Genomic DNA, 57671 nt, shown 5'->3' with positions numbered 1-57671 from the left:
CCGTCTATCTATACCGGGGACCAGATATTGGAATCATTGAGCCGCTGGATGCCGCTCTACATAACCGGGAAGGTACACGCATACTTCTATCCTCATATCCGCGACCGCCTCCACCGTCATACTATTTTATTACTGCCCGGTCAGATTGCTCTTGCCTCTCATTCCATGTCCGGTCAAACTTCCAGCTATGCATCAATGCTGACCACTGACCCCAGGCTGCTCCAGGCCATAGAGGCTGAATTTCAGGACTACTTATCTCTGTGCCGGCCCATGCTGAATACCTATTCCCAACCACGGAATCTGCTCCAGTGCGTTGTTAATTTTCACGCAGCCCATGGTTTCTGCATCCAAAAGCTGCTCTCCCTTTCCGGGGTAACCGCACCGCTTGAGTTAATCGACAATACGATTGAGCAAAGGGAAGATGCCGAACTGAAAGACTTGGGCGAAATTTATTATCAGGAAATGGAAAAACAGGACCGGAGCCATTACAACATGATTGAAATCGTCCATCTGGCCAGCGCCGAACAGGTTCGAGCCGGTACTGTCCCTATTGTCTGCACGTATGGTACAGCAAAACGCCTTTACTATACGCCGGAGACTTATGCCCTGCACCTGAAGAATATCCTGCATATTATGGAGACTTGTGAGACCTATCATTTTGTTCCTTTGGAAGAGCCCCTTGAACAGGAGAGTTCCATCATGGTAAAAGAAAATAATAAAGCGCTCCTGGTACACACCTCGGAGCCCTTTACAATATTTGAAATTTCGCAGCCTGAAATTGTCGCATTATACCGCGAGTATCTGCTTCGGCTTGCGGAAAAACAGGGTTACACCGGTATACACCGGACCAGAATTAAATCCCGCCTTCGGGAACTGATCAGGGAGCTGCAAAGTTAATTTACCTCTATACCGGGTTACATATCACTCCCCACCAGGGTCACCGCTATATCCTGTATAATAAAATCAGCTGCACTTAATCAGCAGCTAAACCAAACAAAGGAGAACGAGAATGAAAAGCTTACAGAAGAATTGGAGGGTGCTCGCGGCCGCAATACTGGCAGCGGCATTATTTACCGGCTGCAAAGGCGCAGACGCAGTCAAAGAGGAGCCGTTAAACACCTACACAGCAGAGAGCGGTATGTTTTCCGTGAGCCTTCCAGGAGAATGGACAGAAGGCGACACCATGGGACTGACTGATTTGATGAACCTAAGCCGTGATGACGGTATGGAAGCCGTCATTATGGGTATGACAAAGGGACAGCTCTTAGGGCAGGGGGGAAGTAACGTAGAAAGCCTGGAAGACTTCTTTAATTATGCCGACGCCCTGTTTTTAAACGGAGCAGCGGCTACCACCGAGCTGGACAACACAGAAAGCATTGCCCTTGCCGGCATGACGGCGACAATCGCCAAGGACGGAACCATGACCCAGAAGAACGGCGCCAGCGGCAGGCTCTTTATCGAATGCGGCGAGACCGAACGCGCCTATTATCTGCTCATGTTCTCCGGCACAAAGGGATACGACAAAAAAATAGCTTCCATAAAAACAAATCTGGGATTCGAAGAGCTGGAGATCCCTGAGCCGGAGACTCTCGCCGATACACTGCGCTGGTTTAACGCCTCCTATGCTGTCATCACTTCATTAAACGGGGGAGATTTGAACATTCCGGCTGGCTATGAACCAGGCAGTATGATCGAAACCAGCATGAAGACCATGCTGGAAAGAGACTGGGGTGTAACCGATCAGGCTTCCCTGGAAGAAACCGTGGAACGGCTGGTCACGAAAGGTCATAACAGCGAAGCCCTGGATTACCTGGCCCAGTCAGGAACAGAAGGTATGACCAGAGAAGATTTGATCACAGCCATGGAAACCAACGGCTTTGACGATGAGGAGCAGACAATCATGCTTGCCGCATTTGATGCAAAGAACGCATATGGCGATCATGCCATCGCCGGCTGGGATTTAAGCCGGGCCATGTCCCTGTTAGGCTGGGGATACCTTGCAGGATTCTATACCTATGAAGAAGCCATGGACAAATCCCTGGTGACTGCACAGATGATCCAACAGGAATTTACTTCCTGGGACGACTTTATGAACAGTTATTTCTACGGCTATTCCTACTGGAGCGGCAATGCCCCCGAGGATACCGATTCCCAGGCATATAAAAGACGCCGGTTATATGAGGAAATAAAGGAGGAGGATAACAGTCCGTTTTCAGCAGACTGGAATACTTCCCTGCAAAAAGTCTGGTAAAACGATCAAAAGACTGGTCTTGGGACATACCTGCATTGGCTGATAAAGATAAACTGTCAGGAAAAAGGTGTAATTAATCAGAGGGTGCCGCCCAATCATCTGTTTTGATGATTGGGCGGCACCCTCTGATTAAAATTATCTATTTTCCGACATCCTTTTTTACTGCAAATGCGATCAGTTCGACCTTTCACCATTCGAATTTACATAGTATCCATCCGGAGTTTCCCGGTTCGCATACATCGCTCCATACGGAATCGCGGAATCATTCGAATACACCCACGTTCCCTTTTCCTCATTAAACGTATAGGTTGCCTGATTCGCTGTTGATTCATTAAAGTAATACCAGTTTTCATTTAACTCCAGCCAGCCGGTCACCATATTGCAGTTTACCGTGTCAAAGTAGTACCACTGATTCTGGATCTGTTCCCACTTACCGGAGGCATATCCGCCCTTCGCATAGCTGTACCACCAACCGTTGGAATCCTGTTTCCAGCTGCCTGCCACCGAACCGGTAACCGCCGATGAACTGCCGGAGCTGCCCGAACTATTCGAACCATTTGAATCATCAGAACCATTTGAACTTTCTGCTGTTACATCTACCGTCTGCTCTAATAAAAGATTGTCCGAGGACGCTCCGACATAGACAACTCTGGTTCCCTCTGCAACCTTCCATTTGCCGGTCGTTCCGTCGCTCTGTTCCTGAAGCTCTCCGTCTGTATTCCAGTAGGACAGGCTTCTTTCATTGATGTGCACGGTTACGTCTTTCTCCTCACCAGGCTTTAACTCATCCGTTCTGTAATAACCGGCCACAGCGTATTTTGCCATCTGCCACTCGACATACCATCTGTTATTTACTGCTCAATTATATCTTATAAATGGAAGCAGGTAAAGAAGGACCTGATTTTCTGTTTGAAGAATAAAACACCTTTTATGGCTTTATAACAGACGCCTACATCTGTCCCGCTTGCGTTTCCGATCTATCTGATCTGTGTCACTCTTCCAGCTCATGGATCAGTTCCCGGAGCCTGGATTTTATCTTAGAACGGTGGATACCGGTGAAGCCTGCTTTCTCCGCCAGACGAAACAGATACTCACGGTATAAGGCCACGATCTCAGGCTGGGAGATTTCAAAGACGGTAAAGGGCTCCGAGGTATGCACCAGAAGAGCTCTGTGATTTTCCTTAACCATAAGGGAGTTCTCCTGTTCAACAGGTCCTTCCAGGGGGACAAAGTGGTATTTTTCATGGGTATCCAAAATATGCAGAATCTTCTTCAAGTGCATGGTATAGGTCTCCGGGGTGTAGTAAAGGGCGCCGATTGACCAGCAGGTGGCTGTGATGGGTACTGTGCCGGCGCGGACCTGGTCAGCGCTGGCCAGGTGAACGATATCGATCAGATTGTACTGGTCCTGCTCCTCTTCCAGCCGCTTCATCTCCTGAAGGTAAAGCTCTCCCAGGCGTTTCTGCTCGGGATCTTCTCTTTTTCCGATGGAGTCCGCGACAAGTTCAAAGGGTGCGGTCACTGCAGATAAGGAAATCAGCTTTTGTATGCGGAAGCCCTGGGGGGATAAGAATTTCATAAAGCACTGGAACAGCTTTTGGGGTTCCGAGTAGGTATTCAGCATAGGCCGGCACAGAGCGAGGTAGGACTGAAACTCCGATTCCGTCGCCCGGAGCACCCCCGGGTCTGTGGTCAGCATTGTGCCATAGCTGGTGGGCTCACCCGCCATGGAATGTGATGCAATCGCGATTTGTCCGGGCACCATAATAATGGTGTGCCGGTAAAGGCGGTCGCGGATATGAGGATAAAAAAAGGCTTTTACCTTGCCGGTCATATAGAGCGGGATCCAGCGGGCCAGGGATTCCAAAATCTGATCACCCGAATAGATCGGCGGTATGATGTGGCAAATCTGACAGCCCCGCCGGATACAGTCCAGCAGCCAAGCCTGCATCTGGGAGGTGAAATCATAATCTTCCATCAGCCAATCGTCGGTCTCATCGGCAAGAATGCAGATCGTGCCAGGTTCCTGCCGGGCCAGCAGGTGTTGGTACATGGACCGCACCGCGGCACGCTTTCCCTCATTCCCAAAATGAATAAAATTCCCTTTACGGCTGATCGTTGCGGCCTCCAGGGTGGAGTTGGACGCCACCCCCTTAATAGTCAGGGATTCAAAGTTGCGCATGAAATTGTCCACTCCGTTCGCGTCACCACAAAGCCAGCAAAATAAAAATTCTGACAGCTGATCCTGCCTGTCCATGAGGACCCGTCTGACTCCCGCCATCTCTGAAAGAGCTCTTCTTTGATATTCGCCGGTACAGCGTTCGGCAAGGAAATCCGCCATGCTGCGCAGCGGCTCCAGATGGCGCGGAAGCCCTCTCTTCCCGTTGCGGAATCTGCTGATGATGGAGGGGTCTACCTGCGCTGCCAGGGCCAGCTCCCGGTTCGTCGTTTGAGTTAAATTCATGACAAAAATTAGCTTTTCATAGAACTGCACAGTCTCATCCTCCTTTTTTATACCAGTATATCGTAAAGTGATTAAGTTTGCAACAAAATTAATATTTTTTCGTCATCAAATATGACACCAAAGTGTCATTGCCAATTGCGAACAATCTCTTGAAATTTGCTCTAAAAAGATGTATTCTATAATTTAAGAATATTAAAGCTCATTATTTGTCATTAAAAATGACAAATATGTGTCATTTACAATTGAAATTATATACATATATACATGAACATGCATGAGTATGCATGAATATGAAGGATTGAGTGTGAGCAATGTTATTAGAAAGAAAAATTTTAGTGGTTGAAGACAATGAGATCAACCGCGCGGCGCTGTGTGTCATCCTGTCTTCTCAATATACGGTTCTGGAGGCCGAAAACGGTGAACAGGCCCTGTCGCTGCTGGAAAAATACAGAGAGGGAATATCTCTGATCCTGCTGGATATTGTTATGCCGATTATGGATGGCTACACCTTTTTGAAACATCTGAAAGCAGATCACAGACTGAATTCTATCCCGGTCATTGTCACAACATCTAACAACAGTGAAGCGGATGAGGTGGCCGCGCTTTCCAGCGGGGCCACAGACTTCATCGCCAAGCCCTACAGTGCCAAGGTCATTTTACACCGGGCAGCCGGCATCATCCGCCTGCGGGAGACCTCTGCCCTCATCCATCAGATCCAGTATGACCGGGTCACCGGGGTGTACAGCAAGGAATATTTCTGCCAGCAGGTCCGGGATATCCTGTTAAGGAATCCGGATGTGAAATATGATATTCTTTGTTCCGACATTGAGGACTTCAAACTGATCAACGACACCTTCGGCATGGCCGCGGGCGACCGCCTGCTGCGGCAGGTGGCGGAGCTCTGCACCCAGCGGCTGGGGGATCACGGGGTCTGCGGCCGCCTGAACGCGGATCAGTTCGCCTGTCTCCTGGAGCACCGCGACGACTATGCGGACGAGATGTTCACCCAGGCCGACAGCAGGATCAACCACGGATTTGGCGATCAGAATGTAATCATGAAATACGGCATCTACACAGTGGAGGACCGGGATGTCTCCGTAGAGCAGATGTGTGACCGGGCGCTGCTGGCGGCGCACAGCATCAAGGGAAAGTATGGCAGACACTTTGCCCTCTACGATGACAAACTGCGTGGCACGCTGCTGCGCCGGCAGGCCATCACGGACGGCATGGAGACGGCTCTGGCCACGGGTCAGTTTGAGGTCTACTTACAGCCAAAGTACCAGATCCGGGATGGCCGGCTGGCGGGGGCCGAGGCGCTGGTGCGCTGGAACCACCCGGAATGGGGCCTGCAGCCGCCTGCGGAGTTCATCCCCATATTTGAGCGCAACGGCTTTATCACTAAGCTGGATCAATATGTCTGGGAGCGGGTCTGCGCACTGATGCAGTCATGGGATGAGAAGGGCTATCCACGTATTAACATTTCCGTCAACGTCTCACGGATGGATATTTACAACACAAACCTGGTGGATCTTCTCACAGGGATCGTACAACGGCACGGACTTTCTCCCTCCCGTCTGCACCTGGAGATCACGGAGAGCGCGTACACGGATACTTCAAGACAGCTCATTGAGACCCTGGGCACTCTGCGCAGGCTGGGCTTCGTCATTGAGATGGACGATTTCGGCAGCGGCTACTCTTCGCTGAATATGCTCACTGAAATGCCTATCGACGTGCTGAAACTGGATATGAAGTTTATCCAGACTGAGATTACAAGACCCACCGGCCAGGGCATCCTGCGCTTTATCGTGGACCTGGCCCGTTGGATGAAATTGAGCGTGGTGGCTGAGGGCGTGGAGACCCGGGAACAGTTGGAGAGGCTTCAAAACGATGGGTGTGACTACGCCCAGGGCTATTATTTTGCCAAGCCTATGCCTGTGGAGAATTTTGTTTTGGTCTTGACAGCGCAGGCCCCTCCCGCAGATATAAATAACAGCCGGTCTTCCGGCTCTGCGGACCGCATGGACAGGGTTCTGCTGGTGGCCGATGAGGACAAGGAATACCGTGCCCAGATGCATAGAGCCTTCTCCGACTGCTTCAAGGTACTGGAGGCGGCCAGCTATGAGCAGGCAGTTAAAACCCTGGGAAACCATCCGCATCAGATATCGGCCGTGATTCTTAGCTTAACACTCCAAGGCGGAGCTGATATCCTGACTGCGATTCAAAAGGAGCGGGGCGCCTGGGAGACGCCGTGCGTCGCTACGGGACCGTTGGACATGGAACTGGAGCGCAGCGCCATGGAACTTGGCGCCGCCGACTATGCGGCTAAGCCCCACAATCAGGAGTCGCTGCGCAGGAGGGTCCTGCGGGCGATGAGCCTCCACACTCTTCAGGCACGAATACAGTCCTTACAGGATGAGGACTGCAGAGACACCATGACCGGCCTGCTCAACCGCCGGGGATTGTACACCATAGCCAAATCACTGCGGCATGAGTCTTCCTCCGCTGTTTATCTGTTTGAACTGGACGGATTGAAAAAGTTCAACGAGAAGTACGGTTATGTGGAGGGCGATCATTTGATCTTCCACTTCGCCTCCCTTCTGCGTGCCCACACCCGGGTGGACGATGTGCTGGTCCGGCTGGGCGGGGATGAATTTCTGATTGTGATGAGCCACATAAGCTCCATAGAAGTTGCCCATAAGAAAGAAACAGCTATTCTCCGGGCTTATTATGAAAGCCGTTACGTGGACCCGGATTCGGTGACCTGCTTTGCCGGCACAGTACTCCGGAATGCAGAGGAATCATTGGATGAAATAATACGCCGGGCCCGCGAGGCCATGTATGCTGCAAAGGCCGGCGATAAAGACGAGTACTTTTTACGGAAGGGGTGAGCATGTGATGTGTCAATATACGAATTTAGAAGTGATATATATCTCTCCGTCCAGCAAACTGCTTCGCGGAAAGGACAGCCACACCGGCAGCTGGGTGGTACTTAAGACCGGAGGCCAGGAACATATGACTCAGGAGGCGGCTGCGCGGCTGCGGCGCGAATATCAGATCATGCAGCGGATAGACAGCCCTTATGTGGTAAAGGCGCTTGGCGAGGTCACGCTGGACGAGCGCTGCTATCTGGTGGAGGAATTCTGTCCGGGGATCACGCTGAGCAGGCTGCTGAAACAGGGCGCCCTGGAGATGTCGGATTTCTACCGGATCGCAAAACAGCTGGTGATGGGCCTGCGGGACATACACGAGGCGGGCATCATCCACAAAGATATAAACCCCTCCAATATCATGTATGACGCGGAGTCCGGCCGGGTGGTGGTGCTGGACTTCGGTATCTCCTCCATGTTTATGCACGAACAGATGTCGGGGACCCGACTTGATAATATTGAGGGGACTCTCCGCTACATCGCCCCGGAGCAGACCGGGCGAATGAATGCGGAGTTGGATTATCGCGCAGATTTTTATTCCCTGGGCATAACATTGTATCAAATGCTGACAGGGCGTCATCCATTTGATGCGGAGACCCCCACAGAACTGGTTTTTTCTCATATTGCGAAGACACCGCCGAATCTTCGCGTAATTTTGCCCAATGTGCCTCCCATGCTTGCGGACGTCATAGATAAGCTCCTGTCCAAGATGGCAAAAGACCGCTATTTAAGCAGCGAGGGCCTTCTTTATGATCTGACCCGGTGCCAAAGGGAAAAGGCATTCGTGCTTGGCGAAAAGGATTTCAGCCGGCGATTTGAATTCACCCACCGGCTGTATGGGCGGGAAGAACAAATCACCCAGCTGCAGAGTGACTTCAAGGAAGTGGCGTCCGGTTCCAAGATTCTTGTCTCCATCAGCGGCTATTCCGGCATTGGAAAGACCTCGCTGGTCAATCAGCTTCAGGAGGCGGCTCAGCGGACCAGCGGTATGTTTCTGCAAGGAAAGTTTGACCAGTATCACGCCAACGTACCCTACTTTGCCTTCTTTGAAGCCATAAAACAATTTTGCAGCATGATCTTCATGGAGCCGGAGGAGAGTATCGTCAAGTGGAAACAGACACTGTCGGAGCACCTGGGCGGAGACGCGGCTTTGCTGACCGGTAAAGTGGCGGAACTGGCCCTGCTGACCGGCAATCAGCCAACCGCTAAGGACATGGGGCCGCTGGAGGAGCGGACCAGGTTCAAAGCCGTGTTGGAAAAGCTTCTGTCCCTGCTGGCTGCACCGGAGCATCCTCTGGTTCTGTTTTTGGACGATGTGCACCGGGCGGATATGGGCTCCCTGGAAATGCTGGAAGAGCTGTTCAAAAATGAGGATATCCACGATTTAATGATTATCGTCTGCTATCGCGACAATGAGGTAAGCAGCGAACATCCGCTCACCCTCAGCCTGAATAAAATCATACAGCGGGGCGGGCGGGTCACGCAGCTCAACTTAAAAGGGCTGGACCCGGAAAGCACCGCACAGATGCTGGGAGATATATTCAAAACGGAAGCGGACACGACTTCCGCGCTGGCGGAAATCCTTTATAGGAAGACCAAGGGAAATCCATTTTACATCAAGCAGTTTCTGCGGCTGTGCCATTCAAAAGGCTACCTGAAGCTGGATATGGACACCGGAAGCTGGAGCTGGAAGGAGGCGGAAATCCGGGCCTGCCCCGCTCAGGAGAATGTAGTGGACTTCCTGACGGAAAATCTGAATCAGTTTTCGGAGGAGACAATCTCTCTGCTGTCCTTTGGCGCCTGTATCGGTCAGAGCTTTTCTGTGGAGGATTTGTCCTCTGTCTGTGGCCTGCCGGAACGTGAAATCAACCGCAGGCTGATTACGGCGGTGGCACAGGAGGCGGTTTATCCCATAGAAAAGGATGGGAAAACCGGCCTGAAGACCATGTATCAGTTTGCCCACGACCGGTTTCAGCAGGTGTTCTATACGGCTCTGCCTGAAAAGGTGCGGACAAATGTCCATTACCTGCTTGGAAAGCGGTATGAGGAACGCTTGTGCGCCGCAGGCGATCTGGACGAACGGGTATTTGAAATCGCGGACCACTACGCAATAGGGCTTGGGGAGGCGGAGGATCAGGAAGAACGGCGCCGGATTCAGGAGTTCCTGCTGGATACGGCGCACCGGTGCGGGCTGGTATCCGCCTTCGATACTGCGGAGCGGTACCTTAACCTCCTTCTCTCCCAGCCGGAGTTGAAGCGCCCGGAAAACCGCCCGTTCCTCACCAAAATCTACATGGAATATCATGCGGCGCTGTGCAATCTTGTTAAAGAGGAAGAATGCGACAGGATCTACGGAATGCTCTGTAATCTGGTGACGGAGCCCACTGAGCTGGTAGACAGCTGCCGCCTGCAGATATCAAGCTTCTCCAACCGGGGCCGGTATGAGGACGCCTTTGAGATCGGGCTCGCCCTGCTTAGACAGCTGGGAGTCACCTTCCCCGAAGAAAATATTAAGCTGACCCTGGAGCGGGATATCGCATCCTTTTATCAGGAGCTGGAGGCCCTTGGAGCGGAAGATATCCTGAATCTCAAAGAAGCCGAAGACCCGGTGGAGGCTGGGATCAGTAAATTGCTCTGCCGCCTGTGCGGCCCGACCTTTTTCTTTAATCCCGATTATTCCTACTGGACGGTATTTACGGCTGTGCGGCGCATGTTCCGGCATGGCTATACTCCTCATGCCCTGCAGATGTATTCCAATGTGATGATGCCTCTGGGGGAACTGCGCAGGGATTACCGGACATCTTACGCGGCCGGAAAGTCGGCTATGCGTCTGGCCGAAAAGCACCAGTACAGGGAGGTAATCCACTCCATCTACTGTATGTTTGCTCTCCATACCGGCCATTGGTTCGAAGATGTGGTCAATGAGATCCCCTATGCAAAGGAGTCCATAAAGGGCAACGCCCAAATGGGAGACTTTGAGTACGCCTGCTACGGCTATTATGGGCTAATGATGGCGGTCATGGAAAGCGCGGCCCATGTGGATGAGCTGTGGAACGAGGTACAGGCCGGAGTTAAGTTTGCAGAGAAAACCGGCAGCGACCATGCTTTGGGCAGCTTTTTGAGTTTTCAACAGCTGTGCAGGAGTATCCGCGGGGAGCTCTCCCTCACCGGAAGCTTTGATGGAAACGGATTTTCCGAACAGGCCCATCTGGAGCGGTTTTCCCATAACCTGCAGGCAATCAGCTATTACCATGTCATTCGGGCTCTGTCGGCAGTAATCTACCGGGATTATCCCACGGCCTGCCGGCTGTGCAGAGACGCTGTGCCTCTGCTCCCGTATGTTTCCAGCTTTTACAACGTAGCGCTCCACAATTTCCTGTATTCCCTGTCCATCTGCCAGGTTCTGGAGACCGGGGATTATGAGCCGGAGACAAGGCCGATGTTTTTGCGTGTCCTGGAAGAAAACCAGGACTGGCTGAAAGAACGAAGCAGCGACGCGTTTTGCAATTATGGACATCTTTATCTTGTGATCGAGGCGGAGCGGAAAGCAGCCAAAGGCTGTATCGGAGAGGCCCTGCAGCTTTACGAAGATGCCCTGGAGGCCGCAAAAAAGCATGACCGCAGCCTTCATCATGCCATCCTCTGCGATGTGGCCGCGCTGCGCTATGAGAGGCTGGGGATCAAATCGGCGGCCAGACACTACCTGTCGGATACCTACCGGCTGTACAGCCATTGGGGTGCAGAGGGTAAGTGCGCCCGGATGCGGCAGGACTACCCGGATCTGGCGGGCCTGTGGAAGAACGATAGCCGGCAAAGCACCCTGTCTGAAGATTCTATCCGCACCACCGCTTCGCTGGATATGCGCTCTGTGCTGAAGGCGTCCCAGGCCATTTCGGAAGAACTTGAACTGGAAGGCATCCTGGAAAAGCTGATCCACAGTCTCCTGGAATGCGCGGGAGCACAGCATATCTACTATCTGAGCCAGACAGATTCCGGGTATGAGATCCAGGCGGAGGGCCATTCCGGGGCCAAGGATGTATGCATCGTATCAAAGCGGCCGGCGGAGGACCGGGATATTCCGCTGAGCATCGTATCGTATGCAGAAAGAACACTGGAGGCCGTGATCCTGGAAGACGGAGAGAACTCCAGAGTCTTCGGGAAGGACATCCATATCAAAGTGAACCACTGCAAGTCAGTCCTATGCATGCCAATCCTCAGTAAGGGGGAGCTAAAGGGCATCCTTTACCTGGAAAACAACCTGGCCGCGGGCGTTTTTGACCAGCGGAGAAAAGAAAACCTCATGCCCATTGCGGCACAGCTGGCCATTTCTCTTGAAAACGCCTATTTATATGAGCACCTGCGCTTTCTGGTAGATGAGCGGACGAAGGCACTACGGGAGGAAATCAAGGTGCGGAAGCGGGCGGAGGAAAAGTTAGCCCGTATGGCAAACTACGACGCACTCACCGGACTTCCCAACCGCAGACTGTTTCACAAAATCTTGTCCCGGCTGCTCCTGGAGGCAGAAAACAGCGGGCAGCTGCTTGCTGTCCTCTACATGGATCTGGATGGATTCAAAGAGGTCAACGACACCTATGGCCATGAAAAGGGTGACCTGGTATTGGAGGAGACAGCCAGACGGCTGATCCGTGCCGTGCGCGGCGGCGATATCGTGTCCCATATGGGCGGCGACGAGTTCGTTCTCTTGTTGAGCCGGATCATGGCGGACGAAGAGATCCGGCACGTCTGCGAACGGATTCTCTCTGAGATTAGGCAGCCTTTCAGGCTCTCAGAGTATCTGTTTGTTGAAATGACTGCCAGTATCGGGATCAGCGTCTATCCCAGGGATGGTCAGGACGAAAAGGAACTTCTCTCCCGCGCCGACCAGGCCATGTACAGGATCAAAAAAAGTGACAAAAACTTTTACTCGTTTACAGATCCCCTTTCTGAAGCGCAGGAGAAGCCTTAAAAGAAAATACTATACCCGGCGGCGCCGGCGTGGGCAAAACCATTGCTGGTCATGGAAAGGTGGAGATCGATGGAAAAAACAATGACGGCCCAGGAGACGTTTCAGGCTTTTTGCAACGCATTGTACGATCGGAGAAGCGCCGAGGAGGTTTATAGATTTTTGCGGTGAGTTCTATTTTGTGGGCACCAGGGAACCAACCCAGTTGCTCTGAGGACTCTGGTAGTGGACTATGACGTGGCGGTATGCGAAAGCGCCGTAGCCACGCTCAATGAAATGGAAATCACCGCCGAATGGGGGGGGACAGCGGACGCAGGGCCATCGAACGGGTACAATCGATGTGGGACACAGGAATTATTACGATATGATCCTCATCGACCGGAAGATGCCGGATATCGACGGCCTCGCTCTTTCCTCGATTATATCATCATACAGTCTTTTAAGTGCAATTGCATACATGCGTATACTTTACTGCGTTTATCGTTAATATCAGCCCCTCTTCTCTAATAAACCATCAGCAATGCATGGATATCCTTCACAATTTTCTCATCCAACGGCTAATTCTTTGCAATACACTGTTTCACATAACGATATGCCTTCTGATGGTTGACTGTTTCGTATATCTCCCGGAGTTGGTAGACACCGGCAAATCGCTGGATAAAAATTTTGAGTATTGCCCATATTTTCATGCCGAAACAATTTTATGATCTTCAATCAGATAAATTTGGTCGCACAGCAGTTCAATATCCTGGTAATGATGGGACGTGAGAAAAATCGTTTTTCCTTCCGCTTTTAGTTCCAGCAGCATCTGCTTCATCTCCTCATAAGTCTTATAATCCAGCGCATTAAACGGTTCATCCAGAACAAGTATATCCTGGTTTTCCATAATCGCCTGTGCCAGGCCAAGCTTTTGTTTCATACCAAGAGAGTAATTATCCACTTTTGTTCTGTTGTCAGGGTCCAGCCCCACCTTCAGCATGGCCTCCCGAACTTCTTTTTCACCAATCTTACCCTGAATGGCAGCCAGAAATTTTAAGTTCTGCAGGCCACTATAGATACCGACAAAACCAGGGGAATTGATAAATACACCGACCTGTTCAGGAAAATCCCGCCCCTTCCCCAACTGTTTACCGCGAATAAGAACCTGGCCTGAATCCGGACTTTCAAAACCGCAGAGAATTTTAAATAATACGGATTTTCCGCTCCCGTTGGCCCCCACAAGGCCCACTGCCGCTCCCTGCTTCACTGCAAAGGAGATATTTTCCAATATAACGTTTTGTCCAAAGCATTTTGTTATATTCTTAAGTTCAATATATGCGTCCATTACTTCCTCCTGATTTTATGGTTTTATCATTTCATTACTCTTAACGGAACAACCTCCGATATCCATATCTCAAGTTCCACATCCCCCAAAATAGAATCATCAAAATCTGAATGTCAAAAACAATCAGAAACGTGATTCCCTGGGACGTCCCTATTGTCCCCATCCTGACCATACTTGACAAGCCAAAAGGACAAAATGCCGCAATTCCAAACGGCAGGACGCATAAAAAATTGCCCCCGATTAACGCCAGGAATCCTGCCGTGATCTGTTTCGTGCAGAGATAGATGGTAAACATCACCATATATTGAAACAGCATATCGCAAAATTTCAGGCTGACGGAGCCGGTAAGCCATTTCCACCCATTTTTCGTAATCGGAAATCCCAAAAACTGAATTCCAAGTAATCCGCCAATTAGCCAAAACACGCAGTACAGGAAAAGAAACAGGAAACTTGCGGTCCATAGAGAGAGCACCATTCGCCGCCGCCCTTCTGCCCGGATTGAAACGAACAGCGACTGACCGCTCACCGTCTCTTCCATGAAAGCCGCCAGTAAATAGATTGGAGAACCGTTTACAATCAGCATCTCAAGGAAAGACAGAATATGCAGGTAACCGGTCCCATGTCCGGAAAACAAAAGAAAGACCCAATCTTCTGCCGTACTTTCGTTCGGATAAGTAAGTCCCTTATATCCTGCGATTACGGCAATCACAGCACACAGAACCGCCAGATTCTTTTTTGAGCATAATTTTCTCATATAATACGGAACCAGTCCCCGGTGAAAGACAGGTACATATCGAAACCGGAACCGCCATAGAAAACGTGCCGTCACCAGCATTATAACTGTCAGCAGACCGACCGTGACGACTGTGACAGCCATACGGCCGCCTCCCAGGCTGTGATGCAGGATCAGCAGATGATTCAGTCCTGTGACAGGAAACCCCTGCAGAAGCGGTATTTTGATCCACACAGCGGCAAGCACGTAGAGAAACATAAGAATCCACACCGTCCATCTGCTTCCGGCAAAGTGGCCAAGCCACATGCAAAAGCCTGCCATAAACCAGGTTCCCGCCATCTGAAACCCAGAATACGCTGCAAACGCAGACGCTGGATTTTTAAAATACCGTTCCAGAACAGAGAATAGTTCCGAAACGGCTGTCCCCTCCAAAAGCCCCCAGTGATTGCCGCCGGCGAGTCCGGCGCCGGTCAAAAGAATCACCGCAGTTTGAACGGAGAGGATTGCAAGTGCAGCCGCTCCGGCAGCCAGCCATTTCCTGCAAAAATAGGAGAAATAGCTGCGAAAACGCAGGATGGTGATTTCGCTGTCATCTTCCATCCAGGAATAATAAGTAAGAAGTACCATTGGAATTACAAAATAAATCAGATAATAGTGGTCGGAGACAACAGACAGTAAGTACTGCTCAAAGGTCAGTCTGATATTGATCCTGCCGCTGAGTGAAAAAACCAGACAGCCTGCGAGAAAAACAGGCAGCTTTCCGCGCATGGTAAGCCGTATATGGTTTCTTGCCAGCATCCTCAAAGCCATCTCCTCCTATCCCTCTGCCACAGAAGCCTTTTTGATTCTCGTCAAATAAAGCGCAGAAACAATAATCACGATAACCAGCAGCACAGGCCCCACTATCATAGAACCGGCCGTGATCGCATCGTCTGCCATACTCGTCGGTTCAAAAGCTGTAACAAGCCGGTATTTAGGCAGCTGCAGGATGGACAGAATAAAATTTTCCAGTATCAGATAGATAAACGGGCCAGTCAGAATCACGAAGATATTTTTTACATACATGGATAAAACAAACCCCAAGGTCATAACCAGGACCCCGATCATTCCTTTCCACATTGACAGGAGAAATGCATAGACCAGAGGCGTCTGAGTATAGGTTTCCATCAGAACATGGCTAAAGGATTCATTTTCATAAAGCACCGGCTGATTCACGTATAATGCAGCGGCGGCCGACAGCATCAGGGGGATGAACAGGATCGAAAATGCAGATAATGCATAGACCAGCCATTTTGCGGTCAGATACCTTCTCTGCCTGACACGCGGCAGCACATACAGTAAAAAGTTATTTTTCCGCTCATAATATAGATTCCAGCACACCGGTATTACCACAAATAAGGGAAACAGCAGGGCGAAAAATGCAGTTCCGATTTCCCAGGAATCCAGCCGGAACCACAGCCGGTAACTCTTATCCAGTGTACAGGTCAAAATACAGGATACCGCAGTCAAAAGCAGCGTGATCATCAATACAGGCACCCGGACCTTTTTCCATTCCGTTTTCATTAAATAAAACATTTCAATCATTCCCTTCTTGTTTTTTTTCAAGTATATCAGTATACTTTGGTTGCATCAATAAGCCGGGAACCAGTGTGGGGTTTAGGGGAACAAAATGATTTTCATTCCCTTAAACCCCACGTTTATACCTTTATTCTTCACCGATACGTTAGCGTTCTGTCCTACGGAAGAAGAATGCCAAAGACCACATAATTCTTCTGACCCACTGTTTCATTCCGTGTCACAATTTTCCCATGGCAGCGTTCCGCCAGCTTAAGCACGTTGTAGAGTCCAAAACCGTGGGAAGACCGGTCCTTTTTCGTGGTAACGCCTTTGCCAAACAGTTTCATGAATTCCGTATTGGATAAAGGCGCTGCCGGATTCCACACGGTTAATTCCAGATATCGATCCTCCTGGCGGGTTTTCAAATAAACGGTATCCCCGGCCGAAGAAGCTTCCAGCGCGTTGTCAAGCAGGATACCGATTACCTCAATCCATTCAGTCTCCGGTGTGGCGCTTTTCTTAAACAGACCTTGAAAGTCAAGTTCTATGCTGATATCTAAAAATTCAGCCTGTTTTACTTTGCCATACAGCATCCCCGCGATTATTTTACTGTCACAGACCAGTAAGTCACGATCCCTGGGAGAGAGCGATATCCCTTTCATCAGTGCCGCCACATTTTCTTTCGCCTCTTCCAGTGTTGCGGCGGAGCTTACGGCGGATTCTATGGACATAATACGGTTGTTAAATTCGTGCTGCCGTGCCCTGACCTGGGAAATCAATTCCTCTACAATCGGTACATACTGTTCTATCATCTGGATATACTTCTGCTCCTGGATTCTCCGCTGATTGTAATGCAGCAGCACACCGTCAGCCAGAAGACAGAAAAGCAGGATAACGCCGATGATTCTTAAATGCCCCATAAAACGGCTGATATCGAAAGAAAAAATGGAGAGCGCCATAATCAGGATAATTCCAATATTGGCAGATACAAGCCTTGCGGTAAAGCCGCCATCTTTCATCGTATCTCTGCCCCGGTCAAAGGCGTCTGTATGGGACAGAAGGAAGATAAATAAAAGCGACAACAGCCTGCTGCCGATCAGGATTCCATTGCCCCATATGCCGCAAAGGGAGAGCAGGGCCACACTGACGGTCCGAACCAGCAGATAAAGTGAAACAACTGCCATGGTTCCGCAAAACGCCCAGCCATTATCCGGTAATTTATAATAGACGCTGTTCATCAGTAAAATCAGCAGGATCAGAATCAGCAGCAATACCACATTATTGGAGGGCGCAATTTCATACCCTTCTGCGGCAAACTGTGGTCCTGACGGACTGCTTCCAACCGACAGCTCCGCTCTCGCTGCCATAAAAAAAATCGTAATGATGGGTAACAGCAGGAAGTCTTTTTTCTCCCTGTCCTCTCTTTGTTTAAAGACGGCCTGACAGCACTGCAAAATCAGTCCCGCATCCAGCAGTATTTGCAGCAGTTTTAAGATTGTATCCATGCCGTTCACCATAGCGCAGACTGGTACTTTGTCCCCACAGGAATGATTTCGCTGTGGTTTCTAAGCACAATCTGCCTGTCCGTTTTGTTGACTTTTTCTATATAGCTCCGGTTAACAAGATAGCTTTTATGGCATTGGATGAAAGACGGATCGTTCAGCATCTCCAGCAGCCGCGCCAGGGAATACCCCGAAATGGTATCCTGCTTCTGCCCAAGCTGCGGGCTGTCGGTATGAATGACTATTTTTTTGCCATAGGCTTCCAAATATACAATACTGGACACGTCATACTCTAAAATAAACTGTTTTTGCTCAAGGCAAAGCTTTTTCCCGGCGGGGCGAAGCTGTCTGGATAAGCCAATAGCGCTGTTAAACGCCTCCCGAAATTCTGTTTCCGTAAAAGGCTTTATCAAAAATCCATAGCACTGCACATCCCGGTATGCCGTCAGCTCCTCTCCGGCCAGCGCTGTTTCAAATAGAATCGGGGTGTACTTATATGCCTCCAGCGCCCGAAGCTGCCTCGCAAGATTCGTCCCTTTGTAATCGGCCAGCTGGATATCCAAAATAAACAGGGAAACAGACTCCCTGCACGCATAGGAATAGGCCTCCCCCGCCATCGGAAAGACGATGACCTCATATCCGGGATCTATATTTTCAATGAATTTCCTGATTCGTTCTGAGGCGGCAGGGTTGTCCTCAACCAGAAGAATTTTTTCCATATTATATGCTCCGTTTTTTCTTTATTTTGCACAATGTTGATTTCTTGTATAAGCTAAAAGCTATTTTGCACTGGTACATTTCGTCAAAAAATAACCGGTTTTTCCCTCAAGGATTTCATCAATATATCTCGTTAATTTATTCAAAAACTGTACATCGTCATCACAGGCTGCTATGCGAATCATGTCTGGCACTGCCTCGCCTCCTGTCTTCTTTTCGTTCTGGCCATACTCTTTTCCAATCTAAAATAAAATTATTTTCAGTTTTTATGATACAGGCAATAAAAAGGCTCTTTGATTTATCCAAAGCAATTCATTATCTGAAAAAATGTTTTATATATTATAATACCACACAAATCAAACGCAGAAAAGCCAATTTTCGTGAGCGGTCATTTCTGTTTCGCAAGCGGTGTTACAGAATGATATTGATAATCGGGATGATTTCGAGCTTTATGATGAACGATTTAAAGGAGAAGAAAACCAAAGTTCAGAAGTAGATATTTATCATATACCAGAATAATCTGTGTGGTGAAGTACCGGGTAATATCGCCATATGAGGTTTCCGGCTCCCCGTACATTTCAAACATCATCTCGACGTAATTCACCTCCGCGTTTTCCACCAGCTTTTTTGTTTTGATCCTGTATTTTGGCTGCCATAAGCAGCCAATCAAAAAAAAGCACGACAGCCGCAAAGGCGTCGTGCTTTTTTGTCAGCTTCGGGCCACAGTGGCCTGAAGCACTCTGTGAAAAATCACGCCAAATAATACTTGCCAGGGATCGGGGAGAGTTGAATGGTCATCTGCTTTTTCGGCTGGGCCTCCAGCAGGAACGGCACGATCCCATCCTCCGGCAGCCGGTTTCCGGGCAGAATCGTCTGCTTGTCAAATTTAAAGGTGACGCACCATGCGTCCGCACCACCAGCCAGAGAAGCTCCCAGCGGGAAGCAGAACTCGCTCTCATCGTCCCGCAGGATATCGATGAACTCCCGGCAGTCGGCGGGAACGGCGTCACTCACCTTCATTTCGCTGATGGCCTCCGCCGTGGCCGTCAGCCACTCAATATCATAAATATGGGCGCTGTCCAGGGCGAACACAAAAACAGCGGGAAGGTACTCCTCTGTACCAGGGAGCCATAGATTACTGTTGGCCTGCACCACCGCGCCGTATATCAGGGGGGCATTGGCGAATTTATTACGCCATTTGTCTTTGCCAAACAGGGGTGCTTTTCCAGCCACGTCCCGGAAAAAAACGCTTTCCGTACTGCGGGGCGTAGAGCGGTAAGGCGTTAGCTTGTTCAAATCCGTGGGGATAGCGGTGGCTTGGCGCTGTTCCGCAAAGGCTGCCTCGTCGGTCTCCTCCTGTGCGGCAATTTCCGCCTGCTTGCCACGGACAGAGGACATATCGTAGCCCTTTTTCTCCATCTTGGCAATCTCTTCCTCGGTCATAGCAGCTTCCCAGCCGCCTGCCTCTTTTACCGGGTCAAATCCAAACAATCCCATAATTAATCTCCTTTTCCAACATTAATTTTACATGAGTACCCATAGCACCACGCTGCACAGGATGATAACAATTCCGCCGAGCCCTTGCAGGATGCGATATCCCTTATCGCCAAAATGCCGATAGACGGAGGCACGAAAGTCCCACGTATTTTCACCCTGAGGATCGCAGACCCATTTCCAGCGGAAGATCGCCCCCAGCAGAAACAGCGCCCCCACCACAATGAGAAAGAGCTGCCAGTTAGCTTGCAGGAACGGCATGACCCATTTCATAAATCTTGTGTATAAATCGCTCATGGTGTTCTCCTTTCTATCTGGCGTGTATGAAAATCAGCCCGATAAACGGGAAGTTAGCTATTTACCGCTCTGGTCGTTCATCCTTAAAATCCTATCTTCCGCGCCCCAGGCCAAGGGCACTCTTTCCATTGTCCCTCGTTATCTTCCGGTTTTCCGGTAAGCAAATCAATGGCGGCATCCGTCAGATAACCCAGATAACTTTCAGCCGCACTGTCTCCGCAAAGCAGCTTCCACATCAGGCCGCCGAACAAGTAAGAACTTGCAAATTCACGCCAGCTATGCAGACTTTCTACCGCCCGTTGAGAAAGTTCCCATAAAATCCCTTCCGCTTCGCCCTCGGTGATCCAGCCGAGATAATAACCCCAGCGGGCCAGCATAGCCGCCCGCCCGACATCCCAGCCGGTCATAAAGCCGGGGATATAACGCGCTTTATAATGCTGTGCAAACCGCCAGCCACGGCTCGCAGACTCCCGATCTTCCTCGTCCATGGAATCTTCCAGCACTTGCTCCACAGTATCTGCCTCACAATAGATTTGATACCGAAGCTCATAGCCCTCCTGGCTTAAATATCGAATGGTATCCAACAATTCACTACGGCCATTGATCCCCCAGGAACGCCGCATCAGGGAAACAATCTTCTGTTCCATAACCGGGGTATGCAGCTCCACGTCCATGCCGCCCAAATCATGGCTATTCAAGCTGGAAATCATACCCGAAAGTAAAACGCCAAAATGTTTCCATTGGGGAGCGTTTTTAGGGTATGTAACAGGTTCAGCTTCCGGGAGAGTCTCGATCTGCGCTAACTTTTGATCCAAAAGTGCATAGAGTTCCCGTTCCAATGCGAGATCAAGTTCCCGTTCCTCAGACGCATCCTCTTCGTCTTCCATGGCCAGCGTTTCCAAGGCGGCAGTAATAATCCCCATATCTTCACCAAACATCTGCCTCATAAGGCCATCAACTCCAATAGCGGCAGCCTCAGTAACTTTCTGATCTACCGTTTGCTGGATCATTTCCTCGGACAAGGATATTTGTTGTATCATTTCTGGGCTAAACATTTTACCTAATATTTCGACCTGCAGTTGTGCGTCAGCGGCGGATTGAGCGGTTCCAGCCTGTGCAGCGCCGTCAGGTTCTGCGGAAACGTTCAATTTTTCCCGCATCCGCTCAATCTGCTGATTGCTTTCCTCCAATGACTTTTGAAGCGATTCAGCTGCTTTCTCCGTCGCTGCCTGCGCACGTTTCCTGATTTTATCAGGATCGACCATCCTCTTTTGCCTCCCGTTCTTCCGACGGCAGGGTGTGCCATGCTGTCGGTTTTTTATTTTTGAAAAGCCATTTTTTCAGTTGGTTTAATATTGCTTCCACAAAATGAAACCACAGGTTTCCGGCGATAAATACAATTACCAGAACAGCCAGCACGGCTCCAATCTGTCCCCAGGGCATGAAAACACCTCCTTATTTCTTCTGGAACTGCTTCAAGAAGAAATCGGTAAACGCCTTTACCTCCTCATCTTGGGAAACATAGACATACAGTTTCTCGTCCTCCAGCCATTCATAAACATTGATACCGATGTAGCTCTTCCTATCCGGATAAATAATAAATTCATCCGTGGGGAATTTGTTCTGATATGCCTTCAAAATGTCGCTCCGCCGATAGAAAGTGGCGTCACCGCAGCCCGACAGATCAGGAACAGTAGGAATTACAACAATAATCTGACTGGCCTCGTTCCAGCCTATGATCAGATTGCCGATCTTGGTTTTGCTGCCGTGGACGATACCGTAATTGAAACGCCCAACATCTTCCGTGTAGCCAAAAAGGATTTTGTAGTCGTCGCCGTTTTCTACCACTTGATTGAACAGAGCACGCATTTTTTTACGGTTGGCATCACTTTTTGCCATATCTACCTGAGGCCCCTTAAACAATTTTCCAAACAGTCCCATGCTAATATTCCTCCCATACTAATATTCTGAAATAATTTTATGCCTTTTGATTAAAGACACTAAAATACTTCGCACCAACACTCGCTAACTGCTTTGTCACTTCTGACCAGTGTGACCATAAGCATTTTTAATTACTATTGTTATTGCGATAGTATTTAAAATAGATTATACCTGAGCACTTGAAAAAAAGCAAGCCCCCGCGCATAGAAAAACGGCGCACCGTTTGAACGATGCGCCGTAAACTGTTATCCGCCTGTGTCAGCCAGGGAGGCCAGATACCGGGAAAGGGCAGTTGCCTGGGCCTGGGCTGTACGCTCCAATTCCTCCGGGAAAAAGAACGGGAGTGACCGGGCCGCCGAGTTGTAGATCAGGACGACGGAGAGGATCAGGTTGCCTAACTCCTTGGGAGTGCATTTTTCCTGGGGTATCTGCCAGAGGGCCAGCACCTGTTCGTAAAACCGCGCCTGCCCCTGCTGGTAAGTTTCAAACTCCTCCGGGCTTAGATGCTTATATACCCACATTTCCTCCTCTTGGGTCATCACAAAGAAATGGTGCTGGCAGCTATGTGTGACCATATCCAAAAAATGGTGGATCATTTCTTCCAGGCTCATATCCTGGTTTTCCGCGCTTTGCTGTACTTCCCGTAGCAGAAGCGTAATCTCGTAGTTGATGATGTGGATCACCAGCTCGGCCAGGGAGGAATAATAGTTTCCGTAAAAGAACGGTTTGGAGATGCCGACAGCCTGGAGGATGTCCTGGAGGGTGGTGCCTTTCAGTCCCCGCTGGGACAGCATTTCAAGACCCACCGCCAGCAAATCCCGCCCCACCTGCTCCCGTTCTTCCTTGGAATAGCCCTTCTTTGACATGGCCTCACCGCCTTTTTGTTAAGATACCAACATTTTACCACAGCGGCAGGGAAATGTCATGCGCTCTTTTGGAGAACGCTCCGGCTTTTTAATTTGCGAGTTCAACATTATCCCCCCGCCCTCCATGTTCCCTTTCGACAGTTTGTCAATTCATGCACCTTCCACTCTGGTAAGAGTAATGCTCTAAATATCCGATATCTCGTGCGTACCTTTTTCTATTGTTTCTAATACACCGCCCGAATTCTGTGGCGTAACCATTTGTCCGTTTCTTCCATCAGGCTCTTCATGTCTGCTTTCCCATATTTCTATCCAATGCTTCAATAATTAATAGATGATTTACTATGTTACAGTCAGGAAACTGACAATGGATTTTTTAAGAGCCGTGTAGGCAGACACATATATTTACATGCTGCAAAAGCGAATCCAGAACAAACTTTGCCGGTTAACTCACGATTAAAATCACGTGAATGCACCGGCAAAATTTTTAAATAGATATTTTATTTTGGCACTTCCATCATGCTGAGATAGCGGTCTAACTGCTGTTCTACCAATTCCGCAACCATCTCAGCAAATGGCGAAAGTTTCCCTTCCACTGCATAGGACTCCAAGGTATTAAAATACTCCAGGCGATTTTCTTTTGCAATAGACACAGGAGGAAACCCATTTGCCATAAGCTGATAATTCATAATCAAACGGGAAGTTCTCCCATTGCCATCTGGAAACGGATGGATTTTCACAAACTCCGCATGAGTCCATGATGCCAGTTCAATCGGGTTCAGTTCTCTGCCCTTCCAAGTCAAATCAGCATAAAAATCCTTAATATTTCGATACAATTCGCTGGGAGATGGAGGCGTATGCTGTGCACCGGAGATGTACACATCCACGTTCCGGTAAATTCCGCCGATAAAAATATTTTCCATCAGCAATGCATGGATATTCTTCACAATTTTCTCATCCAACTGCTGATTTGAACCGTAATCATCCATTTGTCGTTATTCGAAAATCCTGAAATAAAAAAATAAGTTCCATTCCCTTATCATGGCTGCGCCGCAAAAATTACAGCCTCATTACTAACATCCACTTTTTCAAATGCATTAATAATCTTTTCTTGAGCTTCTGGGCTCCAGTATATTTTCAGCATGCTTTTCGTACGTGTAATTGCGGTATAGAATATATTATATGTAATCTTCTCGTCCACCTCTTGTCCTAACTATCGTGCGCCATTGCCAATTTTCCCTTGTATATCTGAACCAAAAGTTCCAAATTGCAGCATTTGACAACGTACCGAATGACAGAAGCATCATAAAAGGCTGTGATATTGCAAGCTGCTGATGTGAACCGCGACAGTGGCTTGAGTCCACGTTCATATGCCCGCTTTGTATTTACGCTCATACTCCGCCCTATATATCCGTTTTCCCCCCCCCAGACACGGTCTTCTCTATTGTATATTTTTTCAGCACCTCATAAGCATCTTCCATGGTAAGGCCCTGTAAAACAGAGGTTCCTTTACCAAAGTATAGATCGGCAAACTTCCCATGAAAAGTGATTCTGGCCGCTGGACGTTTATAGATTCTTGTGTAGTCATAGAAAAGATTAATCCGTTTTGCTTTTGTAATTTCCGAATTTTTCACATAATCTCCTGCCTTCATCCGATTTCAATGGAAGAATAATATCTACTTACAATGCGGCCTCTATTTTCCTGATTTATACCAACTTATCAAAATCCGACTCATATAATTGATCTTGTTCTGCACGCTCTTAATGAATTCCCTTTTTCAAGATGTTGGCCGACAATACCCATTACCCCCACAGCAATAAGATTTTCATTTTCTACAATAGTTAAATGAGGTATTTCCTTTAATACATTCACCTTAGTCCAAGAAGGCGAAAGCACAATAATTTTTCGTGCTGAAAGACACCGTCATTGCGCTATAAAAATAGCGCTTCAAACAACAATCGGTTCTCATCGATAACATCGAATTCTCCGCCTGTCATAATCCATTTGAGAAGAATCCCATTTGATAAGCAACATAATGAATCACACAGTGTCTTGGGAGATGCAATTCGCTTAATTTGCCCTTCCTGCTGGGCTCGCTCAAGTAAGTTTGTTACGATATCCGATAGCCCGCCCTGTTCCGGCAGCAAAGGGATAACCTCATCCTTAAGGTATATGCGGTACAACTCTTTTGTCAAAGCAACACCGGCCTTTGTGACATGGCGGATGCGTATTTCTATAATCCTCAAAACTTGATTCGCATAGTCATGTGCACTTAAAATAGAGGCTAATTCATCACTGCTCAGCATATTATCAGTGGAAAAATAATCACGAATCAATTCATCCTTTGATTTGTAGTAATAATAAAATGCTGTTTTCGTAACATCAATCTCATTACATATATCATCTATGGTGATGTTTTCAAAACCAAATTTCTGAAACAAGCCGATAGCGGTTGACAAAAGCGCCTCCTTCGTAGCTCTCTTTTCAGCCATCATAACACCTCCGTTCCTGTATGCCTTTCATTATAAAATACTTTACTCTAAAAATCAATAACATTACTAGGGTAATGTTATTAGTAACTTTAGTATTGTTTTAATAACACAATAGGAGTATAATACTCCCAACGAAACCAAATTGGAGGTCTTACTTATGATGGAAAAAGCATCGCAGCCAATACTAATCGTTGGAGGAACAGGAGTACAGGGCGGCAATGTTGCACGTGAGCTGCTCAATCAAGAACTCATCAGGAACGGCGGCTTTCGTCATTGGACAATTCTCCATCCGTGCAAGTTCATGGAGAGCTTTGAAGAAGTGTCCGCCAGGGAAATGGAGCCAGAGCTGAAGGACGGCGTGCTTTTCGGTATATTGAAGCCTGACACCCAGGTAAAGTGGACTTGTGGCGACAATACCGCTCAATTTGCCCGTGCCGCGTTTGAAAGCCCGGAGAAGTTCAACAGGAAAGATATCAATGTGGCCGGAGATGAACTTCCGATAACGTGCAGGCATAAAGCCAAAACATTGTAAGTTATGCCAGCTTAAGAAATATGGAACAGACAAGGAGTTTGTAAGAAATGACAAATACAGTGAAATCGTTTTTGATGATTGGTCAGTCTAATATGGCTGGTCGTGGCCATCTCCATGAAGTAAAACCTATTGTAAATGAGAGAATTGTCATGCTGCGCAACGGAAGATGGCAGATGATGGCTGAGCCCATCAACTCTGACCGTTCAGTGGCCGGGATCGGTCTTGCGGCGTCTTTTGCAGATGCGTGGTGCGGTGTATACAAAGAAGGTCAAATTGGTCTTATACCATGTGCCGAAGGCGGTAGTGAAATAGATGAGTGGGATGTTGGTAAGGCGCTCTATGACCATGCAATCAGTGAAGCCAAGTTCGCTATGAAAAGCAGTCAATTGACAGGCATTCTGTGGCATCAGGGGGAATCTGACAGCATGGGCGGCAAGCATGAAATATATTATGAAAAACTAAATAGAATCATGAATGGGTTTAGAAAAGAACTAAAGGTGCCTAATATGCCAATTATCATTGGCGGATTGGGATGCTTTTTAGGTCAATCAGGTTTTGGAAAGAATTGTACCGAATATATGCAAATCAATGAGAAGTTAAAAAAATTTGCTTTTGAACAAGATTACTGCTACTTTGTTGATGCTGCCGGACTCACTTGTAACTCAGATGGCATTCATATAAATGCAGTTTCCCAAAGGAAGTTCGGCTTGCGGTATTTCGATGCGTTTTACCGCAAGCAGCATATATTAGAACCTTTCAGCAATGAAGATGAAAGGATCGCGGTTCTCGAATCAAGAACACATACAAAAAACGAAAAAATATTCTTATTAAGTACGCAATTGGCTTTAGGCGATATATCGTACAAAGAGTTTGAAACGCGATTGTCACAGATCCAGGAATAAATACAGAGCCATTGCCTACACCGACGGAAATCATCTTAGTAGAGAAAAGGGGCTGTAAAATAACTCCATAATGAAGAATCGCCAGTTCCGGTAAATGCCGGTTCTGGCGATTCTTCATTTTATTATACATTATTTGCCGTAATTATTGCTTTTCCTGGTAAAAAAGTGTGCACTTAATAAGGCTATGAGGATTACTCTTTCATTTTACGCAGCCAGACCTTTTCTCTGCTTTTTATTATGATATTTGTAAAGGTTGAAGCCACAGGAAATCAGCGTAAGTTCCAAAATTACGTTTTTCTCCCCTCTTCGGATTAGCCGTTTGTAAGACTTATCCCATTTTAAAACGCCGAAGGTTCCTTCCGCCTGTATACTGCGGTTCATTCTCAAAAGTGCTCCGTGTATGGATTCAAGGTTTGAGATCACCTCTTGATGGATAGAGGTTAGTTCCTCATTCATGCGGATCGTCCTTTTGTTGGATGCTTTAGGACAACAATCACTTTTATGCGGGCATCCTTCACACGATTCACATTCATAGATTTCTTCCGTTCTTCCATATTTGTTCTTGTATACATGCTGCCTGCTTTTAAAATGGAATTTTTTCCCGTTTGGACATATCAGATTCCCGGATCCATCCCGCTTAAAATTTACAGCCCGTTTTCTTAATTTTTATATACGGAGAAATTTGACACCTCCACCCCAATGGGGCGGGCGATACTCAATATCTGTATCGTGTTTGCTCAACCGGAATGGGAAACTATACAGAAGCGGGTGGCGGATGCTTATTTATCGTTGTCCGCCAACCTTATCTATTTAAACCGTTGAACCTCTAGGGGATCAGTTATATGGATGACACTATTTTTTATTGACTTTCAGCAGCAAAACAGCTTGTAAATCCGCATAAGCCTTTATAAGAACGCCCCGCAAACCTGCATGAAATTGGTTTTTCTTGTATCGGCTGTTTTTGTGTCATATCTCCTTGCAACCTGTTCTTGTAGGCATGGGCGGGATTTTGTCTTTCTCTCCAGCTGGCAAATAATATGCCTGCGGAACATTAAACGCTTGTTTTCGAGGGTATAAGTTTGTCACCCCGCCTGCTTTTTCTGACAGTTAAAACACAGATGTGGGCTCCATTTCCGGACGCTTAAATGTCCGTTCCTATACCAGCGTCCAACGGATGCGCAGCCGATCCAACAGGGGCATTTATAGGGAATTGGGGGGGCTGGGTCTCAACAAGCAGGGCAAGTGCTTATACACTTGCCCTGCTTGTCACTATTATATTGCCTGTATTTGGTCATTGTTTGGAAAGCATCTAAAGGTTATCAAATTATTATCAGGGTCTAAGAAACTCATATTTTTTGCCCCCCAAGGTCTTAATGTAGGAGGGTCAACAATTCCTACCCCAAGTTTCACCAGTCTTGCATATTCCACATCAACATCATCAACAGTAAATGCAATACAAATATTATGCGGATTCGATTTACGATCCACGCCATCATTATAGACTGTCAATGTAGTTTCCTCTGATATGATGAATTGATGAGTATCATCATTGCTTTCATTATCAATACCAAAGAGTAATTTATAAAAATTAGCTAAGCGAATAACATCACTTGTTAGTAAGCACACCTCTCCGATTCTCATATATACCTCTCCTTCGCCGCTATAATCTCTCGCCTTAGTTGTCTAATGCGTACTCGTCATCTGCTTATTAGTTTAGGTCTAAACGGTTTCTTGCCAATTCTCTATATAGCTTGTTAAAGTCCTTTAAATAATCCTGTTGAGATCTTGGGCGGAATATTAATAAATCCAAAGTACAAGCTGGAAAATCCCACACCCGCCCCATCTATCAGGTTCTCCGCGCTCTATTCGTTTACATGAAGCAGGTTTAGAGAAACACGAAAATTTGTTATTTTTTAAGCCGTAATTTTTCTTACCACAAAATGCACTTTCATTATTAACTTATCAAAATCAGATTTATACAATTGATCCTATATAAATAATTTAACAAACTCACTCTCTTCTAATACTTTTGCGATTTCATGTGTTATCTTTCCCTTATCAAACAGAATGTATAGCTACCTGACGCTCCCGCTTGTAGGCACTATAACACGCTACTTTTCTATCTTATTTTATTTTCGTTCTAACACTCATTAATACTGGCTATTCTCATAAATGTCATCTATATTTTTATATTCTGTATATGGAATTGGAACTGGCAAAAGCATTGTTCTTAATTCAACATTATCATCTAAGAGTTCTTTTCCACAGACTTTGCAACTAGTGTCTTTCCTACCTCGGAAAAAATTGTTTAGATAATTAAAAATCGAATCTTCATCTAACTCCGGCTGTCTTTTTACAACTTCAAAAGCTCCGCACTCACAGTATAGTATTAATGTTACATAGGGGTTATAGCCACAATCAGGACAGGCAATACCATTCAATCCCATTATATTTGCCATCATTGGATGACCACATTGAGGACATCTCTTTGCACCAATGATCATACTCAATAAAAATTCCTTAAAATAATATTTTCTCCAGCCAGTCATAATCTTTTTTACAACATATTGCGCCCCAGACTGAATTTTCTCTTTTTCAGCTAATAGTTTAGTATTTTTTATATATCCGGATTCTATTTTTGTATACCCTAGTGATAAAGACATACCCGAATACCAACTGGATTTACATAGTTCTTCTCCAAGAATCTTTTCTATTTCAGTTTTGTCTATATTATCCCTATTTCTTCTTAGCTCTGCAAATTTGTCACATAGTTCATTGAAAAGAAAATCAATTCTAGTCTCCCCATGGTCTTTAAAACCGTATGCCGTTCTAAGATATCTTGCAAAAATAGCACGAGTATCCTCAATATCTCGAAATAATGGTCTGTTATCTATATACAACCTATCTATTATGCTTTCATAACCTGACAATTTAAATTCCTTAATAATAGAATCCTTAATTTCTGCCTTTCGCTCGTTGCTTTCATGCCGATTCTTTAAAACCTTTTTATATGCTTGAAATCTGTCCGTAAAAATCAGTCCATTAAATTTAATAGGCTCAAATACAGTGAGAACAAAAAAACTTTGCTTAGATTTTTCGGTTTGGTCGTTAGCTAAAAAAGATGTCATAATCTTTTTGAATTCTTCACCACTTACAGTTGCACTTTTTACCTGGATAAAAATGTGATAATTCTCATCCATAATTTCAATATCATCGTTTTCTTCACAAGATATACAAAAATCAGATATAGCTATATTAAAATTAAAAATATCAGGCTTACTTAAACATTCTACTGAATAAATGACGGCTACTGAATCCTGATTATCAATTTTTGAATTCACATATCCTCCAATTTTATTTTTCAAAAAGTAATCGTTCATATTTTACATGTATTGTAGTTAAAAACAATACATTATCTTTTCCTTTCATATAATAAGTATTTATTGGGCGTTTAAATTTAGTTTATATAAATTAGGAATATCTAATTCTTTTCTCCTACATTGTCCTTTCATAATAAATAGATACTTCTATACATTTCTTTTTACATGCTGTACCGTAATAATATCGACTTCCTTTTTCCGCTCATGTATCTTTATGATAATAATAAAATTATCCACAACCAGTTCACGGTAACCACGATTGGCATATCTGCCGGTCCTTCGTTCTGGACAGCGATATGGATATTCTTCCAGAGCAAAAATCCCTGCCTCCAGTCGATTGATCTGATCCTCCGCATACTCAGGGACCTGCTCATAAATATATTGATAAATTCTATCCAAATCCCTAAAGGCTTTATGATGCATTTTTATCGTATATTTATTTTGCATACTTTCTCCTCAGTCCACTCAACACTTCTCTGGCATCCATAAGAGCAACTCCGTCTTCTGCTTCATTTTCCGCTTCTGTTATGGCAGCATCTATCTGTGTGTCGGAAATTAATCGTTCATATGTTTCAATACTCATTACCACTAAATCTCCATACCCATTCTTTGTTACAAAAATTGGCTCTTTACTTTTATGACAAATATCTGAAATCTCATTGGTTTTCCGTAAATCTGTTATTGGCATAATCTGTGGCATATTATCCCTCCTTTCTTTGCATATAATTATAGCATTATTATGTGCAAATTTCAATTTATATTTAACTAAGAAATCTAACCTCCTATTTTACTCAATCATGTTATAAAATCAATATACTAAAAATTCAATTTGTAACCCTTTCCACCCACCGCCCATAAATCTCATAGTATAGCTATCTTACTTTACTGCCCCTCCTTATACCCCAACTTAAGAAATCAATAAATAAACTAAGTTTTGCCGGTTATCATCACTTTCCAAAACTTTTTGGTTATCACATTTCATCTTTAAACGTAGCAAAACCCCGGTTCAAAATCCTCGAACCGGGGTATGTCATCCACACTTTGCCATTTTCAGCCTCATAAAACACAGCCGAAAAGAGCATGATTTTAGCTCATTTTTAGCCTCAAAACCACTATATCTTGTGGTTGTACTCTTCTTTTTTTTCAAATACCACAAGTGTCATCCAAATGACTGCTTACACCTCATCAATCGCCTTCCCAATATCATCCCTCATATACTTATTCCCAAATTCAATCCACCCCGTCGCCCTATACGCATTCTCCCGCGCCAGCTTTAGATTCTCCCCCTTTGCCGTCACGCCCAGCACACGTCCGCCGTTGGTCACGATTCTGCCTTCGTCGTCGAACTTCGTACCGGCGTGGAACACGTAGTATCCATCATGATCCTTAAAATTCTCAAATCCGCTGATCGGATATCCTTTTTCGTAGTGTTCCGGATACCCGTCGGAAGCCAGCACAACGCAGACCGCCGCGTTATCCTCAAACTCCAGTTGAATCTGATCCAACGTGCCGTCCACACAGGCCTCGAACACTTCCACGATATCATTCTTCATACGCGGCAGTACGACCTGAGTCTCCGGATCCCCGAATCTCGCATTGTATTCCAGGACCTTGGGTCCCTTCTCCGTAAGCATCAGACCGAAGAAAATGATTCCCTTAAACGGTCTTCCCTCGGCTTTCATCGCATCCACAGTGGCCTGATACACGTATTTCCGGCAGAATTCATCCACCTCTTCCGTATAGAACGGGCTCGGGGAAAAGGTTCCCATGCCGCCGGTATTAAGCCCCTGGTCTCCATTCTTCGCCCGCTTGTGGTCCTGAGCCGATGTCATGATCCTGATGGTATCTCCATCCACAAAAGACAGCACGGATACTTCGCGGCCGGTCATAAACTCCTCCACCACGATCCGGTCACCAGCGGAGCCGAACTGCTTATCCAGCATCAGCGTCTTAACACCGTCCTTCGCCTCTTCCCTTGTATTGCAGATTAATACGCCTTTACCGAGAGCAAGGCCATCCGCTTTCAATACAATGGGCATTTCGGCCGTTTCCAGATACAGAAGCGCCGCCTCCGGGGTATCAAAGGTCTCATAGCCTGCCGTCGGAATCTTATATTTCTTCATCAGATCCTTTGAAAATGCCTTAGAGCCTTCCAGAATCGCCGCATTCTTTCTTGGTCCAAATACGCGGAGTCCTTCCTTCTCAAATACGTCCACGATGCCGCCCACCAGCGGATCATCCATACCAATCACAGTTAAGTCCACCTGGTGTTCCTTCGCAAACGCTGCCATTTTGTCGAACTCCATGGCGCCGATCGGCACGCATTCCGCAAATTCAGCAATTCCCGCATTGCCCGGAGCACAGTAAATCTTATCCACCCTGGCGCTCTTTGCCACCTTCCACGCAATTGCGTGCTCTCTTCCACCGCTTCCTACAATCAGTACTTTCATCATCCGCCTCCTGATATTCTAGTCAAAAACCCCGCCGCAAGCAACGGGGCATCATATTTGCAACGCCGCGAGCGGCGGGATATTTGACCCTCGCGGCAGTCGCCAAATGGACGCGCCAGCGTGTCCGTTTGGCTCGTTGCCCGCGGGAATAAGTAAGTCTGCTTTTACAAATATCAATTATTTGGTTGGCTGTTTGCAATCAGCTGGATGGCCTGCGGCAGAATAACCCACTCCGCCTCTTCCATCACACGCCGCTGCAGAATCTCCGGCGTATCCCCTTCCTTCACCTCTACAGCTTTTTGTAAAAGGATGGGGCCGCTGTCCACGCCTTCGTCCACGTAATGTACCGTTGCTCCGGTAACCTTTACGCCCCGCTTTAACGCCGCCTCATGAACCTTTAAACCGTAATAGCCCACGCCGCAGAAAGAGGGGATCAGAGATGGATGGATGTTAATGATACGGTTCTTATATTTCCTGGTCATAGCCTCCGGAATCGTTACGAGGAAACCGGCCAGCACGATCAGGTCCAGCTTGTACTCATCTACCTTTGCCAGAAATGCCTCATTAAACGCCTCTCTGGTTTCAAACTCCTTCGGAGAAATGGCAACAGCCCTGATTCCATGATTCCTCGCCCGTTCCAGCGCATACGCGTTACGATTGTTGCTGATTACCACTTCCACGTTTACATTGGTGAGATGGCCGTCGTCCATCCTGTCTAAGATGGCCTGAAGATTCGTGCCGCCGCCGGATACGAGAATGCCGACTCTCAGCATAAGGTCACTCCCTTTTCTCCTGCCTCCGTATAACCGATTACATACGGAATCTCGCCAGCCTCACGGATGGCCTTCATGGCTGTATCAACTTTAGAAGGATCGACCGCCAGAACCATGCCGATACCCATGTTATAGGTATTGTACATCATCTCCTCTTCAATACTGCCCTTATCAGCCAGAAGCTTAAAGATCGCAGGTACCTCGTAGCTGTCCTTTTTGATGACTGCTCTGACACCGTCCGGAAGCATACGCGGAATGTTCTCATAGAAGCCGCCGCCCGTCACGTGGCTGCATGCCTTGATCGTAACGCCGCTGTCCTTTACGCTCTTTAAGGCTTTCACATAAATCTTGGTCGGAGCGATCAGTGTCTCACCTAAAGTTCCGCCCAGTTCATCGTAATACGTATCAAGGCTCTCCTTTGTCATCTCAAATACCTTACGAACGAGAGAGAAGCCATTGCTGTGCACACCGGAAGAAGCCATGCCGATTAACACATCGCCGGCTTTTAAGTCTTTCCCTGTGATCAGGTTCTTTTCATCGACAACACCGACCGCGAAACCGGCCAGATCATACTCATCCTCCGGATAGAAGCCCGGCATCTCGGCCGTCTCGCCTCCGATTAAGGCCGCGCCGGCCTGTTTGCAGCCGTCCGCCACGCCGCCTACGATCTCAGCAATCTTTTCCGGAAAATTCTTTCCGCAGGCAATGTAATCCAGAAAGAATAAAGGTTCTCCGCCTGCGCAGGCAATGTCGTTGACACACATGGCAACACAGTCAATACCCACGGTATTGTGCTTATCCATAAGAAATGCAAGCTTCAGCTTCGTACCTACGCCATCGGTGCCGGAAACCAGAGTCGGTTTCTCCATATCCTTAAATGCGCTCATGGAAAATGCTCCCGAAAAGCCGCCGATTCCACCTAACACCTCCGGCCTCATGGTTCCCTTCACGTGTTCCTTCATCAACTCCACTGACTTATATCCAGCCTCAATATCCACACCGGCATTCTTGTAATCCATTTCTCTTCCTCCTCGCTATGAGCACTTGGCGCCTGTATTTCAGGCGCTTACGTGCGATGCATGTCATCTCCACTTAGTGAGGTCTTTCACGAACTTAGTGGAGTGGCTCGTTATGAGCACTTAGTGACTCTGTCTTATTTCTTCATCTGTGCAAGATATTCCTTATAACCGATCTGATCCAGCTTATCCGCTTTCTTCACCACATCGTTCTTTAAATTCTCAGAATACTCCTTTAATCTGCCGAGCAGAGCTTCGTCAGACGTAGAAAGAATCTTAGCCGCGAGAATTCCCGCGTTTGTTCCTCCGTTAATCGCAACTGTGGCAACCGGAATACCGGAGGGCATCTGTACGATGGAATAGAGGGAGTCCACACCGCCCAGATCGGAAGTCTTCATCGGAATTCCGATAACCGGCATCGGGAAAAGCGCAGCGCACATGCCCGGAAGATGAGCCGCCTTGCCGGCTCCCGCGATGATCACCTTCACTCCTCTTGCCTCTGCTGTCTTCGCGTAATCAAAAAATATATCAGGCTCTCTGTGAGCCGAAATAACCGTAATTTCAAAATCAACACCCAGTTTCTCAAGAACGTCCGCGGCCTGTGCCATAACAGGCATATCGGAATCACTACCCATAACAATTGCTGCCTTTGCCATAGTAAATCTCCTTTCATTATTAACGGTTATGTTTCTCATTAGTTATATTAATATATAAAGCTTATAAATCAATCTTTACTTATAATTATAATACTAGCTTTTTATGCTCCCGTCAATAATTTTCTTGAAAATCCCAGGATAAACTTGTATATAAAATAGTGTAAAACTCCCTTTACAAAAATTGTAAAATACGCTTTACTTTTAATATAAAGCATGCTATACTCTAAATGTAAAGGGAACATTACTTTTAAAAGAAAAGGAAGGGTTGTGTAAGTGAAAACAAGAATACAGGAGTTGAGAAAGCAATCGCGAATCACGCAGGAAGAACTGGCGGATGCTCTGGGCGTAACGAGACAGACCATCATCTCCCTGGAAAACGGCAAGTATAATGCCTCTCTCCAGCTGGCCCACAAAATTGCAGTATATTTTCACATGAACATTGAAGAAATATTCTTATTCGAGGAGGAATAAACTATGTTGCTGAACAATTTATTTATTGATAATCCGATTAATTTTGAGAAGAGATGCAAGACCAGAATCATCGCCAGCTGCCTTCTTCTGGTGCTGGGCGCAGTCACGATCGCCCTGTCCTTCCTGGCAGGCGACCATATTCCTGTGCTGTACATGACCGCCGACCACTATGACTTCATCCCGGGCTTCTATATGGGAACTGGATTCGGACTGTTATTCGCCGCCATCGCGACGATCATCAAAAATGTCCGTTATTTAAAGAAACCAGACTTAAAGAAAGAGCGGGAAATCTATGAAACGGACGAGAGGAACCGTATGCTGGGGCTGCGCAGCTGGGCTTACGCCGGATACGCCATGCTGTTCATACTTTACATCGGAATCCTGGTCAGCGGTTTCATCAGTATCATTATACTTAAGACACTCCTGGTAATTCTGGCTGTCTATGTACTGGTCCTTTTTATCTTTCGAATGATACTGCAGAAAACAATGTAAGAAAAAACACAGAATACGCCGTCGGGCCTGACCCTTCGGCACATTCTGTGTTTTTATTTAAGCGCTAAAATTCATAACGCAGATTTTATCTCCCATTTTCTGCATTTCTTTTAATCCAGGCCCGGTAATTTCTTCCATGTTCAGTCCAGTGGAACATTCAGCTCCTCTACTCCCGGAAGTACGAATCTTCCGTCGGCGATAATTGAAATCCTGCTGCCATCCGCCCGCACCGCATCGATCGTATCCAGCTCGGAATAAGGAATCGTGATATCCGTATGGCAGCTGAAATACGCCTTCGATAAATCTTCCTTCCTCAGAATGGAGATCTCGTTGTCTCTGGCTATAATTTCCTTGCCGTTAGGATTATACACGGCGCTGTCCTCGGCCCAGCTGTAACACGTATCGCCGACCGCGAAATGCGGTCCCATCTTCTCCACGATCAGAATCGGAAGCTTATCGAGAATCCCATACTTTCCAGCCATGGCGTACGCCGTCGTATTCGTTCCGATAGCGAATTCTCCCATGGGAAGCGTGTCGTGATTCTTCAGAATCATCTGTTTAACCAGCGCCTTCCCCTCTTCCGGATTCTCAAAGTTATCGCAGGAGTACTCTTTTATCATTCCATCTTCAAACGTCATGGAGAGATTCTTAAACTGGAAGTCACCGATATACACCGTTCCGACAAACAGCGTTCCCTTCGTCGCGGCGAGCTTCGGCGACGTAAACACCTCGCCCAGCGGAATATTGACATCCGCCACGCAGTTCTCAAAATTCGTCTCCTTTTCCCTGTCTCCAAGTTCATGCAGGCTTACGCGCAGGTCAGTCCGGTTGTCTCCCTTTCCCTTCACCTCCACGTAATCCGCCTCATCCAGCGCATCGATGATCGTCTGCTGGATCGTCTTATACTTTTCATAATCCAGCGTATTGATCGCAATAGTCTCCTCGAATATCTTCTCGAAACGTTCTCTTGCCCGCTCCGGGTTTAAGTCGCCGCGGCTGTCGCGTCCGATCTCCGGAACCGGAAATGCGATGATTGTAAAGCTGGTCTCATCACCCGGCATATATTCGTTGGTAATCACAGCCGCCTCATTGGCTGCCCTGGCGCTCAGCTTTTCCTGTTTTGCGTCCAGGCGGTTTGTCTCCGGCTTATTGACCGGCTGGAAGCCCTCCTGTCCGAAGGTCTCGATCACAGCAGGACCCGCGTAGGCCGCAGCTTCTTTCTTATACTGCTCATAGGCCACCCGCAGAACGGAAGCCTTCCTGTCGGTAAACGCCTTGTTTAAGTAGATAGCCTCGTCGAAGCGGTGATCGTACTCATACTGGCGGTTGGCCGGCCTGCCGTAATAGCCCACCTTTTTGCCCGCCTTCTGATTTACAGACCAAACCGCAGAGCGGCAAAGGATCGTATCCAGCCCCATCTCACGGAAGTTTAAAATCGCCGCCTTCACCATACGCTCAAAGCCCAGCTCATACCGGATCTGCACCGCGCTCTTCTTTGACAGATCGCGCCCCATCACCTCGAAGCCCTTCCGGTACCCTTCCGTATAGGTGTCCGCCATAAGCCGCACCGTCTCCTCCGGAAGTGAATTCATAAACTGCGCCACTAACAGCTCGGATTCGGATATATAATCGCCAAACCGGTATAAATACCGCAGGTCGCTTAAATCGCTGTCCAGGATGATGTCCTTCGCAAAAGTCAGCGTGGGATCCACGCCTTCCCGGATGCGGTATGCCACCGTATAGTCACAGTAATCACTGACAAACCAGTAGAGCACATCCTTAATACTGGCGGCGGAAGGGACCGTATCCTCAAACATATTATAAATCTCAATCAGTGTTTCATTTAAAATGGTGATATCCGTCAGCCTGTTTTCCGCAGCAAAGATAATATCGCCCCGGATTTCCTTATAAAGGTAGGAAAGCAGCTGTCCATACTCTTCTCCCAGAGCGGAAACAGCGTACTGCGGATTGCCATAGCTGGTCTCGTAATTCTCCGGAAGAATGTCCTCATAAAGCCTGTGGTTCCAGTCCTCTAACTCCTTAAGCGGCGCGTTTTCCGCCAGTCCGCCTGCCACCATTTCCCGATAATCGCCGATCATGCCGATAAAGGATGCCATCTTACGGAAATAGGAGCGGTACGGTTCTTCCACCGTCTCCTCGCTCTGGATGGCCTGGAGCCGTTCCATGGAAAGCTGATACCGTTCCATCACACTTTCATTTTCTTCTTTGAATCTGTCACAAACGTTCATTGTCATCCTCCAAATCCAATGATAATCAGAACTGCCCATACAATAACCAGAAAGCCGCTGACGGCCATCCCTATTTTGGACAGTATGTACTTCTTTTCCTTTTCGAAAAAAGAAAGCGCCCCATAAATCAGAGAGACTATGGCAATCAGGAAGCTGCAGAAGCACACCGCGGCCACATTAAGCTCCGCGTTCCCTGCCGTCATGACCGAGCTCGCCACACCGATGACCGCAAGAATCAAAGCGGCGACAGCAAGCCCAAGGGCCATGAAGCTTCTCCTCGCAAATGGTTTCCTAATGTAGGATACTTTTTTCTGCTGCTGCACGCCGCTTCCTCCTCACTCTTATCGTCTGTACAATTTTGTAGAACACAAAGCCGAGTAAACCGCCAAGGGTGTTGAGTATCATATCGTCCACGTCGAAGCTGCCGACCTTCCACACCAGCTGCACCGTCTCGATGCAGAGGCTGAACAGAAAGCTTAACAGCACGGTGTTATACCAGTGACGGCTTCTGCGGCTGATAACCGGAAGAAAAAATCCGAATGGCATAAATCCAACAACATTTCCCACAATATTCAGCAAAAACGACCGGATTCCTACCACATGCCAGTACACAATAAAGCGTCTGATCTCCTTGAACGGCACCAGATTATAGGCGTACTCCTCCTGCAGATGGCTTCCCCGGCCAAAGTCCTCGGAGAAGAACAGGAAGTACGCCAAAAAAATCAGGTAAACGATAAAAATCACCCAACCCAGCTTTTGTCGTTTTGTTGTATTTTTTATCATAAATGCCCCATTAAAAAGTGATCTCGGATTTTCTCTTAAGCAGAACAGCGCCATTGATGATAGACATGATTCCAACGCTTAAGCCTGCTACTGTAATAATGATTCCGATTACAATGTTAAGCGCGCCCGCATTTCTCATGGTCTTATAAACTCTCTCCATATTCAGCTCTCCTTACTTTACGCCGTAGATTTCATAATAGGCGTCAATTGCCGCCTTTAAAGTATCATCAATAATAATCTTTCCGTTATATTCCTTATTATACAGATATTCGATTACTTCTGCCATAGTAACGATAGCTTTTGCGTTGAAACCATACTTGTCATGAATCTCGTCGAGAGCGCTCTTCTCTCCTTTTCCCTTCTCCATACGGTTTAAGGAAACCATCAGGCCAAGAATTGTCACATCGCCCTGTGCCTTGATAATAGGAAATGTCTCTTCAATCGATTTGCCGGATGTGGTTACGTCCTCGATGATCACCACGCGGTCGCCGTCCTTAATCGGGCTTCCCAGAAGAATCCCGGCGTCCCCGTGGTCCTTTGCTTCCTTCCGGTTCGAACAGTATCGGATCTCTTTCCCGTATAATTCATGGTAAGCGATGGTGGTCGCCACACTTAACGGAATTCCCTTGTACGCCGGTCCGAACAGCACATCGAAATCATCCCCAAAATTATCATGGATCGCTTTCGCATAATACTCACCCAGCTTCTTTAACTGCGCGCCCGTCACATAGGCGCCCGCATTCATAAAAAATGGAGACTTTCTTCCGCTCTTTAAGGTAAAATCTCCAAACTTCAGCACGCTGCTGTCTACCATAAACTCTATAAATTCCTGCTTATACTGCTCCATCTTATCGTCCTTCCTTTCGCCGGCCTCTTACCGTACGGCTCCGACTAAATCATTGATATCTTCTACGTTATATTTCTTCATATAGCTTTCGATTCCGCTCACAACCCCGGCTGTGGCATACGGATTATGGAAGTTGGCCGTTCCCACAGAAACTGCCGTGGCTCCCGCCAGGATAAATTCCAGCGCATCCTCCGCGTTCATAATGCCGCCCATGCCGATGATGGGGATCTTCACAGCATTTGCCGCCTGATACACCATGCGGACCGCCACCGGCTTCACAGCCGGACCGGATAATCCGCCCGTCTTATTCGCCACCGCGAAGGTTCTGCGGTTTATATCAATCTTCATGCCTGTCAGCGTATTGATCAAAGAGATCACATCGGCGCCGCCCGCCTCCGCCGCCTTCGCCATGACGGTGATATCCGTCACGTTGGGGCTCAGCTTCATGATGACCGGCTGCTTCGCATGCTTCTTTACCTCTCTGGTAATGGCCTCCACCGCTTTCGGATCCTGTCCGAAGGCAATGCCGCCCTCCTTTACATTGGGACACGAAATGTTGATCTCCAGCATATCCACCGGTTCATCCCCGAGCCGTTCCACCACTTCCACGTAGTCCTCCGTGGTTCTGCCGCAGACATTGACAATAATTTTCGTATCATACTGCTTTAAAAATGGAATATCGCGCTTTGCAAACACATCGATTCCCGGATTCTGCAGGCCGATGGCATTGATCATGCCGCCGTACGTCTCTGCGATCCTGGGAGTCGGATTGCCGGGCCACGGCACATTGGCCACGCCCTTGGTCACTACTGCGCCCAGACCGTTTAAATCCACCATCTCGCCGTATTCCGCTCCGGACCCGAAGGTACCGGAAGCCGTCATAACCGGATTTTTCAGCTCCACACCGGCTAAGTTTACTTTCATATTCATCAGAGTTCTACCTCCTCTGCCCGAAATACCGGCCCGTCTTTACAGATTCTCGCATTGTGAACCTGGGAGTGTTCGTCCACGTTTTTTGTCTTGCATACACAGGCCAGACATGCGCCGATTCCGCAGGCCATCTTCTCCTCGAGAGACAGAAAGCAGGTGATGTTCTCCTCGGCGGCATAGGCCTTTAACGCGCGCAGCATGGGAGTCGGACCACAGGCAAAGATTACGTCCGCCTTTAAACCGTGCTCTCTGATGGCATCAATGACATTGCCCTTTGTTCCGGCGCTTCCGTCCTCTGTCGCAAGAACCACTTCCCCGTAAGGAGCGAATTCTTCATTTAAAAACAGGACATCACGATATCCTAAAATCACTTCTTTATTGCAGTTTAACTGCTTCGCCAGCTCCAGCATGGGAGGAATCCCGATTCCGCCGCCGATTAAGAAGGCGGTCTTTCCCTCTGCTGCTTCCTCCAGCGGGAATCCGTTGCCGAGAGGTCCCATGATATCGACCGTATCTCCCGCCTGGTAACGGGAGAACTCCTCCGTTCCCGCTCCGACGGTCCTGTATACGATCCGCAGCATACCGGTTTCTTTATTCGTCTCACAGATGCTGATCGGGCGCGGAAGCAGTTTTGCTCCGTCCTTTGTATACACAGAAATAAACTGACCCGGCTTTGCCTGGGCAGCCATCTCCTCCTCCCGGATCCACATACTGTATACATCTTCTGTCAGCCTTTCCTGACTATCCACAAAGGCTGTTACTTTTCTCTGCGCCATGATTCCTCCTACAGTACACTGTTTATGTCGGAAACCATGTCGATCACGGCCTGTCTGGACGCTTCACCGAAATGCTCCGCGCCAAACTTCGCGTATTTCTCCTGCTTATAGGCGGCGATGATGCCTCTGGAGGAGTTGACGATGGCGCCGAGTCCGTCTTCATTGAAACAGTACTTTAAGTCCTCGGCAGTGCCGCCCTGCGCACCGTATCCCGGTACCAGGAAGTAGGTATTCGGCATCAGCTTCCTTAAGATTCTGCTCATCTCCGGGTAGGTCGCACCCACTACGGCTCCGACATTGCTGTAAGCGCCATCCATACAGTCCGCTCCCCATTCCACTACCTTGTCTGCTACCAGCTCGTACAGCGGTCTGCCGCCGATCAGCTGATCCTGGAATTCACCGCTGGAAGGATTGGAGGTCTTTACCAGCACGAAGAGGCCTCTGTCCTCCTCCCTGCAGACATCGACAAACGGTTTTACCCCGTCGGTGCCAAGATATGGATTCACAGTCAGGAAATCGGTACCGAAACCGGTAAGCACGCTGCTCCCCACCTTCACATGGCCGATATGCGCCGTGGCATACGCCGCGGAGGTGGAACCGATATCCCCTCTCTTCGCATCGCCAATCACGAGAAGTCCCTTCTCCTGACAGTAGTCGACGGTTCTCTTATATATTTTAAGTCCTTCGATCCCAAACTGCTCATACATGGCGATCTGAGGCTTTACAGATGGAATAATGTCATAGACATGGTCCACGATTTCTTTATTAAACTGCCAGATGGCCTCCGCTGCGCCTTCCAGTGTCTCACCAAACTCATCAAATGCCTTTCTTGTCACATGCTCCGGTATATAGCCAAGCATCGGATCCAGTCCAACACAGATGGGTGCCTTTGTTTTTTGAATCCTCTGAATCAACTGATTAATCATAGTCTCCTCCTTCGTTCCTCACATTTTCTCTATTCTTACCAATTCTATCATAAGTAAGGGGCTGTTTCAAGCGTCTTTCTCCTCGAGTTTCCGCAGTTCTGTCCACAGAAGCACCATTACTGTTTATACTTATACACAACTTTAAAAAAATGCCCAAAATATAAGGAATCCTATCCCTTTTTGATGTAAAATTAAGCTACCAAACAAAAATCTTACTAAACAAAAAGAAAGGGGATTCCTTATGGCTTATTTTACATCAAATACTTACCAAATGAAACGGGAAATTTTAACTTTTTCAAATAAATTTTCAAGAAAGCTTCCTAAACCGGAACGCAAATTTATTGCTGAAATGAATTATGGTATCCTCGCTTCCAAAAGCTGCCTGCTTACGGATATTGTTGACCAGCTCCATGAAACTTCCAAAAAAATCAACATTGTTGACCGCCTTTCACACCACCTTGCCAAGGGGACTCCCGGGGAAGCTCTGAAAGCTTACCTCACACAGGTTAAAAAATGGTGTCCTGCTCAGCCCGTTATCCATATCGACGACAGTGATGTTGTCAAGCCTGATGGTTACAAATTTGAATCGCTTGGATGGGTACGTGATGGTTCCGAAAGCACTGCCACAAAAAATCTCTATAAAAAGGGCTATCATGTTACCGAAGCCACGGTCCTCACCAACAACAATCATCCGCTTAGTCTCTTTTCCGAGATCCATTCTTCCAGTGAAAAAAACTTTACCTCCATTAACGATGTCACATTCTCCGCTATGGAGCGGGCCAATTCCCTGTTTGGAAAAGCGACTTTTGTCATGGACCGTGGCTATGATGATAACAAGATGTTTCTCAAGCTGGATTCCATGGGACAGGACTATGTCATACGCCTTACTGCCAAACGTAAGCTGCTCTACCATAATAAATGGACTTTTGCAACGGAGCTGCGTAACCGTAGGAAAGGAAAAGTAAAACTCCCTCTATTTTATAAAGGAAAAGAACACGAAGCTTATCTTTCCCATGTGAAGGTACAGATCACCGCCTCCAGAAAGGACATTTATCTGGTGCTGGTTTATGGTATCACAGAGCATCCTATGATGCTTGCCACAAATAAACCAATCCGTTCAAAAGAGGATGTGATCGCTGTAGCAAAGCAATACTTTTCCAGGTGGCGGATCGAAGAATATTTCCGGTGTAAAAAACAGATGTTCCAGTTTGAAAATTTCAGGGTAAGAAAACTCAAAGCCATAAACGCATTAAATTTTTATATTACCTTATGCATGGCATTCCTTGCACAGATCACCATGAAATCAGAGACGAATGCCCTTAAGGTTTCCATTATAAAGACAGCAGATCCGGTGAAAGAAAAAGTGCATTTCTGCTATTATCGGCTGGCAAAAGGGATCTCCGGCATACTGTCGTATGCAAAAGAGGGCGTCAGACTCTGGTTCAGGACAAAACGTCCTGCATACCGTCAACTCAGCCTTAAGCTGACCGCTTAAATAGATAAAAGAATAAATCTCCCAAAGTCCGGTTCCGGCGGGGCTTGTTAAAGTGCCTCTACTCATTATTCTGCCACTCGCCAGCATTTCAAAAAACGGCAGATTGGCACCTTTGATTACTATATTCATTTTTCAATTACAATTTGCGGAAACTCAAGTCTTTCTCGCCGTACCACCGGTCTATATAAGGTAATAAAAGAAATCGCAAGGAAAATTAGCACTCACCTATTGACAGTGCTAACAATTTATGTTATATTACACCTAGAACAAATCAAACAACAACACCGCATCAAAAGCGGTGCAGATAAATAAGGAGGAAGAACCTATGTTATTATCCAGAAGAAACAACTTATTCGATGAATTTTTCAACGATCCATTTTTTAACGACTCTGTTCAGACCAGAACAACGCTTATGAGAACCGATATTGAAGATGACGGAACCAATTACATCATCGACGTGGAACTTCCGGGATACAAAAAGGAGAATGTGCGTGCCGAGTTAAAGGACGGCTATCTGACCATCTTTGCCGAGACGTCAGGCTCTTCCGAAGACAGCGAGGGCAGGAACTTCCTCCGCAAAGAGCGCTACAGCGGCTCCTGCAAGAGAAGCTTCTACGTTGGATCCCAGTTACGTCAGGAAGACATAAAGGCTGCTTTCGACAACGGCATCCTGAAGCTTACCGTTCCGAAGGAAGCTCCGAAGCAGATTGAAGAAAACCACTACATCACCATTGAATAACACATATCCCCACAGCCCCCTTTAGAATAGAAAATGAGGACAGCCCCCCGGAGCGATCCGTCTGCCGTTTCATAACGGCAGCGATTTCCGAAGGGGCTGTCCCTTTTTATCTTCATGTAACACAGTCAGACATTATTCCAGCAGAAACGCAGTTGCCACGTAGGCGCCGCTCTTATAAGACTTCTTTACCATCTGCGCTTCCACTTCGATCTTTAAATTCAGCCACAGCTCTTCCGCCGCGATGGACAGATGAGACAGCATGATTCCCATGCTCAGATCCCTCATCGCCACCATGGTCTGGGACGGGAGAAATTCCTTGCAGGAAAAAATATAGATTCTGTCATGGTAGACGATAAAACGCCAGGGCTGCGTATTCATGGCCGATGGTGCCAGACGGACGGCTTTCAGGATATTCTTCACCGGCTCGCCGATCTCATCCTTAAACACGCAGAGTTCTTTTAACGGCAGACGCTTTGCCGTAGCCGGATCGCGGTACAGCAGGGATTTGGGGTATCCAAACGCAACGGCTATGGCCGCCTTCATCCCGGCCGGTTCCGCTCCGGGGATGCGGGTGCTGCCAAGGTAACACGTTCCCAGGCCTTTTCCGGTCATATAGAGGAGGACCGGCTCCAGAACATATCCGGCATTCATCATATAGCCTTCCTTATCTTCCGAATAAAACACCAGGTAATACGGCGCTTCCACCTTCCACAGGCCTTTGACGTGAAGGTCTTTCTCTATATTCTCCTTAATCTCCATCTTTATGGAAATTTCCGGGCAGAGCGTCGCCACGCAGCCTGCAAAGGCCAGGATATCCTTTAACAGCTGCTCCGGTACCGCTTCATATTTAAATTTTCGAATGGATCTTCTCTTGAAGATCATCTGATACAGATTCATCCCTGCTCCCCTCTTTTCTATCTAAAATATAATCGCTGCTACAGCGTCTTATATTCCTCCAGCAGTTCCTTAAATACGGCCAGAGCCTCCCTGATCGGCTGGGCTGTGGACATATCCACGCCGCACAGCTTTAAAAGTTCGATCGGAGGCATGGAATTGCCGCCGCTTAAGAACTTGAAATAGCCTTCCAGGGCCTGTTCATCACCGGCCAGGATCCTGCTGCTGATCGCCATGGCCGCCGAGAAGCCCGTCGCATACTGATATACGTAAAATGGCGTATAGAAATGAGGGATTCTCGCCCACTCATAATCGATCTCGCTGTCGACCATCATCTCTGGTCCGAAGTATTTTACATTCAGCTCATGGTACAGCCTGCAGAGCAGCTCCGCCGTGAGCGGTTCACCCGCCTCGCTTCTCCTGTGGGTCTCGGCCTCAAACTCCGCAAACATGGTCTGACGGAACACCGTTCCCCGGAAACTCTCCATGAAATGGTTCAGAAGATACGCCCGCTCCTTCTTATCTTCCGTCACTGCCAGCAGATAACGGTTCAGCAGCGCCTCATTGCACGTGGACGCCACTTCCGCAACGAAAATCTTGTATCCCGCATCTACATAAGGCAGCGCCTGATCGGAAAACCAGGAGTGCAGGGAATGCCCCATCTCATGGGCCAGGGTAAACACGCTGTCCAGAGTGCCGCTGTAATTGAGCAGCACATACGGGTGGGTTCCGTAGACGCCCCAGGAGTACGCGCCGCTGCGCTTGCCTTCATTCTCATAGACATCGATCCAGCGGTTGTCAAAGCCTTCCTGTAAAAGGGACAGATACTTCTCTCCCAACGGAGCCAGACCCTTTTTCACCATCTCCCTCGCCTCATCATAGGGAATCCGGCTGTCGTCGCGGCTGACCATAGGCGTATACAAATCGTACATGTGGATCTCATCCAGCCCCAGCACTTTCTTTCTGACAGCGACGTAATCATGGAGCAGCGGTAAGCCTTCTGAAATCGCCGCCACCAGATTGTCGTAGACGCTCTCGGGCACCTCGTTCTCCGCCAGATAATAGGCGCGGCTGGAGGCGTAATTTCTGGTCTTCGCATAGAAGGAGGCCTGCTTTACGTTTGCCGCGAACGTCGCAGCCAGCGTATTGGCAAACTGGCCGTAGACGCTGTACATGGACTGAAATGCTTCTTTTCTCACACGGCGGTCCCGGTTCTCCATGAGCGGAATATACGTTCCGTGGGTGACGGGAATCTCCTTTCCCTCACTGTCTGTGATGGACGGAAATTTCACATCCGCGTTATTAAACATGTTAAAAATATCGGAAGGGCTCTGGGTCGCTTCCATGGACCTTGCCAGAAGCTCTTCCATTCCTGCAGAAAGCGTGTGCGCCTTCTTCTTCATGATGATTTCAAATGTCCGGGCATACCGGCGGAGCTCCTTCTCCGTGCGGATCAATCCGTTCAGCACAGACTCATTCATAGCCAAAATCTCCGGAACAATATAAGACGAAAGTCCTGCTGCCTTATAGGAGAGCGCCTGGGCTCTTGCCGAAAAATCCTGATACTTCGCCTTTGCCGTATCCTCATCGGATTTCTCTCTTCCGTATACAAACAGCCTCTCAATCTTCAGTGAAATGTCTTCATCGAATTTCAAACACTGAAACAGCACCTCGCCGGATTCGGCCAGATGTCCTTCAAACTCCTTATAACCGGCCAGTTCTCTCTCAGTCTCGAGAAACAGCGCTTCCCAAGCTTCATCGGACGGCAGAATGTCCGCCAGGTTCCAGGTATCACAAACCGGTATCTCATCTCTCTTTTTCAAAATAATCCCTCCACTATATCCACTGGTTTTATTCTATCACCCATATTTCAAAGAAACAATCAGCAATATGGAAAATATTTGATTGAAATCACATGGTTTCTTGTACTATACTGTATACACCAGTACTGCGCAGCGCAGTGCTTTAATTTCCTCCGGAGAAGAAAAGGGATAACACCATGAAAATCATACGCACAAAACAATTAGACCTCCATCAGCTGGAAGACTTGCACACCCTCGAAACCGCATGCCGGTCGCACGATCAGACTTCACTCACCTTTCCCACGGAAGACGGCTGTCTTTTCTTTCTATTATACGACGAAGAAACGCTCTTATCCGCATTTTCTGCAATTTTTAACGAATTTGAGACATGCAGCTGCAGCGCCTTCACGCTCCCGTCCTGCCGGAGACGCGGGCATTTTACCCGGCTGCTGGAAGAATTGCTGAAGGAGTCGGGCGAATGCGATCTCCTCTTCCTGGCCGATGATTCCTGCGCCGACGCGAAGCATACGCTGGACGCCATCGGGGCGGAGCTATTAAACCGGGAACACATGATGGAGCTGCGCCTGCCCGCGCCGTCTCCCGGCCTGGACAGCCGGGCGGTCAAATTCTCCCCCGCGCTCAGCCCCCGTGATGAGGACACGCTCTATACCATCCACGTTAATGATCAGCCTGCCGGCTCCTTCCGCCTCATTTTTCAAAATGAAACCGTTTACTTCTATGGTTTCGAGATTCAGGAACCCCTGCGGAATCAGGGAATCGGAACCCGTGCCGCCGCCGCGCTCATTGAGGAACTAAACCGGTCAGCCAGGCCGCAGCCGGAGGACCTCCCGGTCAGCCGCGTCCTGCTTCAGGTGTCCGGGGACAACGAACCGGCGCTTGCGCTTTATCGGAAACTGGGCTTTGCTTTTACAGAGACCCTGTCGTATTACGTGTATTAATGGATTGGATCAACCATAAACCAGAGCCGGCGCAGGACAGATATCTGTTCCTGCACCGGCTCCCGCCAGCTTCTCTATACTTCCCGAATCATACAATACTGCTTCAAATCAAAATGCTTCTCCACCACCCCAAACACCTTAAATCCAAAGTGCTGGTAAAACGCCACATTTTTTTCATTGTGCGTCTCCAGTGAGATCATCTGCCTGTGGCGGTCCGCATAATCGATAGCCTCATTCAAAAGCAGGGCCGAGATTCCGTGGTGCTGCATTTCAGGCTTCACAGCCAGATAAATGATATGTAACCGCTCCTCCTGGTGGAGCTGGTCCGTCCATTTGGAATTTAAATAGTCCCGTCCCATGGCAAAATTCCAGAATGTCTTCAGTGATGGGTCTTCCTTGATCAGATACCCGTCTGTCCGCAGCGTCGCGGCCGCCTCTGTCAGATAGTAATGCACCGGATTATAGGGCTCCGACTCGTCATCCACTACAATGATTCCATTAATTTCCGGGCTGTCCGCATAGATTTCACACGTCTCAAAGAATTCCTCCATATCGCATTCAAACAGCTCCGGCATCAGCCGTTTCCTCATGTCTTCATCAGGGATCAGCTTGCAGTAAAGAGGGTCCCTGGCAAAACATGCTGTCAGCAGTTCCTTAAGCTTCTCCACATCTTCTCTTTTCACTCGGTACAATCGGTCACTTTCCATGATTCGTTCTCTGTTATCTCCTTTAATTTCTGTATCATTTTTTCTATTGCGTGGTTCATATATTCAATATCATCCAAATAGCAGGCCAGCTGGTTCTCCTCCACCCGCTTAAGAATCATAAGCTCTTCCGTGAAATCCTCGTCCTCTTCCTCCAGCTTGCCCTTTAGAAGCTGTACCAGATGAAACAGATTTTCGTGGTGGACGATCCGGCCGGCTCCCCACTGCAGACGCCCCGCCTCCTGATTCATCACGTAATCCGTAAAATGGCGGAACACCTCCTCGTCAAACTGAAATGCATACCGGTTGTTGTCGATCCCGTAGATAGCCTCCAGCGCACACCGCCCATGGCCGTTTTCCAGGCAATCGACAGCGGTCCGCACCAGCTTTAAATTTCTCCGCACTGCTTCCTGCGGAAAACAGACCTCGTCGTGCCAGTCCAGCCTCACAAAGCTGTCCTGCTCCATTTTAAAGAGCTGCATCAGGACGGCTTCCAGCTCACGGTACTGTTCCCGGTATTTCCAGGGCTGCTCCTGATTCCGGCATTTCTCATTAATCCGGCGCACCTGCTCATAAACCGCTTTTCCCAGCCGGGCCGCCTCTTCTGTCAGCTCCTTCAGCCGTTCTCCGCCGGCTCCTGTCTTCTCCGAATAGTCGAGATCCAGACTGCCCTTAAGCGCCAGAAACAGCCGTTCAAAATTAAGGGGCGCCACCGCCGCCCGGTCGAATGCCATAACCAGACATCCATACAGCTCATGATGAAACCGGTATACCGCCTCGTCATAATAGTCGTCATTGTCAAACTGCGTATGGTAGTGGGTTTCCATGAACTGGCCCGACGTGAAATCGTTGACCATGGATGGAATGCCCGAGATTGCCATGGAGAAATCGTCCGACATGGTCTCGACGGGACAGAGCACAGCCACGCCTTCCGGATATACGTCCTTTCCCACACCGGTACCCTCGAGCAGGGACTCCAGAAAATCCGCATACTCGTACACCGTGCGTATAGCGTCCTTTTTTCCGTGTGCATGAGCCGGCAGTTCAAAATTAAAATCCGCCGCCACCTTCCCCCGCCATTCCGGATGGACGACGGAAACCTGCTGCCACGCACCGGTTGACCAGTCGTATTTAGAATCCGCCATCCCCCACTCCTCAGCCGCCATGGCGCAGAAGACAATGGTTTTTTCCGGTCGGTACCCGCTCTGTATGAGAGCCCTGCCGATTCCCAGCATCAGGGCCACCGCCGCGTTGTCATCCTGAAAACCCGAAAAATAGGAGTCGTAATGGGCCGTCAGCAGAATCATGGATTCCCGGTCCCGTCCCGGTATCTCCCCAACAATGTTGTAGGAGACCGCCCCCTTCTTTACCGTCGAATCCGCGCAGAACCAGACCTTCTTTTCGCCTGTACCGGCCATGCTTTCCTTCAATGCGCGCGCATCCGCCCGTGACATGGAAAATGCAGGCGCATCGGCCGGTCCTCCGATATCCTGGGCATTTAAGGCGGTATCATCCACCTCCCCGTAGCCGCCGCCCTGAACGGCGATTAAGGCCGCCGCGCCCCGGATATGGGCCTCATACACGGGAAAATTGATCCACCACTCCTCCCTCTGGTTGATCTCTGCCAAAACCAGCTTGCCGGAGACATCGGCGCCCTCGTAATCCGCCGCCGTCCCCTTACCGCCGCAGACCATGGTGAACTCCTCGAATCCATTAGTGTGAAAATCCGTCTGATACGCCCCCAGCTGACACTCCTTCAGCTGACCGGAGGCGTCGTAAAATCTGAGAATGGCCTGTTTAAACTCCCAGGAATCCAGTGTGATTTCATCCTTTCTCACGCGTTCCAGCCCGATGGCCTCCATCTCCCGCCGGATCATCTCCCCGGTCTCCCATTCCGCCCTGGAACCGGCCGTCCGGTATCCCAGCGCCTCGTTGCACTTATACTGCTCCATCCGCTTTGCCAGATGGAATGAGTAATCCACATCAACGGCCCTTATGTATGCCTCTTCTTCCTTCAATTCGCATTCGCCCTCTTCTTTATGCAAAAAGCCGGCTCAGAAAGTATTATTTTCTTAAGCCGGCTTCTCATTTCAATATTATTCTTCCCAGTTGTGATAAGTGGCCTGAACGTCGTCATCCTCGTCCAGAAGATCGAGAGTCCGGTTCATCTTTTTGATCGCGTCCTCATCGGTCAGTTCTACCCAGGTCTGCGGGATCATGGTTACGTCGGCCTCTGCCATCGGAATTCCGGCCGCTTCCAGCGCTTCACGCACCGCGCTGAAATCTTCCGGCGCCGTGATTACCTCGTAGCTGTCTTCCTCCTCGGAGAAATCCTCGGCTCCCGCATCCAGAGCCATCATCATCAGTTCATCCGGGTCCATCTCACACTCTTCCTTATCAATGATGATCTGGCCCTTTTTATCGAACATATAAGATACACAGCCTGGCGTTCCTACATTTCCGCCGCCCTTGGTAAAGGCGCTTCTCACATTGGCTGCCGTCCTGTTTTTGTTGTCGGTTAAGGTGTCAACAATGATCGCTACCCCGTTCGGACCATATCCTTCATATGTAATGGTCTCATAATTCACAGCATTAGCGTCGCCGGCCGCCTTCTTGATTCCACGGTCAATCGTATCGTTCGGCATATTGTTGGCTTTGGCTTTTGCAATGACATCGCGCAGCTTGCTGTTATTCGCAGGGTCCGGTCCGCCTTCTTTCACTGCCACTGCAATTTCTCTTCCGATTACAGTGAAAACTTTGCCTTTTGCAGCATCATTTCTCTCTTTTTTGTGTTTGATATTTGCGAACTTTGAATGTCCTGACATTGTTATAACACTCCTTTTCCTTTATCTTCTTCGTCCTGAAAATATTCTAAAAATCAGCATCTTTTCCATTTTAACACCATTCTGTTAATCTGGCAAGGAATTTTCGCTCTCTGCCGGGCTTTCCCCGCCATTTTCCGGCCCTGACGGGGTATCCGGCGGAGGAGCAAGCCTCTGTACGCGGATGGTGTGAATCATCTTGTTCTCCACCTGGAGAATCTTGAATCCGTATCCCTCGTATTCCACCTCTGTCTGCTCGCCTTCCTGCGGAATGCGGTCCAGTCTCGAGATGAGGAACCCGTTGATGGTGTCATAGGAGTCGTAATCATCCTCCTCAAATTCGATATCCAGGGTCTTGGCCACCTCGTCTAACGGTGTCATGCCGCTGACAATATAGGAGCCGTCCTCCGACTCGGCAATAAATTCTTCATCCACATCGTATTCATCCATGATGCTGCCGACGATCTCTTCCAGAATGTCCTCCATGGTGACGATACCAGCCGTCTGCCCGTATTCATCGACCACGATAACCATGTGAATCTTCTGGGACTGCATCTCCTTGAAGAGAGAATCGATGTTTCTCGTCTCCGGAATGAAATGGGCCTCCCGCAGAAGTCCCTCGATCTCACAGATCGGAACCGAGGCATTACCGTCGTTCTCCGCGGCAATGAGCGCATCTTTCATATGGAGGATGCCGGTAATGTCGTCAATATCCTTTTCGTAAACCGGGTACCTGGAATTATAGCCTTCCTTCAGGATGAAATTCACCGCCTCCTTTAAGGTCATGGAACCGTCCAGGGCAACCAGGTTCTTCCGGTGCGTCATGATGTCGCCGGCATCCTTGTCGTCCAGTTCGAAAATATTGGTGATCATCTCCGCCTCTCTGGCCTCTAAGACGCCCTGCTCGTGGCCTTCATTGACCATGGACATGATGTCTTCTTCTGTCACATTTTCATTGTCCGACATCATATCGATCCCGATCAGCTTCAGAAACAGAAATGCCACGGCGTTGATGAGCCAGGTAAACGGCATTAGGGGAACCATGAAAAAGGTGACGACCGGAAGCATATTATAGCCCCATTTCTCCGGGTTCTGGGCTGCACAGCGTTTCGGAATCACGATGCCGAAGCTGATAAGCAGCACGATCAGGAGAATGCCTACGATCAGAAGGCTTAAGATGGAAAGCCAGGGAGCTGACATGCTGGCCCGGCGGTCCAGAATAAGGGTTAGGCGGCCGCCCAGCTGCTCTAAAATAAAGGCACCGGTGATTATGCCTATGATATTGGTAGATACCTGTATCGTGTTTACAAACCGGGTAGGCCTGTTAACGATATGTAGCAGCTTTCTTGCCTTGTCACTGCCTTCTTCCATCTGATGCTCTAAGTCATTCGTGTTGACGTTTTGAATTGCAGCGCCAAATCCGTAAAATATGGCGTCTAACAGGATGAATAGTAAAAATATTGCCACGCTGGGAAGCGGGTTGCCATCGTCCATTGTCTTGTTTTACTCCTTTAATTGATTGTCATTGGTTGTTGTTTTTGGGGACCAGTACAGCTTTGCTGGTGCCTCCCGGCGTATTTACGCCGGGAGGCACCAGGTGTTGGGTGTTCTTTTGTCCTGCTCATAGCTATGAAAGATGATACCCTCCTCCCCCTCATTTGTCAAGTACTGAAACTGTGGGAAATGCTCCGGCCCCGGCTCCCTGGCGGAACGAAAATCCCGAAATCCTTATGAGGAACCACAATTCTTAATAATTCTGCAGGTTTACAAGTTTATCCTGTCTCTTTCGTGTTCCTGAACTATGTATCCAGTTCCAAACTGATTTTTAACGCATAGTCCACTTTCTCCTGAAGTTCCTCATCGATGTGACAGATCTTCTCTTTCAGTCTTTGCTTGTCTATGGTCCTTAATTGCTCTAACAGGATTACGGAATCTTTTATCATATCGCATCTTCTGGTATCGAGTTCGACATGAGTGGGAAGCTTTGCCTTGTTCATCCGGGACGTGATTGCTGCGCAGATGACGGTGGGGCTGTGCTTGTTTCCGATGTCGTTCTGTATGATGAGGACCGGCCGGATTCCTCCCTGCTCGGAGCCTACTACCGGTCTTAGGTCTGCATAAAAAATGTCTCCACGTCTGATTATCACTTTCTCACACTCCGTCAATTGATTTACGTCTATTATTGACCTTTTTTGACTCGTGTATTCACTTAAGTTCTTCTGCTGAATATTTGTAACGATTCAGCCGTGCATCTTCTTGTTTCGAAAAACGCGAAACCAAGGAGCCTGGGCGTCCCGCCCTATGTCAGTTTATACAGAAAAATGCTTATACAAGCGAGCTTGTGACACATCTTTCTGTATAAACTGCCGCACTGCTGAATCGTTGCCGCATATTCTATGATATGATACGGACATGGATGACGTTATTCGTCCCTTCACTTCCTTTTCGGATTACTTTCCGAAACCTTCGTAAATATCATCAAAATAATCTTTTTTTCCGACCACTTTTCCCGCTTCTATGTAGACTCTTGGGACACGCTTGCCGATGTCGCAGAGAATTTCGTAATGGAATCCGCCGCCGATGCGCGCCAGCTCCTCTACTGTAATCTTCTCCTCTCCGTCTTTTCCGATCAGAGTGACCTCGTCGCCCTCCTCCGCCTCAGGAATATCCGTCGTATCCACCATCAGCTGGTCCATACAGACACGGCCCAGGATTCTGGCGCGGCGGCCGCGGATCAGGACATCCGCCCGGCCTGACAACGCCCGGGGATAACCGTCCCCGTACCCTACCGGGATAGTCGCAATGGAGGTCTCTCTCTCTGCCGTAAAGGTGCCGCCGTAGCTGACCGGAGTTCCCGGCGCAATCATCTTCAAATAGGTTATGGTGCTCTTTAACTCCATGGCCGGTATCAGACGAACCGGCTCCTTCTCCACCTCATCCGACGGATAGAGGCCGTAAATGGAGATTCCCGCGCGGACCGCGTTAAAGTTCGCCTTCGGAAGCTCTAAAATTCCCGCACTGTTGGAACAATGCAGAACCGGAATCGTGACGCCCCGCTCAGAAAGCATGGAAACGAACGTGGTAAACAGCTCTATCTGGCGGTCCGTGGCATCTTTGTCCTTCTCATCCGCCCTTGCGAAATGAGTGAAGAGGCCCTCGATGCGGATTCCCGGAAGACGGCTGATCCGCGCTGTCTCATCCGCCGCCGCCGCAGTCACCGGATAACCGATCCGGCTCATGCCGGTATCCAGGGCAATGTGTATGGACGCCCTTTTCCCCGCCTGTACTGCCAGTTCCGACAGGCGCGCCGCGCTTTCGTAGCGGAAGATAGCCGGGCGGAGATCGTACTCGATCAGCTGGATGAAGCTGCTCTCCGGGCTCACTCCGAGAATCAGGATAGGCTTCGTAATACCGTGTTTTCTCAATATGACAGCCTCCTCCGGGGTGGCCGTCGCGTATCCGCTTACGTAAGAGTCGATGGCACACGCCACCGGTACTGAGCCATGACCGTATCCATCCGCCTTTACCACGCCAATCATCTCAGTTCCTTCCTTTAGATTGGCCCTCATAGCTTCCATATTCTGTCTGATGGCGTCCAGATTTACCGTCTCATAAACTCTGCTGTATCGTTCCATTTCTCTATACTTCCTTCAGATTATTCTGTCTCATGATTTTATAATGTCTGCCAGTACTTCCGTCAGTTCCCGGGCCAGAAGGCCGTGCTCTCCCGACTGAAGCTTTACCAGATCCCCCGCCCGTCCGTGCAGGTACACGCCCATGGCCGCGGCGTCCGATTCCTCCATGCCAAGCGCCAGAAGTCCTGCGATAATTCCGGTCAGGACATCCCCCGCTCCCGCCTTCGCCATGGCGCTGTTGCCGCTGGTATTGATGTAGGTCCGCTGGTCCTTTAAGGCCGCCACTGTAACCGCGTCCTTCAGCACGCAGGTAATTCCATAACGGTCCGCGTATTCCCTCGCGGTGGGGATCAGACACCCTCTGATCGCCTCTACCGAACTTCCTGTCAGCCTCGCCATCTCACCGAGATGAGGCGTCACGATGATGTTCTCCGTAAAATAATTGGTCAGCTCCGGAAATGCCGCAATGGTATTGAGGCCGTCCGCATCGAGGATAATGGGGACGTAGGCATTGGCCAGCACCGTCTCCACCAGATTTCTCGTATACGGCTCCTGGCCGATTCCGGGGCCCAGGACGATGACGCTGGCCCATTCACACTGAGCCTCCAGAAGCGTCTGGAAACGCACGGTAGGCGTCTGTGCCTCCTCCGGGTCGTAGGTAGTGATGATCGCCTCAGGAAGCGAAGTCTGCAGGATCGCCCGGTTCTCCTCCACGGTAAATATCTTCACCAGACCAGCCCCCATCCGGTATGCCGCCATGGCGCTTAAATAGGCCGCTCCGCTCATATTTTTCGAACCCGCGGCAATCAGGACACGGCCGAAGGTTCCCTTATTGGAATATGCCGGCCGGGCTGGAATCATACGGATATCCTCAGCTTCATAGGTAAACAGTTCCGGGCTCAGCCTCTCTAAGCTGACCGGCGGAAAACCGATATCCGCCACAACAACGGCGCCGCTGTAAGCGCGTCCCGGATAGAGGAGCGTCCCAAGTTTTTCATAGCCAAAGGTCACCGTCACATCGGCCTTCAGGGCGATTCCCATGACCTCCCCCGTGTCGGCGTGAATTCCGGATGGAATATCCACAGCCACCACGTAAGCCGCTCCGCATCCGGGGAGCGTGGCCAGTAAGTCCCGGTACGTTCCGCCTACCTCTCTGGACAGCCCCACGCCGAACACGGCGTCGATAATAAGTTCGCAGCGCCCCGGTATAAAATCGCTGTACTCAATCAGATTCAGGCCCAGCCGCTCCGCAATGGCCAGCTGCTTCTTGTATTCATCCGTCCCGTTCTCCTTCGTCCCTGCCAGGATCACGGTCACGGTGTACCCCTTTAAATGGAGAAGCCTGGCGGCTGCAATCCCATCCGCCCCATTATTCCCAGTCCCGCAGACTGCCCAGATACGGTCCTTTTTCTCCGCCATTTTCTGCACTTCGCGCACAACGGCCGCGGCCGCCTGCTCCATAAGCACCAGTGAAGGGATTCCTATGGACTGGATGGTATAGCTGTCCACTTCCTTCATCTGGCTTCCCGATACCAGATATCTCATACCCATTCGCCTTTCCGACTAAAAACTCAGCCCTCAGTCTTAACGATCTGAAACTCATCTCTGCATTTTCTCTATTATAATACAAAACTGCCGGCAGGCAAAGAAGAATTTCTCCTTTGCCTGCCGGCACTCATTTCACAAAGGAAATGGGTCAAGATTTGCCTTTTTCCCGCTCCGCCTTTTCTTCCTCTGCCTTGTCCTGCATGCTGCAAACCTTATAGGATAAGCGCATCAGGCTCTCAGAAAGGTGTACGTTCTCCACCACCACGTCATCCGGTACCACCAGATCCGTATGGGCGAAATTCCAGATTGCCTTGATTCCGGCGCTCACAAGACGGTCCGCAATCTCCGGCGCCTTGGTCTTCGG

Annotated in this window: 53 protein-coding genes and 3 pseudogenes (2 of these 56 only partly in view); 12 read left to right on the top strand and 44 right to left on the bottom strand. The window is 48.4% G+C overall.

Annotation, left to right across the window (positions count from 1 at the left end; translation table 11 throughout):
- Together M1L66_RS11930 and M1L66_RS11925 are read left to right on the top strand one after the other, a co-directional pair.
- Positions 1-897, top strand: partial view of a hypothetical protein gene (locus tag M1L66_RS11930; RefSeq protein WP_434693126.1) — the 3' portion only. The gene continues 600 nt to the left of window position 1, outside the view; only the last 897 of its 1497 coding nucleotides appear in the window; its start codon lies off the left edge, out of view; the stop codon is at positions 895-897.
- Between the two features lie 112 nt (positions 898-1009).
- The gene (locus M1L66_RS11925; protein WP_434693124.1) at positions 1010-2251 is read left to right on the top strand and encodes a DUF1266 domain-containing protein; all 1242 of its coding nucleotides are present in this window, start codon (positions 1010-1012) and stop codon (positions 2249-2251) included.
- 174 nt (positions 2252-2425) lie between these two features.
- On the opposite strand, the gene M1L66_RS11920 is transcribed toward M1L66_RS11925, so the two are convergent.
- Both M1L66_RS11920 and M1L66_RS11915 read right to left on the bottom strand, forming a co-directional pair.
- Positions 2426-3076, bottom strand: a complete 651-nt coding sequence (locus M1L66_RS11920; RefSeq protein ID WP_434693121.1) for a fibronectin type III-like domain-contianing protein — start codon at positions 3074-3076, stop codon at positions 2426-2428.
- Positions 3077-3242: 166 nt separating this feature from the next.
- On the bottom strand, positions 3243-4745 hold the full coding sequence (locus M1L66_RS11915; RefSeq protein WP_349768897.1) for a hypothetical protein: 1503 nt from the start codon (positions 4743-4745) through the stop codon (positions 3243-3245).
- Positions 4746-5026: 281 nt separating this feature from the next.
- Here M1L66_RS11915 and M1L66_RS11910 point away from each other — a divergent pair, with 281 nt between their 5' ends.
- The 3 genes and pseudogenes from M1L66_RS11910 to M1L66_RS11900 all read left to right on the top strand — a co-directional run.
- On the top strand, positions 5027-7603 hold the full coding sequence (locus M1L66_RS11910) for an EAL domain-containing protein (RefSeq protein WP_434693119.1): 2577 nt from the start codon (positions 5027-5029) through the stop codon (positions 7601-7603).
- A 7-nt stretch (positions 7604-7610) separates the two neighbouring features.
- Complete coding sequence (locus M1L66_RS11905) at positions 7611-12608, top strand: diguanylate cyclase domain-containing protein (RefSeq protein ID WP_434693116.1); 4998 nt, start codon at positions 7611-7613, stop codon at positions 12606-12608.
- Positions 12609-12815: 207 nt separating this feature from the next.
- A pseudogene (locus M1L66_RS11900) lies at positions 12816-13011 on the top strand (response regulator); the annotation flags it as partial.
- Between the two features lie 279 nt (positions 13012-13290).
- Here the strand turns inward: M1L66_RS11900 and M1L66_RS11895 are convergent.
- The 15 genes and pseudogenes from M1L66_RS11895 to M1L66_RS11825 all read right to left on the bottom strand — a co-directional run bounded on the left by M1L66_RS11895 (position 13291) and on the right by M1L66_RS11825 (position 25529).
- Positions 13291-13929: an ABC transporter ATP-binding protein gene (locus tag M1L66_RS11895; RefSeq protein WP_187021110.1), complete on the bottom strand. Its 639-nt coding sequence runs from the start codon at positions 13927-13929 to the stop codon at positions 13291-13293.
- 40 nt (positions 13930-13969) lie between these two features.
- Positions 13970-15466, bottom strand: coding sequence for a hypothetical protein (locus M1L66_RS11890; RefSeq protein ID WP_434693113.1), 1497 nt, complete (start codon positions 15464-15466; stop codon positions 13970-13972).
- Positions 15467-15478: 12 nt separating this feature from the next.
- Positions 15479-16237 (bottom strand): hypothetical protein, encoded by a 759-nt coding sequence (locus M1L66_RS11885; protein WP_187021113.1) that lies wholly within the window; start codon positions 16235-16237, stop codon positions 15479-15481.
- A 161-nt stretch (positions 16238-16398) separates the two neighbouring features.
- Positions 16399-17724: a sensor histidine kinase gene (locus tag M1L66_RS11880; protein ID WP_434693110.1), complete on the bottom strand. Its 1326-nt coding sequence runs from the start codon at positions 17722-17724 to the stop codon at positions 16399-16401.
- A gap of 5 nt (positions 17725-17729) precedes the next feature.
- Positions 17730-18440 carry a LytR/AlgR family response regulator transcription factor gene (locus tag M1L66_RS11875; RefSeq protein WP_187021116.1) on the bottom strand — a complete coding sequence of 237 codons (711 nt, stop codon included), beginning with the start codon at positions 18438-18440 and terminating at the stop codon, positions 17730-17732.
- A gap of 60 nt (positions 18441-18500) precedes the next feature.
- Positions 18501-18632 carry a hypothetical protein gene (locus tag M1L66_RS11870; RefSeq protein WP_434693106.1) on the bottom strand — a complete coding sequence of 44 codons (132 nt, stop codon included), beginning with the start codon at positions 18630-18632 and terminating at the stop codon, positions 18501-18503.
- A 556-nt stretch (positions 18633-19188) separates the two neighbouring features.
- Positions 19189-19935, bottom strand: coding sequence for a hypothetical protein (locus M1L66_RS11865; RefSeq protein ID WP_187021118.1), 747 nt, complete (start codon positions 19933-19935; stop codon positions 19189-19191).
- Between the two features lie 27 nt (positions 19936-19962).
- Positions 19963-20229, bottom strand: a complete 267-nt coding sequence (locus M1L66_RS11860) for an immunity 17 family protein (protein ID WP_434693103.1) — start codon at positions 20227-20229, stop codon at positions 19963-19965.
- A gap of 83 nt (positions 20230-20312) precedes the next feature.
- Entirely contained in the window at positions 20313-21494 is a 1182-nt protein-coding gene (locus M1L66_RS11855) for a DUF1266 domain-containing protein (protein WP_434693100.1), read from the bottom strand.
- Complete coding sequence (locus M1L66_RS11850) at positions 21481-21672, bottom strand: hypothetical protein (protein ID WP_187021122.1); 192 nt, start codon at positions 21670-21672, stop codon at positions 21481-21483. The genes M1L66_RS11855 and M1L66_RS11850 overlap by 14 nt, the downstream gene beginning before the upstream one ends.
- Before the next feature lie 12 nt (positions 21673-21684).
- Positions 21685-22170 carry a hypothetical protein gene (locus tag M1L66_RS11845; protein ID WP_187021124.1) on the bottom strand — a complete coding sequence of 162 codons (486 nt, stop codon included), beginning with the start codon at positions 22168-22170 and terminating at the stop codon, positions 21685-21687.
- 245 nt (positions 22171-22415) lie between these two features.
- Positions 22416-23036: a TetR/AcrR family transcriptional regulator gene (locus M1L66_RS11840; protein ID WP_187021125.1), complete on the bottom strand. Its 621-nt coding sequence runs from the start codon at positions 23034-23036 to the stop codon at positions 22416-22418.
- A 497-nt stretch (positions 23037-23533) separates the two neighbouring features.
- Positions 23534-24001, bottom strand: a pseudogene (locus M1L66_RS11835) (Fic family protein); the annotation flags it as partial.
- A 435-nt stretch (positions 24002-24436) separates the two neighbouring features.
- Positions 24437-24667, bottom strand: coding sequence for a hypothetical protein (locus tag M1L66_RS11830; protein WP_434693096.1), 231 nt, complete (start codon positions 24665-24667; stop codon positions 24437-24439).
- 298 nt (positions 24668-24965) lie between these two features.
- Positions 24966-25529: a TetR/AcrR family transcriptional regulator gene (locus M1L66_RS11825; protein ID WP_243270221.1), complete on the bottom strand. Its 564-nt coding sequence runs from the start codon at positions 25527-25529 to the stop codon at positions 24966-24968.
- 154 nt (positions 25530-25683) lie between these two features.
- On the opposite strand from M1L66_RS11825, the gene M1L66_RS11820 reads away from it, so the two are divergent.
- Complete coding sequence (locus M1L66_RS11820) at positions 25684-26058, top strand: hypothetical protein (protein ID WP_434693092.1); 375 nt, start codon at positions 25684-25686, stop codon at positions 26056-26058.
- Between the two features lie 47 nt (positions 26059-26105).
- Entirely contained in the window at positions 26106-26960 is an 855-nt protein-coding gene (locus M1L66_RS11815) for a sialate O-acetylesterase (RefSeq protein WP_434693090.1), read from the top strand.
- A gap of 204 nt (positions 26961-27164) precedes the next feature.
- Here M1L66_RS11815 and M1L66_RS11810 read toward each other — a convergent pair.
- The 9 genes and pseudogenes from M1L66_RS11810 to purE all read right to left on the bottom strand — a co-directional run.
- A pseudogene (locus tag M1L66_RS11810) lies at positions 27165-27614 on the bottom strand (transposase); the annotation flags it as partial.
- 618 nt (positions 27615-28232) lie between these two features.
- Entirely contained in the window at positions 28233-28601 is a 369-nt protein-coding gene (locus M1L66_RS11805; RefSeq protein ID WP_434693087.1) for a VOC family protein, read from the bottom strand.
- A gap of 509 nt (positions 28602-29110) precedes the next feature.
- Positions 29111-30301, bottom strand: coding sequence for a hypothetical protein (locus tag M1L66_RS11800; protein WP_434693085.1), 1191 nt, complete (start codon positions 30299-30301; stop codon positions 29111-29113).
- A 186-nt stretch (positions 30302-30487) separates the two neighbouring features.
- The gene (locus M1L66_RS11795; protein WP_434693082.1) at positions 30488-30787 is read right to left on the bottom strand and encodes a type II toxin-antitoxin system RelE/ParE family toxin; all 300 of its coding nucleotides are present in this window, start codon (positions 30785-30787) and stop codon (positions 30488-30490) included.
- The gene (locus M1L66_RS11790) at positions 30777-31040 is read right to left on the bottom strand and encodes a type II toxin-antitoxin system prevent-host-death family antitoxin (protein WP_434693080.1); all 264 of its coding nucleotides are present in this window, start codon (positions 31038-31040) and stop codon (positions 30777-30779) included. The genes M1L66_RS11795 and M1L66_RS11790 overlap by 11 nt, the downstream gene beginning before the upstream one ends.
- 475 nt (positions 31041-31515) lie before the next feature.
- Complete coding sequence (gene purD, locus M1L66_RS11785) at positions 31516-32790, bottom strand: phosphoribosylamine--glycine ligase (protein WP_434694241.1); 1275 nt, start codon at positions 32788-32790, stop codon at positions 31516-31518.
- 173 nt (positions 32791-32963) lie between these two features.
- Entirely contained in the window at positions 32964-33563 is a 600-nt protein-coding gene (gene purN / locus M1L66_RS11780; RefSeq protein WP_434693078.1) for a phosphoribosylglycinamide formyltransferase, read from the bottom strand.
- Complete coding sequence (gene purM, locus M1L66_RS11775) at positions 33557-34582, bottom strand: phosphoribosylformylglycinamidine cyclo-ligase (protein ID WP_187021133.1); 1026 nt, start codon at positions 34580-34582, stop codon at positions 33557-33559. Before purM ends, purN begins: the two co-directional genes overlap by 7 nt.
- A 134-nt stretch (positions 34583-34716) precedes the next feature.
- Positions 34717-35235, bottom strand: a complete 519-nt coding sequence (gene purE / locus M1L66_RS11770; RefSeq protein ID WP_110324771.1) for a 5-(carboxyamino)imidazole ribonucleotide mutase — start codon at positions 35233-35235, stop codon at positions 34717-34719.
- Positions 35236-35508: 273 nt separating this feature from the next.
- Here purE and M1L66_RS11765 point away from each other — a divergent pair, with 273 nt between their 5' ends.
- Complete coding sequence (locus tag M1L66_RS11765; RefSeq protein WP_002600271.1) at positions 35509-35706, top strand: helix-turn-helix transcriptional regulator; 198 nt, start codon at positions 35509-35511, stop codon at positions 35704-35706.
- A gap of 3 nt (positions 35707-35709) precedes the next feature.
- A complete protein-coding gene (locus M1L66_RS11760; protein WP_002600272.1) occupies positions 35710-36198 on the top strand; it encodes a hypothetical protein in 489 nt (162 codons plus the stop codon).
- 140 nt (positions 36199-36338) lie between these two features.
- Here the strand turns inward: M1L66_RS11760 and M1L66_RS11755 are convergent, their stop codons facing one another.
- Genes M1L66_RS11755 through pyrF form a run of 8 tightly spaced genes read right to left on the bottom strand, consistent with a single transcriptional unit; the run spans position 36339 to position 42709 of the window.
- On the bottom strand, positions 36339-38447 hold the full coding sequence (locus M1L66_RS11755) for an aminopeptidase (protein WP_434693073.1): 2109 nt from the start codon (positions 38445-38447) through the stop codon (positions 36339-36341).
- A 2-nt stretch (positions 38448-38449) separates the two neighbouring features.
- Positions 38450-38770, bottom strand: a complete 321-nt coding sequence (locus M1L66_RS11750; protein ID WP_002600274.1) for a DUF6142 family protein — start codon at positions 38768-38770, stop codon at positions 38450-38452.
- Positions 38739-39230 carry a VanZ family protein gene (locus M1L66_RS11745; protein ID WP_002600275.1) on the bottom strand — a complete coding sequence of 164 codons (492 nt, stop codon included), beginning with the start codon at positions 39228-39230 and terminating at the stop codon, positions 38739-38741. Before M1L66_RS11745 ends, M1L66_RS11750 begins: the two co-directional genes overlap by 32 nt.
- Before the next feature lie 10 nt (positions 39231-39240).
- Positions 39241-39390: a hypothetical protein gene (locus M1L66_RS11740; RefSeq protein ID WP_002600276.1), complete on the bottom strand. Its 150-nt coding sequence runs from the start codon at positions 39388-39390 to the stop codon at positions 39241-39243.
- A 12-nt stretch (positions 39391-39402) separates the two neighbouring features.
- A complete protein-coding gene (gene pyrE, locus M1L66_RS11735; RefSeq protein WP_025529316.1) occupies positions 39403-40077 on the bottom strand; it encodes an orotate phosphoribosyltransferase in 675 nt (224 codons plus the stop codon).
- A 27-nt stretch (positions 40078-40104) separates the two neighbouring features.
- Positions 40105-41007, bottom strand: a complete 903-nt coding sequence (locus tag M1L66_RS11730; RefSeq protein WP_055655297.1) for a dihydroorotate dehydrogenase — start codon at positions 41005-41007, stop codon at positions 40105-40107.
- Complete coding sequence (locus tag M1L66_RS11725) at positions 41007-41783, bottom strand: dihydroorotate dehydrogenase electron transfer subunit (protein ID WP_187021141.1); 777 nt, start codon at positions 41781-41783, stop codon at positions 41007-41009. Before M1L66_RS11725 ends, M1L66_RS11730 begins: the two co-directional genes overlap by 1 nt.
- A gap of 8 nt (positions 41784-41791) precedes the next feature.
- Positions 41792-42709: an orotidine-5'-phosphate decarboxylase gene (gene pyrF / locus M1L66_RS11720; RefSeq protein ID WP_187021143.1), complete on the bottom strand. Its 918-nt coding sequence runs from the start codon at positions 42707-42709 to the stop codon at positions 41792-41794.
- Between the two features lie 241 nt (positions 42710-42950).
- Here pyrF and M1L66_RS11715 point away from each other — a divergent pair, with 241 nt between their 5' ends.
- Entirely contained in the window at positions 42951-44204 is a 1254-nt protein-coding gene (locus M1L66_RS11715) for a transposase (protein ID WP_434689041.1), read from the top strand.
- A gap of 325 nt (positions 44205-44529) precedes the next feature.
- Entirely contained in the window at positions 44530-44943 is a 414-nt protein-coding gene (locus tag M1L66_RS11710; RefSeq protein WP_187021145.1) for an Hsp20/alpha crystallin family protein, read from the top strand.
- A 132-nt stretch (positions 44944-45075) separates the two neighbouring features.
- Here the strand turns inward: M1L66_RS11710 and M1L66_RS11705 are convergent, their stop codons facing one another.
- Positions 45076-45840, bottom strand: a complete 765-nt coding sequence (locus M1L66_RS11705) for a nitroreductase family protein (RefSeq protein ID WP_002600282.1) — start codon at positions 45838-45840, stop codon at positions 45076-45078.
- Between the two features lie 38 nt (positions 45841-45878).
- On the bottom strand, positions 45879-47660 hold the full coding sequence (pepF, locus tag M1L66_RS11700) for an oligoendopeptidase F (protein WP_187021147.1): 1782 nt from the start codon (positions 47658-47660) through the stop codon (positions 45879-45881).
- Between the two features lie 176 nt (positions 47661-47836).
- On the opposite strand from pepF, the gene M1L66_RS11695 reads away from it, so the two are divergent.
- Complete coding sequence (locus tag M1L66_RS11695; protein WP_187021149.1) at positions 47837-48598, top strand: GNAT family N-acetyltransferase; 762 nt, start codon at positions 47837-47839, stop codon at positions 48596-48598.
- A 74-nt stretch (positions 48599-48672) separates the two neighbouring features.
- On the opposite strand, the gene M1L66_RS11690 is transcribed toward M1L66_RS11695, so the two are convergent.
- The 8 genes from M1L66_RS11690 to M1L66_RS11655 form a co-directional block, all read right to left on the bottom strand.
- A complete protein-coding gene (locus tag M1L66_RS11690; protein WP_187021150.1) occupies positions 48673-49305 on the bottom strand; it encodes a GNAT family N-acetyltransferase in 633 nt (210 codons plus the stop codon).
- Complete coding sequence (locus tag M1L66_RS11685) at positions 49278-51254, bottom strand: M28 family peptidase (RefSeq protein WP_349768902.1); 1977 nt, start codon at positions 51252-51254, stop codon at positions 49278-49280. Before M1L66_RS11685 ends, M1L66_RS11690 begins: the two co-directional genes overlap by 28 nt.
- Positions 51255-51398: 144 nt before the next feature.
- Positions 51399-52127 (bottom strand): YebC/PmpR family DNA-binding transcriptional regulator, encoded by a 729-nt coding sequence (locus M1L66_RS11680; protein ID WP_029466057.1) that lies wholly within the window; start codon positions 52125-52127, stop codon positions 51399-51401.
- Between the two features lie 84 nt (positions 52128-52211).
- Positions 52212-53618: a hemolysin family protein gene (locus tag M1L66_RS11675; protein WP_187021154.1), complete on the bottom strand. Its 1407-nt coding sequence runs from the start codon at positions 53616-53618 to the stop codon at positions 52212-52214.
- Positions 53619-53923: 305 nt separating this feature from the next.
- The gene (locus tag M1L66_RS11670; protein WP_002600289.1) at positions 53924-54271 is read right to left on the bottom strand and encodes a type II toxin-antitoxin system PemK/MazF family toxin; all 348 of its coding nucleotides are present in this window, start codon (positions 54269-54271) and stop codon (positions 53924-53926) included.
- Positions 54272-54574: 303 nt separating this feature from the next.
- Positions 54575-55759 carry an alanine racemase gene (gene alr, locus M1L66_RS11665; protein WP_434693064.1) on the bottom strand — a complete coding sequence of 395 codons (1185 nt, stop codon included), beginning with the start codon at positions 55757-55759 and terminating at the stop codon, positions 54575-54577.
- A 30-nt stretch (positions 55760-55789) separates the two neighbouring features.
- Complete coding sequence (locus M1L66_RS11660; RefSeq protein WP_434693061.1) at positions 55790-57304, bottom strand: NAD(P)H-hydrate dehydratase; 1515 nt, start codon at positions 57302-57304, stop codon at positions 55790-55792.
- A 151-nt stretch (positions 57305-57455) separates the two neighbouring features.
- On the bottom strand, positions 57456-57671 hold the end of the coding sequence (locus M1L66_RS11655; protein WP_055655681.1) for a redox-sensing transcriptional repressor Rex. Its footprint extends 459 nt past the window's final position; only the last 216 of its 675 coding nucleotides appear in the window; its start codon lies off the right edge, out of view — the gene reads right to left on this strand; its stop codon occupies positions 57456-57458.

The sequence above is a fragment of the Hungatella sp. SB206 genome, from assembly GCF_051132295.1.
In the GTDB taxonomy this organism is placed as follows: domain Bacteria; phylum Bacillota; class Clostridia; order Lachnospirales; family Lachnospiraceae; genus Hungatella; species Hungatella effluvii.
Note: the sequence above shows the minus strand (reverse complement) of the source record. Positions and strands in the feature narration are given on the sequence as shown.

What these genes read in the sequence shown, in the direction of transcription:
- M1L66_RS11875 (WP_187021116.1), bottom strand. Translation starts at nt 18,440, where the DNA reads ATGGAAAAAATTCTTCTGGTTGAGGACAACCCTGCCGCCTCAGAACGA.
- purD (WP_434694241.1), bottom strand. Translation starts at nt 32,790, where the DNA reads ATGAAAGTACTGATTGTAGGAAGCGGTGGAAGAGAGCACGCAATTGCG.
- M1L66_RS11740 (WP_002600276.1), bottom strand. Translation starts at nt 39,390, where the DNA reads ATGGAGAGAGTTTATAAGACCATGAGAAATGCGGGCGCGCTTAACATT.
- M1L66_RS11825 (WP_243270221.1), bottom strand. Translation starts at nt 25,529, where the DNA reads ATGATGGCTGAAAAGAGAGCTACGAAGGAGGCGCTTTTGTCAACCGCT.
- M1L66_RS11885 (WP_187021113.1), bottom strand. Translation starts at nt 16,237, where the DNA reads ATGTTTTATTTAATGAAAACGGAATGGAAAAAGGTCCGGGTGCCTGTA.
- M1L66_RS11920 (WP_434693121.1), bottom strand. Translation starts at nt 3,076, where the DNA reads ATGGCAAAATACGCTGTGGCCGGTTATTACAGAACGGATGAGTTAAAG.
- M1L66_RS11660 (WP_434693061.1), bottom strand. Translation starts at nt 57,304, where the DNA reads ATGAGATATCTGGTATCGGGAAGCCAGATGAAGGAAGTGGACAGCTAT.
- M1L66_RS11850 (WP_187021122.1), bottom strand. Translation starts at nt 21,672, where the DNA reads ATGCCCTGGGGACAGATTGGAGCCGTGCTGGCTGTTCTGGTAATTGTA.
- M1L66_RS11705 (WP_002600282.1), bottom strand. Translation starts at nt 45,840, where the DNA reads ATGAATCTGTATCAGATGATCTTCAAGAGAAGATCCATTCGAAAATTT.
- M1L66_RS11755 (WP_434693073.1), bottom strand. Translation starts at nt 38,447, where the DNA reads ATGAACGTTTGTGACAGATTCAAAGAAGAAAATGAAAGTGTGATGGAA.
- M1L66_RS11745 (WP_002600275.1), bottom strand. Translation starts at nt 39,230, where the DNA reads ATGATAAAAAATACAACAAAACGACAAAAGCTGGGTTGGGTGATTTTT.
- M1L66_RS11695 (WP_187021149.1), top strand. Translation starts at nt 47,837, where the DNA reads ATGAAAATCATACGCACAAAACAATTAGACCTCCATCAGCTGGAAGAC.
- M1L66_RS11855 (WP_434693100.1), bottom strand. Translation starts at nt 21,494, where the DNA reads ATGGTCGATCCTGATAAAATCAGGAAACGTGCGCAGGCAGCGACGGAG.
- M1L66_RS11680 (WP_029466057.1), bottom strand. Translation starts at nt 52,127, where the DNA reads ATGTCAGGACATTCAAAGTTCGCAAATATCAAACACAAAAAAGAGAGA.
- M1L66_RS11880 (WP_434693110.1), bottom strand. Translation starts at nt 17,724, where the DNA reads ATGGATACAATCTTAAAACTGCTGCAAATACTGCTGGATGCGGGACTG.
- purM (WP_187021133.1), bottom strand. Translation starts at nt 34,582, where the DNA reads ATGGATTACAAGAATGCCGGTGTGGATATTGAGGCTGGATATAAGTCA.
- M1L66_RS11860 (WP_434693103.1), bottom strand. Translation starts at nt 20,229, where the DNA reads ATGAGCGATTTATACACAAGATTTATGAAATGGGTCATGCCGTTCCTG.
- M1L66_RS11865 (WP_187021118.1), bottom strand. Translation starts at nt 19,935, where the DNA reads ATGGGATTGTTTGGATTTGACCCGGTAAAAGAGGCAGGCGGCTGGGAA.
- M1L66_RS11685 (WP_349768902.1), bottom strand. Translation starts at nt 51,254, where the DNA reads ATGGAGCAGTATAAGTGCAACGAGGCGCTGGGATACCGGACGGCCGGT.
- M1L66_RS11905 (WP_434693116.1), top strand. Translation starts at nt 7,611, where the DNA reads ATGTGTCAATATACGAATTTAGAAGTGATATATATCTCTCCGTCCAGC.
- M1L66_RS11895 (WP_187021110.1), bottom strand. Translation starts at nt 13,929, where the DNA reads ATGGACGCATATATTGAACTTAAGAATATAACAAAATGCTTTGGACAA.
- M1L66_RS11790 (WP_434693080.1), bottom strand. Translation starts at nt 31,040, where the DNA reads ATGCCACAGATTATGCCAATAACAGATTTACGGAAAACCAATGAGATT.
- purE (WP_110324771.1), bottom strand. Translation starts at nt 35,235, where the DNA reads ATGGCAAAGGCAGCAATTGTTATGGGTAGTGATTCCGATATGCCTGTT.
- M1L66_RS11820 (WP_434693092.1), top strand. Translation starts at nt 25,684, where the DNA reads ATGATGGAAAAAGCATCGCAGCCAATACTAATCGTTGGAGGAACAGGA.
- M1L66_RS11925 (WP_434693124.1), top strand. Translation starts at nt 1,010, where the DNA reads ATGAAAAGCTTACAGAAGAATTGGAGGGTGCTCGCGGCCGCAATACTG.
- M1L66_RS11710 (WP_187021145.1), top strand. Translation starts at nt 44,530, where the DNA reads ATGTTATTATCCAGAAGAAACAACTTATTCGATGAATTTTTCAACGAT.
- M1L66_RS11910 (WP_434693119.1), top strand. Translation starts at nt 5,027, where the DNA reads ATGTTATTAGAAAGAAAAATTTTAGTGGTTGAAGACAATGAGATCAAC.
- M1L66_RS11730 (WP_055655297.1), bottom strand. Translation starts at nt 41,007, where the DNA reads ATGAATATGAAAGTAAACTTAGCCGGTGTGGAGCTGAAAAATCCGGTT.
- M1L66_RS11815 (WP_434693090.1), top strand. Translation starts at nt 26,106, where the DNA reads ATGACAAATACAGTGAAATCGTTTTTGATGATTGGTCAGTCTAATATG.
- M1L66_RS11795 (WP_434693082.1), bottom strand. Translation starts at nt 30,787, where the DNA reads ATGCAAAATAAATATACGATAAAAATGCATCATAAAGCCTTTAGGGAT.
- M1L66_RS11725 (WP_187021141.1), bottom strand. Translation starts at nt 41,783, where the DNA reads ATGGCGCAGAGAAAAGTAACAGCCTTTGTGGATAGTCAGGAAAGGCTG.
- purN (WP_434693078.1), bottom strand. Translation starts at nt 33,563, where the DNA reads ATGCTGAGAGTCGGCATTCTCGTATCCGGCGGCGGCACGAATCTTCAG.
- M1L66_RS11840 (WP_187021125.1), bottom strand. Translation starts at nt 23,036, where the DNA reads ATGTCAAAGAAGGGCTATTCCAAGGAAGAACGGGAGCAGGTGGGGCGG.
- alr (WP_434693064.1), bottom strand. Translation starts at nt 55,759, where the DNA reads ATGGAACGATACAGCAGAGTTTATGAGACGGTAAATCTGGACGCCATC.
- M1L66_RS11805 (WP_434693087.1), bottom strand. Translation starts at nt 28,601, where the DNA reads ATGAGAATCGGAGAGGTGTGCTTACTAACAAGTGATGTTATTCGCTTA.
- M1L66_RS11715 (WP_434689041.1), top strand. Translation starts at nt 42,951, where the DNA reads ATGGCTTATTTTACATCAAATACTTACCAAATGAAACGGGAAATTTTA.
- M1L66_RS11760 (WP_002600272.1), top strand. Translation starts at nt 35,710, where the DNA reads ATGTTGCTGAACAATTTATTTATTGATAATCCGATTAATTTTGAGAAG.
- M1L66_RS11845 (WP_187021124.1), bottom strand. Translation starts at nt 22,170, where the DNA reads ATGGGACTGTTTGGAAAATTGTTTAAGGGGCCTCAGGTAGATATGGCA.
- M1L66_RS11675 (WP_187021154.1), bottom strand. Translation starts at nt 53,618, where the DNA reads ATGGACGATGGCAACCCGCTTCCCAGCGTGGCAATATTTTTACTATTC.
- M1L66_RS11690 (WP_187021150.1), bottom strand. Translation starts at nt 49,305, where the DNA reads ATGGAAAGTGACCGATTGTACCGAGTGAAAAGAGAAGATGTGGAGAAG.
- pyrE (WP_025529316.1), bottom strand. Translation starts at nt 40,077, where the DNA reads ATGGAGCAGTATAAGCAGGAATTTATAGAGTTTATGGTAGACAGCAGC.
- pyrF (WP_187021143.1), bottom strand. Translation starts at nt 42,709, where the DNA reads ATGATTAATCAGTTGATTCAGAGGATTCAAAAAACAAAGGCACCCATC.